Source organism: Actinacidiphila sp. bgisy167 (assembly GCF_965342175.1).
Lineage (GTDB): Bacteria > Actinomycetota > Actinomycetes > Streptomycetales > Streptomycetaceae > Actinacidiphila.
Genome location: NZ_CBDRBL010000041.1, coordinates 1 through 53,941, shown reverse-complemented (window position 1 = coordinate 53,941; position 53,941 = coordinate 1). Strand labels below are relative to the sequence as shown.

At 71.8% G+C, this 53,941-nt stretch carries 48 protein-coding genes and 3 pseudogenes; 28 read left to right on the top strand and 23 right to left on the bottom strand.

Going from position 1 to position 53,941, the window contains the following annotated elements; translation table 11 throughout:
• The first annotated feature begins 485 nt into the window (after window positions 1-485).
• The 4 genes and pseudogenes from ACRWND_RS17435 to ACRWND_RS17420 all read left to right on the top strand — a co-directional run.
• Window positions 486-1,172 carry a helix-turn-helix transcriptional regulator gene (locus ACRWND_RS17435; RefSeq protein ID WP_431950277.1) on the top strand — a complete coding sequence of 229 codons (687 nt, stop codon included), beginning with the start codon at window positions 486-488 and terminating at the stop codon, window positions 1,170-1,172.
• A gap of 128 nt (window positions 1,173-1,300) precedes the next feature.
• On the top strand, window positions 1,301-2,191 hold the full coding sequence (locus ACRWND_RS17430; RefSeq protein WP_431950275.1) for an ornithine cyclodeaminase family protein: 891 nt from the start codon (window positions 1,301-1,303) through the stop codon (window positions 2,189-2,191).
• A gap of 32 nt (window positions 2,192-2,223) precedes the next feature.
• On the top strand, window positions 2,224-3,354 hold the full coding sequence (locus ACRWND_RS17425) for a DSD1 family PLP-dependent enzyme (RefSeq protein WP_431950283.1): 1,131 nt from the start codon (window positions 2,224-2,226) through the stop codon (window positions 3,352-3,354).
• Between the two features lie 68 nt (window positions 3,355-3,422).
• A pseudogene (locus ACRWND_RS17420) lies at window positions 3,423-3,608 on the top strand (exopolyphosphatase); the annotation flags it as partial.
• A 146-nt stretch (window positions 3,609-3,754) separates the two neighbouring features.
• On the opposite strand, the pseudogene ACRWND_RS17415 reads toward ACRWND_RS17420, so the two are convergent.
• A pseudogene (locus ACRWND_RS17415) lies at window positions 3,755-4,138 on the bottom strand (helix-turn-helix transcriptional regulator); the annotation flags it as partial.
• Between the two features lie 584 nt (window positions 4,139-4,722).
• Between ACRWND_RS17415 and ACRWND_RS17410 the strand changes: the two are divergent.
• Complete coding sequence (locus ACRWND_RS17410; RefSeq protein WP_431950273.1) at window positions 4,723-5,982, top strand: DUF418 domain-containing protein; 1,260 nt, start codon at window positions 4,723-4,725, stop codon at window positions 5,980-5,982.
• 81 nt (window positions 5,983-6,063) lie between these two features.
• Here ACRWND_RS17410 and ACRWND_RS17405 read toward each other — a convergent pair whose 3' ends face one another.
• Window positions 6,064-6,960, bottom strand: a complete 897-nt coding sequence (locus tag ACRWND_RS17405) for a LysR family transcriptional regulator (protein ID WP_431950271.1) — start codon at window positions 6,958-6,960, stop codon at window positions 6,064-6,066.
• 94 nt (window positions 6,961-7,054) lie between these two features.
• Between ACRWND_RS17405 and ACRWND_RS17400 the strand changes: the two genes are divergently transcribed.
• From ACRWND_RS17400 to ACRWND_RS17385, 4 genes are all read left to right on the top strand, one after another.
• Window positions 7,055-7,960, top strand: coding sequence for a PhzF family phenazine biosynthesis isomerase (locus ACRWND_RS17400; protein ID WP_431950269.1), 906 nt, complete (start codon window positions 7,055-7,057; stop codon window positions 7,958-7,960).
• A 192-nt stretch (window positions 7,961-8,152) separates the two neighbouring features.
• Complete coding sequence (locus ACRWND_RS17395) at window positions 8,153-8,743, top strand: helix-turn-helix domain-containing protein (RefSeq protein WP_431950267.1); 591 nt, start codon at window positions 8,153-8,155, stop codon at window positions 8,741-8,743.
• A gap of 156 nt (window positions 8,744-8,899) precedes the next feature.
• The gene (locus ACRWND_RS17390; RefSeq protein WP_431950265.1) at window positions 8,900-9,790 is read left to right on the top strand and encodes a class I SAM-dependent methyltransferase; all 891 of its coding nucleotides are present in this window, start codon (window positions 8,900-8,902) and stop codon (window positions 9,788-9,790) included.
• A 344-nt stretch (window positions 9,791-10,134) separates the two neighbouring features.
• Window positions 10,135-10,737, top strand: coding sequence for an HIT family protein (locus ACRWND_RS17385; RefSeq protein ID WP_431950263.1), 603 nt, complete (start codon window positions 10,135-10,137; stop codon window positions 10,735-10,737).
• A 120-nt stretch (window positions 10,738-10,857) separates the two neighbouring features.
• Here the strand turns inward: ACRWND_RS17385 and ACRWND_RS17380 are convergent, their stop codons facing one another.
• Entirely contained in the window at window positions 10,858-11,709 is an 852-nt protein-coding gene (locus tag ACRWND_RS17380; RefSeq protein ID WP_431950261.1) for a formate/nitrite transporter family protein, read from the bottom strand.
• Window positions 11,710-12,247: 538 nt separating this feature from the next.
• Between ACRWND_RS17380 and ACRWND_RS17375 the strand changes: the two genes are divergently transcribed.
• From ACRWND_RS17375 to ACRWND_RS17365, 3 genes are all read left to right on the top strand, one after another.
• Entirely contained in the window at window positions 12,248-13,480 is a 1,233-nt protein-coding gene (locus ACRWND_RS17375) for a phospholipase D-like domain-containing protein (protein ID WP_431950259.1), read from the top strand.
• Between the two features lie 226 nt (window positions 13,481-13,706).
• Window positions 13,707-15,170 carry an amidase family protein gene (locus tag ACRWND_RS17370; RefSeq protein ID WP_431950257.1) on the top strand — a complete coding sequence of 488 codons (1,464 nt, stop codon included), beginning with the start codon at window positions 13,707-13,709 and terminating at the stop codon, window positions 15,168-15,170.
• 170 nt (window positions 15,171-15,340) lie between these two features.
• Window positions 15,341-16,375, top strand: a complete 1,035-nt coding sequence (locus tag ACRWND_RS17365) for a serine/threonine-protein kinase (RefSeq protein WP_431950281.1) — start codon at window positions 15,341-15,343, stop codon at window positions 16,373-16,375.
• Between the two features lie 3 nt (window positions 16,376-16,378).
• On the opposite strand, the gene ACRWND_RS17360 is transcribed toward ACRWND_RS17365, so the two are convergent.
• Together ACRWND_RS17360 and ACRWND_RS17355 are read right to left on the bottom strand one after the other, a co-directional pair.
• Window positions 16,379-17,518: a right-handed parallel beta-helix repeat-containing protein gene (locus ACRWND_RS17360; protein WP_431950255.1), complete on the bottom strand. Its 1,140-nt coding sequence runs from the start codon at window positions 17,516-17,518 to the stop codon at window positions 16,379-16,381.
• 695 nt (window positions 17,519-18,213) lie between these two features.
• Window positions 18,214-18,933 carry an SDR family oxidoreductase gene (locus ACRWND_RS17355; RefSeq protein WP_431950253.1) on the bottom strand — a complete coding sequence of 240 codons (720 nt, stop codon included), beginning with the start codon at window positions 18,931-18,933 and terminating at the stop codon, window positions 18,214-18,216.
• Between the two features lie 119 nt (window positions 18,934-19,052).
• Between ACRWND_RS17355 and ACRWND_RS17350 the strand changes: the two genes are divergently transcribed.
• The 4 genes from ACRWND_RS17350 to ACRWND_RS17335 all read left to right on the top strand — a co-directional run bounded on the left by ACRWND_RS17350 (window position 19,053) and on the right by ACRWND_RS17335 (window position 24,248).
• Window positions 19,053-19,601 carry a GNAT family N-acetyltransferase gene (locus ACRWND_RS17350; RefSeq protein ID WP_431950251.1) on the top strand — a complete coding sequence of 183 codons (549 nt, stop codon included), beginning with the start codon at window positions 19,053-19,055 and terminating at the stop codon, window positions 19,599-19,601.
• Window positions 19,602-19,959: 358 nt separating this feature from the next.
• Window positions 19,960-22,254 (top strand): FdhF/YdeP family oxidoreductase, encoded by a 2,295-nt coding sequence (locus ACRWND_RS17345; RefSeq protein WP_431950250.1) that lies wholly within the window; start codon window positions 19,960-19,962, stop codon window positions 22,252-22,254.
• Entirely contained in the window at window positions 22,242-23,081 is an 840-nt protein-coding gene (fdhD, locus tag ACRWND_RS17340; RefSeq protein WP_431950248.1) for a formate dehydrogenase accessory sulfurtransferase FdhD, read from the top strand. Before ACRWND_RS17345 ends, fdhD begins: the two co-directional genes overlap by 13 nt.
• Before the next feature lie 249 nt (window positions 23,082-23,330).
• Window positions 23,331-24,248, top strand: a complete 918-nt coding sequence (locus ACRWND_RS17335) for a LysR family transcriptional regulator (RefSeq protein WP_431950246.1) — start codon at window positions 23,331-23,333, stop codon at window positions 24,246-24,248.
• A gap of 76 nt (window positions 24,249-24,324) precedes the next feature.
• Here ACRWND_RS17335 and ACRWND_RS17330 read toward each other — a convergent pair whose 3' ends face one another.
• The 7 genes from ACRWND_RS17330 to ACRWND_RS17300 form a co-directional block, all read right to left on the bottom strand.
• Entirely contained in the window at window positions 24,325-25,986 is a 1,662-nt protein-coding gene (locus ACRWND_RS17330; RefSeq protein ID WP_431950244.1) for a glycoside hydrolase family 13 protein, read from the bottom strand.
• A gap of 10 nt (window positions 25,987-25,996) precedes the next feature.
• A complete protein-coding gene (locus ACRWND_RS17325; RefSeq protein WP_431950242.1) occupies window positions 25,997-27,193 on the bottom strand; it encodes a Gfo/Idh/MocA family protein in 1,197 nt (398 codons plus the stop codon).
• The gene (locus ACRWND_RS17320) at window positions 27,190-28,206 is read right to left on the bottom strand and encodes a glycoside hydrolase family 130 protein (protein WP_431950280.1); all 1,017 of its coding nucleotides are present in this window, start codon (window positions 28,204-28,206) and stop codon (window positions 27,190-27,192) included. Before ACRWND_RS17320 ends, ACRWND_RS17325 begins: the two co-directional genes overlap by 4 nt.
• Before the next feature lie 100 nt (window positions 28,207-28,306).
• Complete coding sequence (locus tag ACRWND_RS17315; RefSeq protein WP_431950240.1) at window positions 28,307-29,200, bottom strand: carbohydrate ABC transporter permease; 894 nt, start codon at window positions 29,198-29,200, stop codon at window positions 28,307-28,309.
• A gap of 1 nt (window position 29,201) precedes the next feature.
• On the bottom strand, window positions 29,202-30,164 hold the full coding sequence (locus tag ACRWND_RS17310) for a carbohydrate ABC transporter permease (RefSeq protein WP_431950238.1): 963 nt from the start codon (window positions 30,162-30,164) through the stop codon (window positions 29,202-29,204).
• A gap of 9 nt (window positions 30,165-30,173) precedes the next feature.
• Window positions 30,174-31,445 (bottom strand): extracellular solute-binding protein, encoded by a 1,272-nt coding sequence (locus ACRWND_RS17305; protein ID WP_431950236.1) that lies wholly within the window; start codon window positions 31,443-31,445, stop codon window positions 30,174-30,176.
• A gap of 125 nt (window positions 31,446-31,570) precedes the next feature.
• Window positions 31,571-32,602 carry a LacI family DNA-binding transcriptional regulator gene (locus ACRWND_RS17300; protein WP_431950234.1) on the bottom strand — a complete coding sequence of 344 codons (1,032 nt, stop codon included), beginning with the start codon at window positions 32,600-32,602 and terminating at the stop codon, window positions 31,571-31,573.
• A 433-nt stretch (window positions 32,603-33,035) separates the two neighbouring features.
• Here ACRWND_RS17300 and ACRWND_RS17295 point away from each other — a divergent pair, with 433 nt between their 5' ends.
• Window positions 33,036-33,179 (top strand): hypothetical protein, encoded by a 144-nt coding sequence (locus ACRWND_RS17295; RefSeq protein WP_431950232.1) that lies wholly within the window; start codon window positions 33,036-33,038, stop codon window positions 33,177-33,179.
• Window positions 33,180-33,469: 290 nt separating this feature from the next.
• Window positions 33,470-34,678, top strand: coding sequence for an acyltransferase family protein (locus ACRWND_RS17290; protein ID WP_431950230.1), 1,209 nt, complete (start codon window positions 33,470-33,472; stop codon window positions 34,676-34,678).
• Window positions 34,679-34,703: 25 nt separating this feature from the next.
• Here the strand turns inward: ACRWND_RS17290 and ACRWND_RS17285 are convergent, their stop codons facing one another.
• Together ACRWND_RS17285 and ACRWND_RS17280 are read right to left on the bottom strand one after the other, a co-directional pair.
• A complete protein-coding gene (locus ACRWND_RS17285) occupies window positions 34,704-35,507 on the bottom strand; it encodes a class I SAM-dependent methyltransferase (protein WP_431950228.1) in 804 nt (267 codons plus the stop codon).
• Between the two features lie 62 nt (window positions 35,508-35,569).
• The gene (locus ACRWND_RS17280) at window positions 35,570-36,325 is read right to left on the bottom strand and encodes an SDR family NAD(P)-dependent oxidoreductase (protein WP_431950226.1); all 756 of its coding nucleotides are present in this window, start codon (window positions 36,323-36,325) and stop codon (window positions 35,570-35,572) included.
• 92 nt (window positions 36,326-36,417) lie between these two features.
• Here ACRWND_RS17280 and ACRWND_RS17275 point away from each other — a divergent pair, with 92 nt between their 5' ends.
• Window positions 36,418-37,047, top strand: coding sequence for a TetR/AcrR family transcriptional regulator (locus ACRWND_RS17275; protein WP_431950224.1), 630 nt, complete (start codon window positions 36,418-36,420; stop codon window positions 37,045-37,047).
• 203 nt (window positions 37,048-37,250) lie between these two features.
• On the opposite strand, the gene ACRWND_RS17270 is transcribed toward ACRWND_RS17275, so the two are convergent.
• Window positions 37,251-37,463: a hypothetical protein gene (locus ACRWND_RS17270; RefSeq protein WP_431950222.1), complete on the bottom strand. Its 213-nt coding sequence runs from the start codon at window positions 37,461-37,463 to the stop codon at window positions 37,251-37,253.
• A 249-nt stretch (window positions 37,464-37,712) separates the two neighbouring features.
• Window positions 37,713-38,027 (bottom strand): TraR/DksA C4-type zinc finger protein, encoded by a 315-nt coding sequence (locus tag ACRWND_RS17265; protein ID WP_431950221.1) that lies wholly within the window; start codon window positions 38,025-38,027, stop codon window positions 37,713-37,715.
• A gap of 363 nt (window positions 38,028-38,390) precedes the next feature.
• Between ACRWND_RS17265 and ACRWND_RS17260 the strand changes: the two genes are divergently transcribed.
• Both ACRWND_RS17260 and ACRWND_RS17255 read left to right on the top strand, forming a co-directional pair.
• On the top strand, window positions 38,391-39,215 hold the full coding sequence (locus ACRWND_RS17260) for an LLM class F420-dependent oxidoreductase (protein WP_431950219.1): 825 nt from the start codon (window positions 38,391-38,393) through the stop codon (window positions 39,213-39,215).
• Window positions 39,216-39,245: 30 nt separating this feature from the next.
• Window positions 39,246-39,674, top strand: a complete 429-nt coding sequence (locus ACRWND_RS17255) for a TIGR03668 family PPOX class F420-dependent oxidoreductase (RefSeq protein WP_431950217.1) — start codon at window positions 39,246-39,248, stop codon at window positions 39,672-39,674.
• Window positions 39,675-39,906: 232 nt separating this feature from the next.
• Here the strand turns inward: ACRWND_RS17255 and ACRWND_RS17250 are convergent, their stop codons facing one another.
• Both ACRWND_RS17250 and ACRWND_RS17245 read right to left on the bottom strand, forming a co-directional pair.
• On the bottom strand, window positions 39,907-42,411 hold the full coding sequence (locus ACRWND_RS17250; RefSeq protein WP_431950215.1) for an ABC transporter: 2,505 nt from the start codon (window positions 42,409-42,411) through the stop codon (window positions 39,907-39,909).
• Window positions 42,412-42,523: 112 nt separating this feature from the next.
• Window positions 42,524-43,399 (bottom strand): LysR family transcriptional regulator, encoded by an 876-nt coding sequence (locus ACRWND_RS17245; protein ID WP_431950213.1) that lies wholly within the window; start codon window positions 43,397-43,399, stop codon window positions 42,524-42,526.
• A 194-nt stretch (window positions 43,400-43,593) separates the two neighbouring features.
• Here ACRWND_RS17245 and ACRWND_RS17240 point away from each other — a divergent pair, with 194 nt between their 5' ends.
• Window positions 43,594-44,451, top strand: coding sequence for an aldo/keto reductase (locus ACRWND_RS17240; RefSeq protein WP_431950211.1), 858 nt, complete (start codon window positions 43,594-43,596; stop codon window positions 44,449-44,451).
• A gap of 90 nt (window positions 44,452-44,541) precedes the next feature.
• Here ACRWND_RS17240 and ACRWND_RS17235 read toward each other — a convergent pair whose 3' ends face one another.
• The 3 genes from ACRWND_RS17235 to ACRWND_RS17225 form a co-directional block, all read right to left on the bottom strand.
• Complete coding sequence (locus tag ACRWND_RS17235; protein ID WP_431950209.1) at window positions 44,542-45,309, bottom strand: NPP1 family protein; 768 nt, start codon at window positions 45,307-45,309, stop codon at window positions 44,542-44,544.
• 455 nt (window positions 45,310-45,764) lie between these two features.
• Complete coding sequence (locus tag ACRWND_RS17230) at window positions 45,765-46,199, bottom strand: hypothetical protein (protein WP_431950207.1); 435 nt, start codon at window positions 46,197-46,199, stop codon at window positions 45,765-45,767.
• Between the two features lie 534 nt (window positions 46,200-46,733).
• Complete coding sequence (locus tag ACRWND_RS17225; protein ID WP_431950205.1) at window positions 46,734-47,579, bottom strand: patatin-like phospholipase family protein; 846 nt, start codon at window positions 47,577-47,579, stop codon at window positions 46,734-46,736.
• Window positions 47,580-47,899: 320 nt separating this feature from the next.
• Between ACRWND_RS17225 and ACRWND_RS17220 the strand changes: the two genes are divergently transcribed.
• Window positions 47,900-48,184: a DUF6480 family protein gene (locus ACRWND_RS17220; protein ID WP_431950203.1), complete on the top strand. Its 285-nt coding sequence runs from the start codon at window positions 47,900-47,902 to the stop codon at window positions 48,182-48,184.
• A 29-nt stretch (window positions 48,185-48,213) separates the two neighbouring features.
• Here the strand turns inward: ACRWND_RS17220 and ACRWND_RS17215 are convergent, their stop codons facing one another.
• Window positions 48,214-49,167, bottom strand: coding sequence for an ion transporter (locus ACRWND_RS17215; RefSeq protein WP_431950201.1), 954 nt, complete (start codon window positions 49,165-49,167; stop codon window positions 48,214-48,216).
• 293 nt (window positions 49,168-49,460) lie between these two features.
• Between ACRWND_RS17215 and ACRWND_RS17210 the strand changes: the two genes are divergently transcribed.
• From ACRWND_RS17210 to ACRWND_RS17200, 3 genes and pseudogenes are all read left to right on the top strand, one after another.
• A complete protein-coding gene (locus tag ACRWND_RS17210) occupies window positions 49,461-49,727 on the top strand; it encodes a hypothetical protein (protein WP_431950199.1) in 267 nt (88 codons plus the stop codon).
• Between the two features lie 578 nt (window positions 49,728-50,305).
• A pseudogene (locus ACRWND_RS17205) lies at window positions 50,306-50,486 on the top strand (IS1380 family transposase); the annotation flags it as partial.
• 356 nt (window positions 50,487-50,842) lie between these two features.
• Complete coding sequence (locus ACRWND_RS17200) at window positions 50,843-51,691, top strand: MBL fold metallo-hydrolase (RefSeq protein WP_431950197.1); 849 nt, start codon at window positions 50,843-50,845, stop codon at window positions 51,689-51,691.
• Here the strand turns inward: ACRWND_RS17200 and ACRWND_RS17195 are convergent.
• The gene (locus ACRWND_RS17195) at window positions 51,667-52,065 is read right to left on the bottom strand and encodes a hypothetical protein (protein WP_431950195.1); all 399 of its coding nucleotides are present in this window, start codon (window positions 52,063-52,065) and stop codon (window positions 51,667-51,669) included. The genes ACRWND_RS17200 and ACRWND_RS17195 overlap by 25 nt on opposite strands.
• Here ACRWND_RS17195 and ACRWND_RS17190 point away from each other — a divergent pair.
• Both ACRWND_RS17190 and ACRWND_RS17185 read left to right on the top strand, forming a co-directional pair.
• Window positions 52,058-52,426, top strand: coding sequence for a VOC family protein (locus ACRWND_RS17190; protein ID WP_431950193.1), 369 nt, complete (start codon window positions 52,058-52,060; stop codon window positions 52,424-52,426). The genes ACRWND_RS17195 and ACRWND_RS17190 overlap by 8 nt on opposite strands.
• A 332-nt stretch (window positions 52,427-52,758) precedes the next feature.
• A complete protein-coding gene (locus ACRWND_RS17185; RefSeq protein ID WP_431950279.1) occupies window positions 52,759-53,823 on the top strand; it encodes a lipoate--protein ligase family protein in 1,065 nt (354 codons plus the stop codon).
• Window positions 53,824-53,941: the final 118 nt, after the last annotated feature.

Genomic DNA, 53,941 nt, shown 5'->3' with positions numbered 1-53,941 from the left:
TTAGCCTCGATCTTGCATTTGGGTCCGTCAGCTTGCTGGCGGGCCCTTTCGGCTCGTTCGGGTCGGAGATTTCTGCAGGTGACAGGCTGGTGGCCCGTCTGTCGCGTCGGGTGGGCGGCGGGTTCCACGGCTCCGGTTCGGTGGTGTTGCTCGTAGGGACGGGAAGCTGCTGGCGGCGGTGGAGAACAGCCGCAGGCGGGTCGGGAACCCGCGGACGGTGCGAAACCCCGCCGTACTCGGGCGTGGGTGAGGCGGCGTGGTGCGACGCTCCCAGGGCCGACGGAGGTCCTCGGCGAGAGCCTGGGTACGGCGGAGTTGGGTGTGAGCTGCGATGAGCGGCAATGGCATGCGCATGACCTCTTGTCCCAAGCCTGCCCGTGCACGCCCAGGTTGATCGCTCTCGCCGGCCGGGTTGAGCGCGGCTCGGAGGATGCTTTAGCATCAATGTCTAAAGATGGAATTGCAGTCCAGGATGGAGGCGGGCCATGGAGCATCCCGTGGCTGAGCAGCCGGAGGGCGACGGCGGGGGTCCCGTGGCCGTCGCTGCGGACGAGGCCGATGAGCACCTCATCCGCGAGGCGGAGAAGATCGCTGTGGCGTTGGGCCGCATGTTTTCCGGGCTGTGTGAGGTGGTGCTGCACGACCTGCGGGACCCCCAGCAGGCGATTCGGGTGATCGAGAACAACCTCTCCGGCCGGGAGGTCGGGGATTCGGCCACGGAGCTGGGCTTGGCCCGCATCGCGGATCCGCAGTACCCGAGCGTGATCCAGAACTACCCCAACCAGTTTCCCGACGGTCGGCCGGTGAAGAGCACGTCGATCGGCATCAAGAACGCGGCGGGACAGTACATCGCGGCCCTGTGCCTGAACCTTGACGTGTCCGTCCTGTCGCCGGTGACACTGGCGTTGTCGAACCTCGTGGCCACCGATGTCGAGCACCGCGAGCACCCGCTGGAGAATCTGCGGGACCGCAACGTGCGCGAGCTGCGCCGAACTGTGGAGGCGCTGGCCGCGGAGCGCGGTGCCACCCCCCGGTCACTGAGTCGGGACGACAAGAAGGCGCTCGTGCGGCAGCTGCAGGGTGAGGGCTACTTCGAGGGGCGCGACGCCGCGCAGACCATCGCGGACCTACTGGGCGTGTCCCGGGCCACGGTCTACAACTACGCCAAGTGAAGGGGCAGTACATGACCGACACCGGACCGGCCGCACACTCCGCACCTGCTTGTCCGCCCAGTTCCGGCCCACCGTCGGACGCAGGCCGTGGCCTGCTGTTCATTCCCGAGCAACAGACGGCTGTGCTCGTGGACGAGGAGCTGGCTCTGGACGCGGCCCGCGCGGCCTTCGCCGCGACGGTGCAGGGCGTGGTCTTTCCTTCTCTGACCGTGCACGGCTCCGATCCCCGCAACCGGTTCACGCTCAAGCCGTCCGCGTCCGCGACGCATGCCGGAGTGAAGATCGGCACCTACTGGCCGGACAACCTGAAACACGAGCTGCCGCGCCACCACTCCACTTTCCTGCTGCTTGATCAGAGAATCGGCCGGATCGCCGCCGTCCTGGAGCTCGGTGCCGCGAACGCCTACCGGACCGCAGCGGCCGACGCGCTCGCCGTCGACCTGCTCGCCCCCACCGGAGCCGCCACCCTTGCCGTCTTCGGCACCGGCCATCAGGCCGCCTATGAGGCGCGGGCCGTCGCCCGTGTCCGGCCGATCGGCGAGATCCTGATCGTGGGACGCGACAGGGCCCGCGCTGCGACCGTGGCTGCCGCACTCACCGCAGAGGGACACACGGCGCGTGCGGCCGGTGCCGAGGAAGCCTGTGCGAGCGCCGACGTGATCGTCACCGCCACCACCGCACGAGCCGAAGGCTCGCCCCTGTTCGAGGCCGAGTGGGTCCGCCCCGGCACGCACCTGTCCTGCATGGGAGCCGACGCCCCCGGAAAGCGGGAGCTGCCCCCGGCCCTGTTCGCCCGCGCACGGGTGTTCTGCGACCTGCCCGAGCAGGCACGCCGCATGGGCGAAAGCCAGCACGCACCCGAGGACACCGTCCTCATCCCCCTCGGCGAGGTCCTCACCCAGCGCGCCCAAGGACGCACCGATGACCGTGACATCACAATCTTCGACAGTTCCGGGATCGGACTGCAAGACCTCTACCTGGCTCTGGCCCTCCTGAAGAAGATGGACATCTCCCTGTGACCACCCTCCCCGCCTCCGCCGCACAGACCCTGATGGATCCGGACACCCCGTTCGCCGTGGTCGACGTGCACAAGAGCCTGCGCAACATCGAGCGCCTTCAGGCCAGGGCCAGCCGGCTCGGGGTCACCCTCCGCCCGCACATGAAGACAGCCAAGAGCCTCGACGTCGCCGCGCTCCTGAACGACGGCAACACGTGTCCCATCACTGTCTCCACCCTCGCCGAGGCCGAGGCGTTCGCCGACGGCGGTTACACCGACATCACCTACGCCGTCGGCATCGACCCCCACAAGCTCCCCCGCGTCATCGCTCTCCTGCGCCGCGGCGTGACCGTGCGGGTCCTGCTGGACAGCATCGAGCAGGCCGTCTTCGTCGCGGAAGCCTCCGGCCAGGCCGGCCTGCCCATCCCGGCCCAGATCGAGATCGACTGCGACGGCCACCGCGGTGGTCTCAAGCCGGACGACCCCGCCCTCACGGAGATCGGCCGCATCCTGCACGACGCGGCCTGCCTCGACGGCGTGCTCACCCACGCGGGCGAGTCGTACTTCGCCTACAGCGCCGAAGAACAGCGCCTGGCCGCACAGAACGAACGTGACACCGCGGTTGCCGCAGCCGAACGTCTCCGTGCGGCCGGTCTGCCCGTGGCCTGCGTCAGCGTCGGCTCCACCCCCACCGCGCACGCGGCCGAGGACCTCACCGGGGTCACCGAACTGCGGGCCGGCAACTACGTGTTCTTCGACCTGGTGATGGCCGGCCTCGACGTCTGCCAGGTGCAGGACCTCGCCCTCTCGGTGGTCGTCACCGTCATCGGCCACCGCCCCGAGTACGGGTGGATCGTCACCGACGGCGGCTGGATGGCCATGTCCCGCGACCGCGGCACCGCCGCCCAGGCCCAGGACCAGGGCTACGGTCTGGTCACCGACATGGCCGGCCACCTCATCCCGAACCTGGTCATGACGGCCGCGAGCCAGGAACATGGCACCCTCACCGCCCGCGACGGCACCGACCTGCCCGACCTGCCGGTCGGCACCCGGCTGCGTATCCTGCCCAACCACGCCTGCGCCACCGCCGCCCAGCACCACGGCTACCACGTCGTCGACAGCAGCAAGGGCACGGAGCCCGCCCCGGTGATCCAAGCGCGCTGGCCCCGCATCACCGGCTGGTGACCTGCCCGGGCAAGGAGGGCGGACCATCCACGCGGTGAGGTAGGCGAAGGCGGCCCCGGGGGAGGTCGCAGCGTGCGGCGATCCCGGTGATGCACCCGGGCCGGGTCGACGTGATCCGCGCCAGGGCCCTGGCGCTGCTGCGGATCAAGGAGCGCACGGGCGCACGGGAGGTCGTGGTCTGCGAGCACGACCTCCCGGGCGGCATCGCCCGCGAAGCGGCCGAGGATGTCGAGCGGGATACGCGCATGGGCTGACCTGCGGCAACGCACAAAGCAGGGCCCCTGCCGGATCGGCAACCGGCGGGGGCCTGGTCGTCTGACGCGCTCACAGTCGAACGTTCCGAGCGGGGCGCGGGGCGGCTCGGGTTCGCCTTCCACGTGGACCCGTGGACCCGGTACGGTCAGCGTGGTCCGTCCGAAGCGCTCTGCCGGAGATGGTGTGTCTCCGGTGAAAGCCCACTCCGACCCAACCGGAAGTCGTGGGGGCTCACGCCGTACGCCGTCTTGAAGACCCGACTGAAGTGGGGTGCGCTGGCGAAGCCCCACCGGTGGGCGATGGCCTCGATCGTCATGAACTGATGCACCGGCGAAGCCAGTTCCCTCCTGCATTCTTCGAGACGCTGCGTCCTGATCCATTCGCCAAGGGTGATTCCCGCCCGGGACAGGGTCCGGTAGAGCCAGCGTACGGAAACGCTGTGCTCGGCTGCGATACGCTCAGCGGTCAGATCGAGGTCTGCCAGATGGAGGCGCACGTATACCTGGACACGCTCAAGAAGTGTGCTGTCCACCTGGCCGCCACTTAGGGCCATGCCGAGACGTTGTCGACGTTGTTCTACGAGGCCGACTTCGCGGCGGGGCAGAGGATTCACGACGCGCGGCACCAAGTGGAGCTCGCCGTTCGCGCCGGCCTCGATGAGGCGGAGGTCCGCGCGGTGCTGACCGGCGAGCGACGTCGCCCAGGTACGTGCGGATGAGGCTGGGCCGCTCGGCTGGGCATCACGAACGTTCCCTTCTTGGGCCTTGACCCCTGATCTTGGACACACGAGACACTGGATCCTGAGGATCTGAGAATGACGTCTCGTGGGTCACGGAGAACTATCCGCCGCACTTCACGGCGGACGCGGTCGCGCTCCCACCAGTCGCATTCCGAGGCGACGCTTCGGCAGGTCGCTGCCGATCTGGGGATCCATTCCGAGACCGAGACCCTGCGGAACCGGGTCCGGGAGGCCGGAGCGAGCCCGGCCGCGGACTCCGCGTGGCCCGCGCGACCGTTGCCCCGGTACACACGCGCGGACCAGCCGCCTGGCGGGGGGAGTCCCGGCACCTGCCGGATTGGCGCGGGACCGGTGGCACCGCGAGTCTGGGGCGCATGACCCACGCATCACCCGTCGCGGCAGAGGCTCCGGCAGAGGTTCCGGCAGAGTTCGACAAGGCCGCGGTGGCCCGCTCCCCGTTCCGCCCCGCGGCGGCCGGACGGCTGATCGGTGTCGACCTTGCGCGCGGCCTGGCCATCGCAGGGATGTTCGCCGCCCACGTGGGTCCCGACCCCTCCGTGGGAGGCCCGCTCGGCTGGGTGATGGAGCTGGCGCGGGGTCGGTCCTCGGCGTTGTTCGCCCTTCTCGCCGGGTTCTCCCTGGTCCTGCTCACCGGGCGGCCGGAGCCGCGTACGGGCCGCGCGGGGCGGCAGGCCGTGGGCCGGGTGGTGATCCGGGCCGCCGTCCTCATCGTCCTGGGGTCCCTGCTGACGGACGTGGGCACCTCCGTCGACGTGATCCTGTCGTACTACGGACTCGCCTTCCTCTGTGTCCTGCCCCTGTACCGGCTGCGGGCCCGCACGCTTGCGGTGATCGCTGCGGTCACCGCGCTCGTGCTGCCACAGCTCCTGTACGTCCTGCGGGTCGCCATCGACAACGGGGGCTGGGGCGACGCGGTGATCGCGCACGATCCGCTGGCCCGGCTCACCGGCTCGGACGGATTCCTGCAGCTGCTGATCACCGGCGACTACCCGGTGGTGACCTGGGTGTCCTTCCTCATCGGCGGGATGGCCGTCGCCCGGCTCGACCTGCGGCGACCCGGTGTGCGCGCCAAAGTCGCCGTGTGCGGCGCGGGTCTGGCCGTGCTCGGCTACGGCGGCTCCTGGGTGGCCCTGCACCTGGCCACCGGCGCGCGGGCCGCGATCAGCGCGGCCGCGGACGGCGCACCGGCCGGCTCGGCCTGGTGGTCGGACGCGCTGTCCGAGACATACGGCAACCAGGTCGTCGACACGCCGTCCTGGATGCTGGTGGCCGCTCCGCACAGCCAGACGACGTTCTCGATCCTCGGGAACACCGGGGTCGCGCTCGTGGTCCTGGGCGGATGCCTGGCCGTGGCGGAACGGGCGCGCGTGCGGTGGGTGGTCGCGCCCGTGATCGCCGTCGGCTCGATCTCGCTGACCGCGTACGTCGGGCACATCGTCGCCATCGGTGTCCTGGGTGTCGACGACATGCCCGACTCCGCCGCACTGCCGGTCCTGCTCTCCTTCGTCGCGGCCGCGATGGTGCTGGCTCTCGCCTGGACCCGGATCTTCCGGCGAGGGCCGCTGGAGGCCCTGATGCACGCGGCCACCATCCCGGCCCGGCTGATCACCTGAGAGACGGCGTGGCTTGCGGGCAGGCAGCCTGATCGCGGCTTCCCGCCCCTGGCCGCGACCGCGCGGAAGGCGTGACCGCCCTCAGCGGGGGAAATGGTGCGGCAGCTCTGCACGGAGCGCTGCCGCCGCGGGGGAGAGCCAGCGCCGGCGGTGGCGGGCCAGAAGGACGGTGACGTCGGGGAAACGCGGGCCGGACACCTGCGTCAGACGGCCCGTCGCGAGCGCGTCCTCGACATTGGCGCGGGCCAGCAGGCTGAGGCCGAGGCCCGCGGCCACGCAGGACCTGGCGGCTTCAAGACTGCCGAAGCGCGTGATCCGAGGTGGTGCGCCCTTGGCGGCGGTGAGCAGCCGCTCGACGAAGCGGTCGCTGTACGAGCAGCCCTGCTCGTGCAGGAAGTAGTCCTCGCGGGCCAGCTCCGCCCAGTCGGTGCTGCCGCGGGCGGCGGGGTGCTCGGACGAGCAGACGAGCACCAGCGCCTCCCGGGCCAGCGCCGTGCACTCGATGTCGCGGAACGCGACCTCGTCCTCCAGCAGCAGGGCCAGATCCAGTTCGCCGGTGCGGAGCGCGGCGACGGCGGTCGCGGTCCCCATCGTGCGCAGGTCCACCTCGATCCGGGGGTGGCTGCGCCGAAGCGCGGCGATGACGGCCGGCAGCCGTGCGGACACCAGCGACTCGCCGGCGGAGAGCACCACGCGTCCGCTCACCCGGCCGTCCGTGCCACCGGCCGAGGCGGCGACCGCGCGGAGCCGGGACTCGGCCTCCAGCACCTCCTCGGCCTGTGCCAGCGCATCGCGTCCGGCGCCGGTGAGCACCACGCCGCGCGGAAGCCGGTCGAACAGGCGCAGGTCGAGCTCCTTCTCCAGGGCCTGCACGTGGGCGGTGACGGTGGACTGGACGAGATGCAGGCGCTCCGCGGCGGCGGTCAGGTTCCCGGTCCGGGCGACGGTGACGAAGGTGCGCAGCAGTCGGGTGTCCATGCTGCGGACGATAGCCGCTGCCATCGAATATGACGATGGATTCGATCGATTTCCATCGTTTGTAGGGATGCCTCATCGGTGCCACGGTAGGGGCATGAGCCTGATGACACGTCCCGACATCCTGCGCTACACCGCCTTCACCACCGACCCCGCCGGCGGCAACCCGGCCGGCGTCGTCCTCGACGCGGCCGCACTGGACGACGCCGCCATGCTCGCGACCGCCGCCGGCATCGGGTACTCGGAGACGGCGTTCGTCACCGTCGCGGACCGTGCGGCGCGCCGGTTCCGGCTGCGCTACTTCAGTCCGCTCGCCGAGGTCGCCTTCTGCGGCCACGCGACCGTCGCCACCGCGGTGGCCCTGGCCGAGCGGATCGGCCCCGGCCCGCTCCTTTTCGACACGCCGGTGGGCGAGATCGCCGTGGACACCGCCCAGGACGCCTCCGCGGAGCCCGAAGGCTCCGTGACGGCGACGCTCACCAGCGTCCCCACCCGCTCCCGACCGGCGAGCGACACGGAGGTGAGCGCCTCCCTCGCGGCCCTGCACTGGTCTCCGGGCGACCTCGACCCGGCACTTCCGCCGCACGTCGCGTTCGGTGGGAACGAACACCTGGTTCTGGCGGTGGCCACCCGCGAGCGTCTCGCTGCCCTCGACTACGACTTCGACGCTCTGGCCGAGGTGATGCGCCGTCACGGCTGGACGACGCTCCAACTGGTCTGGCGTGAGGCAGCGGAGCTCTTCCACGCGCGCGACCCGTTCCCGATCGGCGGTGTCGTCGAGGACCCGGCCACCGGCGCCGCGGCCGCCGCCCTCGGCGGCTATCTGCGCGCCCTCGGCGCCCTCCCGCCCGCCGGCGCCTTCACCATCCGTCAGGGGCAGGACCTCGGTCGCCCCAGTCTGCTCCGGGTCGAGGCGTCCACCACGGACCCAAGGGTGCGGGTGAGCGGGCAGGCGGTGGCGATCGCGGGTGTACGTGCGAGTACCGGCGAGGGAGACGTCTGAGCGGACCAAGGGCGTTGAACGCAGCGTTCCTTCACACCGCACGCTGGGTCGAGGAACGCTGAGGAGGGGGGGGTTCTTTGTCCCGCCGCTGGCCCCGAAGGGCGCCTGACGGCTGCTGGGCGATGGCGAGCTGGCGGGCGGACCAGCCCACCGACCATCCCGGTGTTGCATTCACGGCATAGCATGTTGCTCATGACGCAAGACGACGGGCAGCTGGACAGCCTCGTACGCAGACGGCTGCGCGCACTGCGCGTCGCACAGGGCTGGTCCCTGGAGGAGCTGGCCAGGCGTGCCAACCTCAGCCAGTCCTCACTGAGCCGCATCGAGAACGGCCAGCGCCGCCTCGCCCTGGACCAGCTGGTCACGCTCGCCCGGGCGCTGGACACCACCTTGGACCAGCTCGTGGAGAGCGCCGCCGACGACGTCGTGATCAGCCCGATGATCGACGCAGCCCACGGCCTGATGCGCTGGCCCGTCAGGGCGGTCCCCGGGATGAGCGTGACGCGTCAGCGGATGACCGACCCGCCGCCCGGCAACCCGGCCCGCATGCGCGCCCACCCCGGCCGCGAATGGCTGGTGGTGTTGTCCGGCACCGCCGTCCTCATGCTCGGCGACCGGCGCCTTCGCATCGAGGCCGACCAAGCCGCCGAGTTCCCGACCATGATGCCGCACGCCATAGGCGCCGAGGGCGGACCGTGCGAGATCCTGGGCATCTTCGATCGCGACGCCCGTCGCGGCCACCAGAAGGACGGTGAGCGCGGCGCCTCCGCGGCCGACCGGTGAGGGCGCCCGGGAACCCAGCGCATAAGCGGGCCGCCGGGCGCGCCGACGGCCGGCCGCAGGCGGCGCTCTTGCGTGGCGCGCAGCGGGGCGAGCCCTCCTCTTGCGTATCCCGCAAGCAATCATGCGTTCGGCGCATGGCCCTCCTAGGGTGAGGCCATGACCCGAACACGCCAGGACGCCACCCACCACGGCGGGGGCGGTCACCACGCCGACCACGACCACGGCCACGACAGGCACGACGACGCCGGTCAGGCACAGATGCTCGACCTGGACGCCGAGGTGCTCGCCGAGCACCTGGCGTCCCTCATCGCGTGGCTGCCGCTGAGGAACGAGCCGCGGAGGATCGTGGACCTCGGCTGCGGCCCCGGCGCGGGAACCTTCGCGCTCCTCCGACGCTTCCCCGACGCCCACGTCACCGCCGTCGACGCCTCGGCCGGACACCTCCGGCTCCTGCGAGAGAGGGCGCGCGCCCTCGGTGTCGGGGGTCAGGTCCTGACCGTGCCGGCCGACCTGGACGCCAGTGGCTGGCCCGACCTCGGGACGCCGGATCTGGTGTGGGCCTCGGCCTCGATGCACCACATGGCCGACCCCGGCCACGCCCTGCGGAGCGTGCACGAACTGCTCGCCCCCGGCGGCCTGTTCGTGGTCGTCGAGCTCGCGGGCTTCCCTCGCTTCCTGCCCGCCCAGGCCCCCGAGAACCGGCCCGGGCTCGAAGAGCGCGCCCATGCCGCGACCGACAGCTTCCACGCCGAGCGCGTGCCGCACCGCGGTGCCGACTGGGGCCCCATGCTGACCGCCGCCGGGTTCACCGTCGAGGAGAAGCGCACCGTCACCGTCGACATCGAAGGCACACGCAGCGAAGCGATCGGCCGCTACGCGCACGGCAGCCTGCAGCGCGTCCGCGGCGTCGCAGCCCCCGCCCTCAGCCCGGAGGACCTCGCCGCACTCGACGAACTCCTGGACACCGACAGCCCGCACAGCCTGCTGCGCCGCGAGGATCTCGTCCTGCGCACCGAGCGCACCGTCTGGGCCGCCCGCCGCGCCTGACCGACGGCTCCCCGTACGCGACCACCGCCTGCGCAGCGTCATCCGCTGCGTCGGGGCGGCGTCGGCGTCGCTCAGCGGAGCCGTGGGACGCGCGGGCCCCCGCCACGGGTTTCGAGGGCACCCGCTGGTTCCTCGGTGCGGACGTGCTGCTCCAGGACGAGGAGGGCTGCGTTCCTGTGCGGGCGCGGACCGAGGAGGCGCTGGAGGCGGTTCGGGCCATGCTCCCGGGGACCTGGCTCAACGGACAGTCGATCTGCCGGCGTCGCCGGCCTGGTGTCCGTGACTGCCGACAGAGGTGTGCTGACGGCCTCACGCGGCCGATCAGGTGTGCGACTCTGTGGATCATGGACATGGAAGCAAGCGACTACGTCAAGCGGCTGCCGATCGGCGAGCGCATCCCCTTCCCCGCCGACGGCATCCCGTTCTGGGAGGTCTTTCCGTACGAAGGGGATCTGCGGATCAAGGTCCTTGAGGGGCCGACGCTGCCCGAGCCGCCCCGGTTCGGCGAGTCGGGTCCCGAGGGGTGCCGGGGCTGCGCGCGTGCGGACACCGACTTCCTGTGGACGGACGAGCACTGGCGGCTGAGCGTCTCCGACGAGCCGGCCGCACTCCCCGCGACGGTGCTGCTGCAGCCGCGTGGCCACTACGACCTGGATGACCTGCCGCCGGAACGGGCCGCGGAGCTGGGGCCGATGCTGCAGCGAGTGGAGCGGGCGGTCATGTCGCTGGGCGGCATCGCTCGAGTGCACGTCAACAAGTGGGGCGACGGGGGAGCTCACCTGCACGTCTTCCTGATCGCCAGGCCGGAGGGCATGATGCAGATGCGCGGCACCTGCCTGCCCCTCTGGGACGACGTACTGCCCAAGCTGCCTCAGGAGGTCTGGGACGAGACCAACCGCCGCATCGCCCGGGCCATGGCGACCGGTGGGGGCACGGCGCACCGCTGAGCCGTTCCGGGGCGGGCGGTCAACCGGACGTCCGCCTCGTCGTCCGGACCGGTGCCGTACAGCGGCGAGCACGGTGCGGCGTCGGCCTCCCGGGGCCGACGCCGCACCGTGCCGCGCCGCTCAGAAGCTCACCGACTCCGGTGCCTCGACGGGCACGGGCCCGTTCGTCGGCTTCGCCTTCCCGCCGCGGCCCACGAACGCGTACGCCGCGCCGACCAGCAGGCCGCCGCCCACGAGGTTGCCGAGGCCCACGAACAGCAGGTTGCGCGCGAAGCCGGCTGCTGTCGCGTCCGGCACGTGCTCGAACATCCCGAGCGAGTAGTACGTCATGTTGGCCACGACGTGTTCGAAGCCGGAGCCGACGAACGCCAGCAGGGCCCAGAAGATGAGGGCGATCTTCGCGCCGTCGGACTTCGTCCGCGCGGCCATCCACACGCCCAGGCAGACCAGGAAGTTGCAGAGCACGCCGCGGAAGAAGAGCGCTCCGCCCGATTCCGCCGCCTTCGTCTTGAGCAGCGAGGTCAGCAGGGCGAGGGCCGGCGCGGCGTGCCCGGGGGCGGCGCCCGAGGTGATGACGCCGCTGCCGTGCACGACCAGGGCGAACAGGACGGACCCGATGAGGTTGCCCACGAACGATCCGATGATCAGGGCCACCGCGTTGGCTCCGCTGAGGCTGCGGACGACGACGCCCTGGACGGTCGTCATCATGTTGCCCGTGGTGAGTTCGGCGCCCGCGAAGACCACCAAGGTGAGCGCCACGGCGAAGAGCAGTCCCTGGATGAGCTTGGTGAACGGCGAGCCGGCCGCCGCGAGCGGTCCGGTGACCGTGAGCAGGAGCACCGCCGCGACCCCGACGAACGCGCCGGCCAGCAGGGAGCTGACCAGGTAGCGGCCCGGGCTACGGAGGGCCGTGGCCTTGTCGGCGGCCGTCCGCCCCTGCTCGACAAGGGCCTGGGACACGGGGATCGGCATGGTGTCACCTCTTCACTGATGTACAGGAATGTCCGTCGCGTATGTCCCGATGTTAGGTCCGGGGAGGCGCTGGAAAGGAAAAGGAGTTGCACATCACAGGCCGAATGGCGCGTTTCTCATCGGCGTGTAATCCGCTCGGCAAGTAGAGGTCAACGGAAATTCCGCCATCGGTAAAGAAGCGCTCTATGGGAGAGGAAAGTGCAGGTAGAGGAGGTGTCGTGCCTCCTGTGCGACGAACAGCCGAAAGTCTGGCGGTCAATCCGCAAAGGATGGATGCCCTGTGAAACGACTGCCAGTAGCGCGTTCGGCGGAATTCCGCTCGGTGCGGAGGCGGGCGGGCTCCTCGCGGCGACGGTGCCGCTGCGGGGCCGCGCCCGGGTACTGCGGAGCACGAGCGCAAAGGAGTCCCCCCAGCCTCACGTGCACGGGTAGCCACTTTCGGATAAGCCGCCTCCGGACGGGCATACGGCTGGAGTACGCCACGCGACACCGCGGCCGGACGGGCCGCCGCGGCACCGGAACCGGGGGGCACGACGGCATGGGTCATGACGGCACGGGCGCTTCGCTGGAGGAGACCGACCACAGGGACGGGGGCCGGCAGGAGCGCTCGGCCGCCGACCGCACGCAGCAACTGCGCCGCCGCCTGGAACGGCTGATCGGCATCGCCGCGACCGAGGGAAACCGCCTGCAGGCCCTGCGCAACGGGGACGAGATCTTCCCCGCGATGCTCGACGCGATCCGCGGGGCCAAGTACACCGTCGACATGACGACCTTCGTCTACTGGCGCGGCCGGATCGCGCGCGACTTCGCGCACGCGCTGGCCGACAAGGCGGCGGAGGGGGTGCGGGTGCGGCTGCTGCTCGACGGCTTCGGCGGGCGGCTGATCGAGCGGGAACTGCTGGCGGACCTGGACCGGGCCGGCGTGGACGTCGCCTGGTTCCGCAAGCCCGTGCGGCTCTCGCCGTTCAAGCAGAACCACCGCTGCCACCGCAAGGTCCTGGTGGTCGACGCCGAGGCCGCCTTCACCGGCGGCGTCGGCATCGCTGAGGAGTGGTGCGGCGACGCCCGCCATCCCGGCGAATGGCGGGACACCCACGTCCGGGTCACCGGACCCGCCGTGGACGGGCTGGCCGCCGCCTTCGCCCAGAACTGGGCCGAGTGCCGGCAGGGCGGGCTCTTCGACGAGCGCGACCGCTTCACCGAGCACGAGCAGAGCGGAGGGGCGATCGTCCAGGTCGTACGCGGCTCGGCGAGTGTGGGCTGGCAGGACATGCGCACCCTGCTCCGCGTCGTGATCACCTCGGCCGAGCGGCGCATACGGCTCGCCACCGCGTACTTCGCGCCCGACCCGTACTTCGTCGGCCTGCTCTGCCACGCCGCGGCGCGCGGGGTGGAGGTCGAGATACTGCTTCCGGGCCCGTACACCGACAAGCGGGTCTGCCAACTGGCCGGGCAGCGCTACTACCAGCGGCTCCTGGACTGCGGGGTGCGGATCTGGCACTACCTGCCCACGATGATGCACGCAAAGGTCATCACCATGGACGGTGTCGCCACCCTGATCGGCTCGACCAACTTCAACCGCCGCTCTCTAGACCATGACGAGGAGGTGATGCTGGCGGTTCTCGACGAGTCCTTCACCTCCGGCATCGACGCCCACTTCGACGAGGACCTGCGCCGCAGCGACCGCGTCGACGCCGCCCGCTGGCGTTCCCGCTCCGCCCTGGAGCGCGTCCAGGAGGCGGCCACCGCGCCCATCCGCCGCTTCCTGTGAGGATGATGGTGCACGCCCCGTACGGCGACGGCCGTACGGGGCGCAACGGACCCGGTCGCGCAGCGCACCACTCACCCAGGAGGGCGTCATCAGCCTCGCCAACGTCACCCCCGGAACCTCCGGCAATCCCGCCTCCGAACCGGTTGCGGCCGGCGCCCGATCCCCCGATGTCGAGTCGTTCCCCGCCGACCTGGAGGTCGCGACGGTCGCCGAGCTGACCGCCCTCATGGCCTCGGGCCGCGCCACGAGCGTCTCCCTCACCCGCGCCTACCTGCGGCGCATCGAGGACCTGGACGTGGGCGGCCCGGCCCTGAACGCGGTGCGCTGCGTCAACCCGGCCGCGCTGGAGGAGGCCGTGGCGGCGGACGAGCGCCGGGCGGCCGGCGGCCCCGGCGGGCCGCTGCTGGGCATACCGGTGCTCGTGAAGGACAACATCGACGTCCTCGGCATGCCCACCACCGCCGGCTCGGTGGTCCTCGCCGAATCCTTCCCCGGCGCGGACGCCCCGCTGGTGACCCGGCTGCGAGAGGCGGGGGCGGTGATCCTCGGGAAGGCCAACCTCACCGAGTTCGCCAACTACCTCACCGTGGGCATGCCCAGCGGCTACAGCTCGCTGGCGGGCCAGGTGCTCAACCCGTACGACCTGAGCGTGACACCCAGCGGTTCCAGCGCCGGTTCCGGGGTGGCCGCCGCGGCCGGACTGGCCGCCGTCACCATCGGCACCGAGACGGACGGGTCGATCCTCAGCCCCGCGTCGGCCACGTCGGGCGTCGGGGTCAAACCCACCCTCGGCCTCGTCAGCCGCACGGGCATCGTGCCCATCGCCTCGAGCCAGGACACCGCGGGGCCGATGACCCGGACCGTCGCGGACGCCGCCGCCCTGCTGACCGTCCTCACCGGCACCGATCCCGAGGATCCGGCCACCTCCGGCAACCCGCTCGAGGGCCACGACTTCACGGCCGACCTGTCGTCCGACGCCCTGCGCGGGGCACGCATCGGCGTCGTCGCGGAACAGATCCCGCAGGACGGCACGGACGAACGGTTCCTGTGGGACGCGGCCCTGGAGGCCCTGGCCGGGCGCGGCGCCGAACTGGTCGCCCTCGGCCTCGAGGCGCGCCGCCGCTACGACGTCGCCTCCCCGGTGCTGAGCCACGAGTTCAAGCGCGACCTCGACGCCTACCTCGCCCGGCTGCCCGAGGGCGCACCCGTGCGCACCCTCGCCGATGTGATCGCCCGCAATGCGGCGCAGGCTGACGTCGCCCTGAAGTTCGGGCAGACGCTCGCGCTCGCCGCGCAGGCCAGGGACCTCGCGCCGGACAGCGCGGACACCGCCGAGTACCGGGCCGCCCGCGCCCGGGACCTGGAGGAGAGCAGGGACCGCATCGACGCCCTGATGGCCGCGCACGACGTCACCGCCCTGCTGTTCGTGAACAGCGGCAGCTCCTCCATCGGCGCCAAGGCCGGCTACCCCTCCGTCACCGTCCCGGCGGGTTACCGCGCGGCCGACCGCCGGCCCTTCAACATCACCTTCCTCGGACGGGCCTGGAGCGAGCCGCTGCTCCTCGGCTACGCGTACGACTACGAGCAGGCGACGCGGCTGCGCAGGCCGCCGTCCGCCGTCAACCCCACGCTGGTGCGCCGCCGTTCGCTCGCCCTGCCGGGGCCGCGGGTGGCCGCCGCGGGACGCTGACCGCGACGGCACGAGGTGACCGCCCCGCCACGGGCAGGGGCGGTCACCGCGGGGGCCGTCCCATGGCCCGGGTGTCCCGGGGCCGCGAAGCGCGGGGGCGCGGTCGATGGAATGCTGGAGGGAGCGGGGACGAAGGCCCCCCGGTGTCCAGCCGCGTGGCGGTGGTCGCGATGGAATCGGTTCCTCGGGACGTGAGTGTGTACGCCGGCCGGTCCGCCGGGCCCATCGGGGCCCAGATCGCCGGTTACCGCGTCGAGCGGGAGATCGGACGCGGCGGTATGGCCGTGGTGTACTGCGCCCGCGACCTGCGGCTCGACCGCACGGTGGCGCTGAAACTGCTCGCCCCGGAGCTCGCCCGCAACGACACCTTCCGCCGCCGCTTCACGCACGAGTCACGGGTGGCGGCTGCCATCGACCACCCCCACATCGTGCCGATCTTCGAGGCCGGCGAGACCGACGGTGTCCTCTACATCGCGATGCGTTATGTCTCCGGCCTCGACCTGCGGGCGCTGCTCGACCGGGACGGTCCGCTGCCCGTCGCGACGGCACTGCGCATCGGCGCCCAGGTGGCCTCCGCCCTGGACGCGGCGCACGAACACGACCTGGTGCACCGCGACGTGAAACCGGGGAACGTGCTCGTCGCCAAGGGCACCGACAGCGACCACCCCGAGCACCTCTACCTCACCGACTTCGGGTTGACGAAGAAGTCGCTGTCGCTGACCGGGTTCACCACCGTCGGCGAGTTCGTCGGCACCCTGGACTACGTGGCGCCGGAGCAGATCTCCGGACGGCCGGTGGACGGCCGCTGCGATCTCTACAGCCTGGCCTGTGTCGTCTACGAGAGCCTGACCGGTGGCCTGCCCTTCGAGCGGGAGGAGGACATGGCCCTGCTGTGGGCGCACCAGTACGACCAGCCGCCACCCCTCACCGAGCGGCGGCCGGACCTCCCGCCGGCCATGGACGACGTCATGGCCAGGGCGCTCGCGAAGCTGCCCGAGGACCGCTACGACTCCTGCCTGCAGTTCGTGGGCGCACTGCGGGCGGCGGCGACCGGACCGGACGCGGCGGCCCTGCGGGGCGGTGCCCTCGGCCACGAGGCGACCCGGCCGGCCCCCAGGCCGGCGGCCGTCCCCGCGCCGCCGGGACCGCCGCCGGACCCGCCGATGTGGGCCCGGCCGGTCTTCCGTCGGCTGCCCGGTCAGTGAGCGTCAGCTGCTGGGCGCGGCGCTGGGAGCACTGCTCGGCGCGCTGTCGACCAGCTGCTTGGGCTCGGTGGTCTCCAGGGTGTTGTTGACGAAGGTGTTGCCCTTGCCCTTGAGGTCGCGGTTGGCGAGGTCGGCCGGCTTGTTGCCGCGGGCGACGTTGTCGCGGATGGTGTTCTCGGAGTTGGACGTGCCCACCACGCTGCCGAAGAGCACGATGCCCCCGGACATCGGGGACGTGCCGCTGTTGTCACGTACGTCGTTGTTGGTCACGACCGTCTTCTCGACGCCCGTGAGCAGGATGCCCGTACCCTGGATGAACGGCAGGCGGGCGTTGGGCGCGCAGTACTTGTTGTTCCCCGTCACCGTGTTGTGGGTGACGGTCAGCGCGCCGCCGCGCGGGACGCCCTCGTCGCCGACGACGAAGACGCCGCCGCAGTTGCCGGTGATCTGGTTGTTCTCGACCGTGACGCCCCGGACGCGGCGCAGACCGACGCCGATCCGGTTCTCCGTCAGCTTGTTGCCGTCGATGACGGCGCCCTGGGTTTCGAGCGCACCGCCCTCGGTGTCCATGGAGTTGGCGAGGAAGATGCCGGACTCGGCGTTGTTGTGGGCGGTGTTGTCGCGGAAGACGGTGCGGACCGACTTCTCGACGAGGATGCCCTGCAGTTTGTTGTCATGCGCGGTGACATGGAGGACCTTGAGCCCGTCGGCCCGGGACGCGTGGATGCCGGCCTTCTTGAAGCCGGTGACCGTCAGCGAATCCAGTGTCACGTCGGAGGCGTTCTTCTGCGCCGTACCGGTGACGCAGATGCCCTCACCCGCCTTGGCGCACGCGTTCTCGGTGCGCTTGGCGCTCGGCTTGATGACGGTGCCCGTGCCCGCTCCGCGCAGCGTCAGCCGCGGCGTGCTGATCTGGACGCTCTCCTGGTACGTGCCCGCCGCGATGTCGATGACCTGACCGGGCTCGGCGCGGTCCACCGCCGACTGGATGGATTCCCCCGCGCGGACGGTGATCTTCTTCTCGGCGTCAGCGGACTGCGAGGCCGTGGGCTGCGACCCGCCGCCGCACGCGACCGCGCCTCCCACGATGGTCGCCGTGGCGGCCGCCGCGACGACGGCCCTGCGGGACCGACAGAGCTTCATGTGTGCACCTGCTCTCCGTGATATGTGATCAGCCGAAAACAGACGCTATGGACGGATTTGACGCCCCGCCACTCCAGAGCGCACGGCACGCGGGTGACGATGCCCGGATCGGCCGATGGGCGCGGGTCCCCGGGGGCACGGCCACCGGTGGCCGCGGATCGGCCCGGTACGGCTGATGGGGTGGCCCGCGGGCGGCTCAGGCCCGTGCCTGGACTGGCGCGCCGACCTGCGGCGACGGTGGCGCGACGGGGAACCGGGGCCGAGTGACGGGAACGGCGCTGGGGCGAGGCCGTGGGGGCGGGGAGCGCGCGGGGCCGCCGGCCGTCCCGCGCCGCGGGCGGGACGGCCGGGCGGCCGGGCGGTGCGGGGAGGGCGGTCGGCCCCGCGGAAGGCATCGCACGCCGGTCATGGCCGCTGCCGCGGCGAGGTGCTCCAAGACGTCGGGGTCGCACCGTTCCCGCCGGGTACGTCGGGGGACCGGACGGCGTGCAGCGCGCGGTCGCCGGGCCGCCCCCACGCGGTGCCAGCGTCGCCGACGAGGCGACGCGGACTGGGCGGGCACCGGCCACGGCAGGCGGCCGCCCGGGGCGGCAGGTGCGGGCGGCCCGGGGCGCCGGCGGGCGCGCCGCGTACCGCCCGAGGTCAGCCGTGAAGCCCGGGGCGGCAGGTGGCGGGCGATCCGCGCCGCTGTCCGGTCAGTGGGCCTTCGGCGCGGGCAGGCCGGGGTAGAGCAGTTCCAGCCCGCCCGAAAGGGCGGCCCGCACGGCGCGGCTCCGGTCGTCGGCGATGACCTCGAGGGCCCGCTGTTCAATGCCGTCCAGGGCCAGGCTCGCCACCACTGCGGGGTCCACCTTGTCCTCGGGGGCGACATGGTCCGCCATGTCGGTGTCCATGAAGCCCACGTGCAGAGCGGTGACGTCGACTCCGGACGGGGCGAGCTCCTGCCGGGCGACGTTGGTCATCGCCCATGCCGCGGCCTTGGCCGCGCTGTAGCCGCCGTACGCCGGGCGGTGCACCCAGGAGAGGACCGACAGGACGTTGAGGACGGCTCCGCCGCCGTTAGCCGAGATCAGGGGCGCGAAGGCCCGCGTGACGCCCAGCGAGCCGAAGAAGTGCGTCTCCATCTCCAGGCGGATGTCGGCCATGCTCCCCTCGGTCAGGCCCACGTGGGTGCTGACACCCGCGTTGTTGATCAGGAGGGTGGCGTCGGAGGCGGTCCTGGCTGCCCTGGCGACGGACTCGGGGTCGGTGATGTCCATGTGGAGCGGCTCGACGCCCGGCAGGTCGACGTTCTCGGGGTTGCGGACGCCGGCGTAGACCTTGGCGGCGCCCCTCTCGAGCAGCTGGGTGGCGAGGTGGCGGCCGAGGCCGCGCCCCGCACCGGTCACTACGGCGACGGAGTCCTTGATGTCCATGGGGCGCTCTTTCTGCTGGTACGGGCAGGTTCCCTCAAATCTAGGCAGCTGAATTTCAATCCGCAACTCAGCTGGAAAACCGTTTGCCCGAGAGCCGTGGCTGCCGTTGGCTTGGCGGCGTGATCGAACTGCGTACCGAACGACTGCTCCTGCGCCGCTGGCGCGACCGCGACCTCGTTCCCTGGGCGGCGCTGAACGCCGACCCGGAGGTCCGCGAGCACCTGGGGGAGCCGCTGACCCGAAAGCAGAGCGACGCCTCCGTGGCCCGGTTCCTCGCCGAGTTCGACGAGCGCGGCTACGGCTGGTGGGCGGTGGAGATCAAGGCGAGCGGCGAGTTCGCCGGCTTCGCGGGCCTGGACCGAGTAGACGACGGCCTGCCCTTCACGGGAGTGGAGATCGGCTGGCGCCTAGCCCGCGCCGCCTGGGGAAAGGGCTACGCCACCGAGGCCGCGCGAGCGGTCCTCGGCTTCGGCTTCGGCGCCCTGGGACTCCCCGAGATCCTCGCCGTGACCACGGCCGGGAACCTCCGTTCCCAGGCCGTCATGCGCCGCATCGGCATGACCCGCGACCCGGCCGACGACTTCGACGACCCCTTCGCCCCCGAAGGGCCGCTGCGTCCCAATGTGCTGTACCGGATCTCCGCGGACACCCCGGTCTCGGCATCCTGACGCGGCCGCCGGAGGCGGCGCGGAACCCGCGGGCGACTGAATTCGCGTGCGCGGTGTGGCAGACGTCCCGGGGCATATCCGGATGGCGCACATGGTGTGCATCGTTCTGTGTGCCCGCATTTTCCGCCGCTTTCCCCGGCACGTGAACAGCCCGCTGGACCAGGGGGATCGCTCCACCGTCTCCCGCCTTCCGATGGCGCGGACGCCCCTTCTCGCAGAGGCCGATCCTTCATTGGCGCCGCCTATCAAGCGAAAGGAACGGCCTCTTTGACGGGCGGGTAAAGCGGGTCTAGCTTTCCCTGGAATCGGTATTCGCTGCGGTTTCCGCAGGGTCGGGAGCCGGGAAGGCAGGGCACGCATGAGCGCCGCGGAAGACCCAACGGACGAGCACCTGGAGATCACCCCGCCCAAGACCTGGGCGACCGGTGTCCCCGCGGTCAGGCACGCGCTCCAGTACTCGCTGAGCCAGACCTCGCCCCGCCGGACGATGCTGACCCTGCTCAACATCAACCAGGCCAAGGGCATCGACTGCCCCGGCTGCGCCTGGCCCGAGGAGGCGCCGGGCAAGCGGCACATGAACGAGTACTGCGAGAACGGCGCCAAGCACATCAACGACGAGGCCACCTCGCACCGTGTGCGGCGCGAGTTCTTCGAGCAGTACACGATCGACGAACTGGGCCGTAAGTCCGACTACTGGCTCAACCAGCAGGGCCGACTGACCGAACCCATGGTCAAGCGGCCGGGCTCGGCGCACTACGAGCCCATCACCTGGGACGATGTCATCGCCCTGATGGCCGAGGAGCTGCGGGGCCTGGACTCCCCGGACGAGGCCCTCTTCTACACCTCCGGACGGGTGGGCAACGAGGCCGCCTTCCTCCTCCAGCTCTTCGCCCGTGCCTACGGCACCAACAACCTGCCCGACTGCAGCAACATGTGCCACGAGTCCAGCGGCGCCGCGATGAACGAGACGCTCGGCGTCGGCAAGGGCACCGTCAGCCTGGACGACATATACGAGGCCGACCTGATCTTCGTCGTGGGTCAGAACCCCGGCACCAACCACCCGCGCATGCTGTCCGCGCTGGAGGAGACCAAGCGGCGCGGCGGAAGCGTCGTCGCCGTCAACACCCTCCCCGAGGCCGGGCTGATGCGGTTCAAGCACCCGCAGAAAGCGCGCGGCATCATCGGGCGCGGCACGGTCATCGCCGACCAGTTCCTGCACATCCGCGCGGGCGGCGACCTGGCCCTCTTCCAGGCGCTGAACCTGCTGCTCCTCGAGGCCGAGGACGCCGCTCCCGGCACGGTCCTGGACCACGACTTCATCCGGGAGCACAGCACCGGCTTCCAGGAGTTCGCCGAGCACGCGCGCAAGACGTCGTGGGACGACGTGCTGACGGCCACCGGCCTGACGCGCGAGGAGATCGAGCAGGTCCACGAGCGCGTCCTGGCGGCCAAGAGCGTCATCGTCTGCTGGGCCATGGGTGTCACGCAGCAGAAGCACGGTGTGCCGACCATCCGGGAGATCGTCAACTTCCTGATGCTGCGCGGCAACCTGGGCAGGCCCGGCGCCGGTGCGTGCCCGGTGCGCGGCCACAGCAACGTGCAGGGCGACCGCACCATGGGCATCTGGGAGAAGGTGCCGCAGAGCTTCCTCGACTCCCTGGAGCGGGAGTTCGGCTTCACACCCCCCGCCAAGCACGGCCTCGACTCCGTCGACGCCATCCGTGCCATGCGCGACGGCGAGGCGAAGTTCTTCCTCGGGGTGGCGGGCAACTTCATCCGGGCGACCCCCGACAGCGAGGTCACGGAGCGGGCGATGCGCCGCTGCCGGCTGACGGCGCACATCTCCACGAAGCTCAACCGCTCGCACACCGTGTGCGGTGATACCGCGCTGATCCTGCCGACCCTGGGCCGCAGCGACCGCGACGTCCAGGCGAGCGGCGAGCAGTTCGTGACCGTCGAGGACTCCATGAGCATGGTGCACGCCTCCTGGGGCAAGTTGCCGCCGGCCTCCCCCGACCTGCTGAGCGAGGTGGCGATCATCTCCCGGCTGGCCCAGGCCACCCTCGGCGGCACCCCGGCGATCGACTGGCAGGAGTTCGAGGCCGACTACGGCACCATCCGGGACCGGATCTCCAGGGTCGTTCCGGGCTTCGAGGACTTCAACCGGCGCGTCGCCGAGCCGGGCGGCTTCCGGCTGCCGAACCCGGTGAACGAGATGACCTTCCGGACGCCGAGCGGCAAGGCAGTCTTCACCCGCAACGACTTCGAGGCGCCGCAGGCGCCGAAGGGCCACCTCATCCTGCAGTCCCTGCGGTCCCACGACCAGTGGAACACCATCCCGTACGCCATGGACGACCGCTACCGCGGCATCCGGGGCGGCCGCCGGGTCGTCATGGTCAACCCCGAGGACATCGAGGAGCTGGGGCTCACCGGGACGCAGACGGTGGACCTGGTGAGCGTCTGGACCGACGGCAGCGAGCGCCGGGCCGAGTCCTTCCGCCTGGTGCCCTACCCCACCTCCCGCGGGTCGGCCGCCGCGTACTACCCCGAGACCAACGTCCTGGTCCCGCTGGACAGCGTCGCGGACATCAGCAACTGCCCCACCTCGAAGGGCGTCGTCGTGCGACTGGAGGCGGCGGCATGGGCCGGGTGACGGCGCGGCGGCGGGTGCTGCGGATCAGGGACGGGGTCCCCGGGCACCGCTCGGACACGCTGGCCGCCGAGGAGCCGATGGAGATCCGCGTCGGCGGCCGCGCGCTGACGGTCACGATGCGCACCCCGGGCAGCGACTTCGACCTCGCGGTGGGCTTCCTCGTCAGCGAGGGCGTCATCCACGGTCCGGACGACGTGCTGGGCATCCGCTACTGCGCCGGCGCCACAGCGGACGGAGGCAACACCTACAACGTCGTCGACGTCGCCCTGGCGCCCAAGGTGGCCCTCCCGGACGTCTCCTTGGAGCGCAACTTCTACACCACCTCCTCCTGCGGCCTGTGCGGCAAGGCGAGCCTGGACGCGGTGCGGACCACGCAGCACTGGAGCGTGGCCGAGGACGACGCGCAGATCGACTCCGAGGTGCTCTTCACCCTCCCCGACCGGCTGCGGGCGGCGCAGCGGGTCTTCGACAGCACGGGCGGGCTGCACGCGGCCGCGCTGTTCACGACGGACGGCGAGATGCTGTGCCTGCGTGAGGACGTGGGCCGCCACAACGCCGTCGACAAGGTGGTCGGCCACGCCCTGCAGGAGGGGCTGCTGCCGCTGCGGGGCACCGTGCTCATGGTCAGCGGGCGGGCGTCCTTCGAACTCGTGCAGAAGGCGGCCATGGCGGGCATCCCGGTGCTGGCCGCGGTGTCCGCGCCGTCCTCCCTCGCCGTGGACCTGGCGGCCGAGACGGGGATGACCCTGGTGGGCTTCCTGCGCGGCCGCTCGGCGAACGTGTACACCGGAGCCGAGCGCTTGCGGGTGGCCCAGCCCGTGGCCTGACGCGGCGCCGTGGTGGGCGTGCTTCCCCCGGATGCGGGCGGAGGCACGCCCACCGCGATGCGACGCGCACAGCGTCACCGCAACCTCGACTGGCCCCGAAGGGCACGCGCCGGTTCACTGGGAACCGAGCGCTCCGGGCACTTCGCGCAGGCGGGCGCCGTCGGCTCGCCGGGAGCGACTTGGTATACAGCTCGGAACCCGGGAACCGGTCCGCGCGTCTCCCGGGTGGATCCTGAGAGGTGCTCATCCGTGCTCTTCCGGCAGCTCGAATACCTGGTGGCCCTGGCGCAGGAGGGGCATTTCGCCCGTGCCGCGCAGAGCTGCGGGGTGTCCCAGCCCTCGTTGTCCGAGGGCATCCGCAAGTTGGAGGAGGAGATGCGGGTCCCGCTGATCCAGCGGGGCCGGCGGTACGACGGCCTGACCGCCGAGGGCGAGCGTGTCGTGGTGTGGGCGCGGCAGATCCTCGCCGACCGGGAAGCCCTGGAGGGCGAGGTCGCCGCCATGCGCACCGGACTGAGCGGCCGCGTCCGCATCGGCGCCGTGCCCAGCGCCGCCACCGCGGTGCCACGTCTGGTCGACCCGCTGTGCGCGCGGCACCCACTGCTCACCGTGCGCGTGGAGAACGACCTGACGTCGAGCGACATCCTCACCATGCTGCGGGACTTCACCCTCGACGCAGCCGTCACGTACCTGGACGACGAGGTGCGCGCCGCCTTTCGTACCGTGCCGCTCTACCGGGAGAAGTACGCGCTGCTCACCGACGCCGCGTGGGCCCCCTCCGGCGGCGCCACGGCGTCCTGGGCGGAGGCGGCGGCCCTGCCGCTGTGCCTGCTCACCCCGACCATGCGCGGTCGGCGCACCATGGACGCCCTCTTCGCCGCGGCCGGGGCGGAACCGGTGGCGAGGGTGGAGACCGACTCGTTCGCCTCACTGATCGCGCACGTCGTGCCCGGGCGCTGGGCCGGGATCGCCCCCCTGGCCTGGATCCATGCCCTGGGTGTGCCGCCGGGGGTGCGGGCCGTCCCGATGGCGGAGCCCGCCCGGCCCGCCGAGATAGGGCTGGTCGCCTTTCGCCGGGATCCGGAGTCCGTGACGGTGCAGGCGCTGGTCACCACCGCGCAGCACGCCGACCTCAAGCCGCTGGAGTCGCTTCCCCGGATGACGTGAGACCGGTGGGCGCGGGCGCCGCGCCCACCGGGGTCCCACGGGGCACGTCCCCGCGTGCCCCCGTGGGACCGGCGGCTCAGGACGCGGTCGCGGCCGCGTTCCCCGTGGTGCGGAGCCACACGGTGGTGTCCGCGGGCACCGAGCGCCCGTCGAGCGGGGCACTGGCCAGCAGCACCTCGTCGCCTTCCGCGAGGGACACCGGCTCCGGACCGAAGGCGGTCAGGCACCGCAGCCCGGGCGCGCGGTCGAAGGCGAACCAGCTGCCGTCCGCGGGTCCCTCCACGACCGGGGTCGTGTCCGCCGGGACGGGCGTCTCGTGCCGCAGCCGCAGCCGCAGCGCGGAGCGGTACAGGGCGAGCATGGACGCGGGGTCGTCCTCCTGGGCGCTGACGGTGAGGTCCGCCCAGTCGCCGGGCTGCGGGAACCAGCACGCCTCCGGGACGGCGGTGCTGAATCCGTACGGCGCCGCCGCGCCCTCCCAGGGCAGCGGCACCCGGCAGCCGTCGCGCCCGCGCTCGCGGTGGCCGGAACGCTCCCAGAGCGGATCGCGCAGCCGGTCGTCCGGCACGTGGGCCTGCGGCAGTCCCAGTTCCTCGCCCTGGTAGACGTAGGCGGCGCCGGGCAGCGCGAGCATGAGCAGCGCGGCGGCCCGGGCACGGCGCCGGCCGCGCGACCCGCCGCCGTACCGGGTGACCGGACGGACCGCGTCGTGGCTGGACAGGACCCAGGTGACGGGCGCTCCGACGGCGCGCATCGACGCGACCGACCGCTCGATGACTGCGCGCATCTCCGTGCCGTCCCAAGGGGACTCGAGGAACGCGAAGTTGAAGGCCTGCTGCATCTCGCCGGGGCTGACGTACCGGGCCAGCCGGGACGGCTCGAAGACGGCGGCCTCGGCCACCATCACGCGCTGACCCGGCGGGACCGCGCCGGGCGGGGCCGGATGGGTGTCCAGGAGCCGGCGCCAGGAGCGGAACAGCGGGTGCAGCTCCTCCTGGTCGTGGTAAGGCATCAGGTGGTTGCGCAGGATGTCCCGGTGCTGCCCGGGCCCGGCGTCGGGGAGGCCGGGGGCCTTGAAGAGGGTGTGGGCCACGTCGATGCGGAAGCCGTCGACGCCGCGGTCCAGCCAGTGCCGCAGGATCCGCTCGAAGTCCGCGACGACCTCCGGGTTCCGCCAGTCGAGGTCCGGCTGCTCGGGCGCGTGCAGATGCAGATACCACTCGCCGGAGCCGCCGTCCGGCGCCGGGACGCGGGTCCACGCCGGGCCGCCGAAGGCCGACTCCCAGTCGTTCGGTGGGAGTTCCCCGTCCGTCCCGCGTCCGGGGCGGAAGAGGTAGCGGTTCCTGGCCGCGCTGCCCGGGCCGGCCGCGAGGGCCTCCCGGAACCAGGGGTGGGCGTCGGAGGTGTGGTTGGGCACGAGGTCGATCAGGACCCGCAGGCCCAGGCCGTGGGCGCGCTCGACGAAGGCGTCGAAGTCGGCTTCGGTGCCGAGGTCGGCGGCGACGGCGGTGTGGTCGGCGATGTCGTAGCCGCCGTCCGCGAGCGGCGACGGGTAGAACGGGGTGATCCACACCGCGTCCGCGCCCAGCCGGGCCACATGCTCCAGGCGGGCGGCGGCGCCGGCGAGGTCGCCGACGCCGTCCCCGTCACCGTCGGCGAACGCGCGCGGATGGATCTCGTAGCAGACGGCGTCCCGCCACCAGGGCGCGGCCCGCTCCGGACCGGTGGTGCTGCTCACGATGGGCTCCTCATGCTCCCGACCGCCCGGTGGGGACGGGCAGGGTCCGGCCGGTCTCCGCGGAACGGGTGGCGGCCTCGGCCACCGCGACCGCGGTCCGCCCGGACCGCGCGTCGGCCACCGGGGTGCCGCCCTCGGTCGCGCAGCGCAGCAGGTCGGTGAAGGCGGCGCGCACGCTCTCGGCGTACACGTGCTGCTTGCGCGCCTCACCGCCCAGGTCGACCACGCAGGTCACCCGGTGCGGGACGGCGCGTTCGACACCGCGTCCGCGGGCCGGGGCCGCCGGGCCCGCTTCCCGTTCCACCGTGACGGTGATCCGCTCCCCTCCGTGCGGCCGCAGCCCCGGTACGGCCAGCAGTCCTTCGGCGCGCGCCGGCAGTTCCTCCCAGCGGCGGGCGCCCTGCTCGTCCGTCCAGGCCGTGACCGTCGCATGGGTGGGGATCCAGCCGGTGACCCTGGCCTCGGCGAAGCCGTAGTCCAGGCGCATCAGCTGCCGTTCGGCGCGGTGGGCGTGGGTGAAGGAGTGGGTGTGGGTGGCGACGGCGCCGCCGGGGTGGACGGCGGTGGCCACGACGATGTCGACCGGGCCGCCGTCACGGTGGACGGCCGTGCCGTGCACCTCGACGGGCTCGCTGCCCATCAGGGCGCGGGCGGCGTCGAAGAAGTGCACGCCGTGCTCGACGTGGATGCCCCCGCTGCGGGCGGGGTCCCAGAACCAGTGGCCGGGGCCCAGATCCTCGTCGGCGGCGTCGTTCTCGAAGGCGAAGCGCACGAGTGGGTCCAGCAACTCCTCCTCGTGCAGCCGCTGGAGCATCCGCAGGACGGGGTTGTAGCGCAGGACGTGGTCGACGACGAGCACCCCGGGGGAGCGTTCGGCCTCCGCCTCCACCCGCAGGGCGTCCTCCAGCGTCACGGCCAGCGGCTTCTCGCAGAAGACATGCCTGCCGGCGCGCAGGGCGCCGACGGCGAGTTCCGCGTGCGTGGCCGGGGGAGTGGCGATCGCCACGACATCCACCCCGGGCAGGCCGGCCAGCTCGGCCGCGTCGGCGGCGACGGCGGCGCCGTGCCGCCGCGCGAGGGCGGCGGCACGGTCACCGTCGGGGTCGGCGCACGCCACGACGCGTATGCCGGGCAGGTCGGCCACGGCGTCCAGCAGGTAGGCGCCGAACGCCCCGCAGCCGGCCAGGCCGAGTCCGAGCGGCGTCACTCGGCACGGTCCAGGCGGGCGACGCCGATGTGCGCGTCGGCCATGCCGTAGAAGACGTAGCGGACGCCGTCGATCTCCTCGATCGCGGTCGGGAAGACGACGTTGGGCACGGTGCCGGAACGCTCCTCCTCCGTCTCCGGCTCCATCAGCGGCTCGTCGGTGCGGGCCAGGATCCGGGCGGGGTCCTGCGGGTCCAGGATCATCGCGCCCGCCGCGTAGCTGACCTTCTGCTGCTGGGCGAAGGGGTCGTCGATCGAGCCGGACACACCGTGGTGGATGAGCAGCCAGCCCTCCTCGACGCGGATCGGGGCCGGGCCCGCGCCGATCTTGAGCTCCTCCCAGGGGTGCTCGGACAGCGCCACCAGGCGGTGGTTCCGGGGCCGGACGAGGGCGCTCAGGTCCTGCTCGACCTCGGCGACGGGGACGTAGGAGATCCATATGCCGGGGCGCTCGTCGGTCACGCCGGCCGGCAGGTGCACGCCCTCGCCGGGGCGGAACCAGCCCAGGTCCCACATCGGGCGGTGCAGCATGGCGAAGCAGGGCTCGCCGTCCGGGCCCGGGACGGGCTCCGGGAAGTGCACCACGTCCTTGTTCGGGAAGAGGTTGAGGTCGGTGTCGAGGTCGGCCTGGTAGGCGAACTGGACCGGTCCCAGGCGCTCCCAGGTGACCAGGTCCTTGGAGACGGCCAGCGCCGGCTTGGGGCCGAGCGGGCCGTAGGCGACGTACGACATGACGTGCAGCCCGAGGGCCTCGATCCACGTCGTGCGCGGGTCCTCCACACCGGCGTTGTTCTTGCCGCGCTCCCAGCCGGCGTCGGGGGCGAGGACGACGCCGCGGCGCTCGACGCCGGTGGGCACGCCGTCCTCGATCACGACCTCGGCGAGGCCCACTCGGGAGACGTTGCCCTCCGCGACGAGGCGGGGCAGCAGGTGAAGGGTGCCGTCCGGGGTACGGCCCGAGGCGGGGTTGAGTACGCCCTCGGCCTCGTCGGCCTCGCCGGCCAGCGGGGACATCACGACGCCGACGCGGGTCAGGCGGTAGGGCACGGAGCTGGTGGAGCCGGTCGTACGGGTGGAGCTGGCGGAGCCGGTGGTGCGGTCGTTCACGGGAGGTTCAGCCCTTCGTGGCGGAATCGATGTCGGTGGAGGTGAAGCGGCTCTGGAACACGAGGTACAGGGCCACCGCGGGCGCGGCCAGCACACAGGCGCCTGCGAGGATGGCGCCGAACGGGTTGGCGGCGGAGGAGGAGACGGTGCTGATGTAGTTGGCCAGGGACACGGCCAGCGGCTGCATGTCGTGCTCCTTGGTCACCAGGAACGGCCACAGGAACTCGTTCCAGGGGCCGGTGAAGCTCAGCAGCACCACGGAGGCGAGTGCCGGCTTGCACAACGGGATGGCGATCCGGAAGAGGATCTGCAGCTCGTTCGCGCCGTCGATGCGCGCGGCCTCGAACATCGCCTGCGGCAGCTGCAGGAAGAACTGCCGGAAGATGAAGACCGCGCTGGTGTTGATGGCGAACGGAAGGATGATCCCGATGTAGGAGTCGGCCAGTCCGTAGTCGCGCACGATCAGCACGTACAGCGGGATCATCAGCAGCTGGAACGGGATGACCTGCACCAGCAGCACCAGGGCGAAGGTGGAGCCCTTGCCGCGGAAGTGGAGCCGCGCCAGGGCGTACCCCGCCAGCAGTCCGAAGACCGTGGTGCAGACGATGACACCGCCGGTGAAGATGCCGGAGTTGATCAGGGAACGGCCGAGCGAGATGGCCGAGTTGATCTCCGCGTAGTTGTGCAGAGAGAGGTTCCCCGGTCGCGGAAAGGCGCCGGCCGGGCTGCTGTCGGGTTCGCGCTGCAGCGAGCCGATGAGCATGTAGTAGAAGGGGAAGAGGAAGGCGAAGGCGCCGGCGAGCAGTGCCAGCCGCGACAGGATCCGGCGGGCCCGAGAGTGCGCGTGCGGACGGTGGTGCGCGGCGCGGCGCATGGGCGAGGAGGCGTGTGCGTCAGCCATGTCAGTCCCTCTCCAGCACGCGGCGGTAGACGAGGGAGATCGTGGTGATGAGCACGACCAGGATCACGCCGATCGCCGCGGCCTCGTCCGGGTGGCCCTGCTGCAGGCCGCGCTGGTACATCAGCAGCACCGGTGAGGTGGTGGCGCCGTCCGGTCCGCCGCCGCTGGTCAGCAGATAGGGCTCGGTGAACAGGTTCGCCCCGGTCACCGTCGCCAGGACCAGCACGAGCAGGGTGGCGGTGCGCACCGCCGGAACGGTGATCGACCAGAACATCCGCACCTTGCCCGCGCCGTCGAGCGCGGCCGACTCGTAGAGCTCGCCGGGCACGTTCTGAAGCGCCGACAGGTAGAGCACGATGAAGAAGCCGAGCTGCTTCCAGGCGACGAACACCGCGATGGTCGGCATCGCCAGGTGCGAGTTGACCAGCCACGACGGGTCGGGGGCGAGCGGTCCGAGGGCCTTGTTGACCAGGCCGTTGGAGTTGAACAGGAACAGCCACACGCCGACGACCGCAACGCTCGCCGTGATGTACGGGACGTAGTAGGCGGTGCGGAAGAACGTCCGCCCGCGCAGCTTGGAGTTCAGGGCGGTGGCGAGCACGAGGGACGCCGCCACCGTCAGCGGCACATTGATGACGAGGAAGACGGCGATGTTGCCGAAGGACCGCCACACGTCCGGATCGGTGAGGACGGAGGTGTAGTTGGCCAGCCCCACGAAGGGGCGGTCCACCTGGGCGCCCGGCGCGGCGAAGAAGTAGTCGTGGAAGGAGATCCACACCGCGAAGCCGAGCGGGTACAGGAAGATGGCCGCCAGGTAGATCAGGTACGGGGAGACGAAGGCGAGCCCGATCGGCTGCCGGCCCGCGAAGCGCAGCCGGCGCGGCCGTGGCTCGCGGCCGGCCCGGGGGCGGGCCCCGCCCCGGGCCGGCCCGGCGCGAAGGGCGTCATGGTGTGTGGAGGACATCGGCCCGACTCACTGCTTCGCCAGGCCGTCGACCTTGCCCGCCGCCTCGCGGAAGGCGCTCGCCACATCGCCCTTCCCGAAGATCACGGATTTGGTGTAGGCGTCGCGGAACGTCTGCCAGATCTCGACGGAATTCGGCACGTTCGGGGCCTCGACGGTGCGGTCGGCCTGCTCGGCGAAGGTCTTGTAGTCCGGGTGCGAGGCGAAGTAGCCGGGGTACGCGGCCGGCAGGTCCTGGCGCATCGGCATCTGGCCGGTGGCCTCCAGCAGCTTGCCGTCCTGCTCCTTGCTGGTGGCGAACTTCAGTACGTCCCAGGCCGTTCCCTTGTTCTTGCACGCGGTGAACATGCCGATGGACTTCTCGTCGCTGAAGGTGCCCTTCGCCTCGGCGCCGGTCGCTGTCGGCACCGGCACGGCACCCCACTTGACCTTGTCGCCGTAGACGGAGACGGCCCACGGGCCGACGATCGCCATGGCGGACTTGCCGTCGGCGAAGGCATCGCCGTTGTACTGCTCGTTGGGGGCCAGGCGGTTCGCGTACATCGTCTTCCAGAACTCGGCGGCCTTGATCCCGTCGGGCGAGGCGAACTGGGCCTTGCCGTCCTCGACGAGCTGCTTGCCGGTCTGGGCGGCGAAGAGCGGGTAGAAGTCGAACCAGGACTGGTAGAACTCGGAGGTGGGCGCGGGCCAGATGGCGGCGTGCACCCCGCTCTTGACCAGGGCGCGCGAGGTGGCGAGGAAGTCCTCGTACGTCGCGAGTTTCGGGCGCTCGGGGTCGAGCCCGGCCTTCTTGAACAGGTCCTTGTTGTAGAAGATCATGACGGGGTTGCTCTTCCAGGGCATCTGGTAGTACTTGCCGCCAGGGGACGCGTACTGGGAGAGCCGCTCGCCCGTCCGCTCCTGCAGGTACTTCTGCGCACCGGGGAAGTCGTCCAGGGCCACCAGGCCGCCCTGCTTCTGGAAGCCGGGCACGGCCGCGGGGGCGGTGTTGAGGATCAGGCAGGGGGCGTTGCCGGCCGTGATGGCGGCGCCTATGACCTCCTCGGAGCTCTTGCCCGCGGGGATCTCCTGCGCCTTCACCTTCTCGTCGGGGTGGGCGGCGTTCCAGGACGCGACCATGCTCTTGCCCCAGGCGACCTCCTGGGCGTTGTTCGAGTACCAGACCGTGATGGGGCCGCGGGCGTCGTCGCCGGAGGCGGAGTCCGACCCGCCGCTGCCGCACGCCGCGAGCGGCACGGTCAGGGCGACGGCGGAAAGAACGGTCAGGAGGGTTTTCTTCATTGCGGTGGCTCCGTGTGCTCAAAAGGTGGGAAGAGGCCGTCGTGAGGCGTCGTCCTGCCTCGGTGACGGCCCTCCGGGAAGCGGAGAACGTCGAGGGCGCGAGAAGCGCGCGTTCGGGGTGGTGGTCAGGAGTAGCGGGTCGCGGTGGGGGCCGGGCCCGTGGAGCCGCGCACCATGAGCGAGGCCGGGTCCAGTTCCACATGGGCGGTGGTGCCCTGCTCGATCGTCTCGATCAGGACGCGTGTGGCGGCCCGGCCCCAGCTGGCGGCGTCGGCACGGCAGGTGGTGAGCGAGGGCCGGGTCCAGGAGGCCAGGGGCACGTCGTCGAAGCCGACCACCGACAGATCGGCGGGCAGCCGGAGTCCCGCCTCCTGCGCCACGGCCATGCCCGCGGTGGCGGAGAGGTCGTTGGCGTACACGATGGCCGTGGGCCGGTCGCCCCTCGTGATCAGCGCCTGCGTCGCCAGCGCGCCGCCCTCGGCGGTGAAGCCGCCCGGCAGCACCGGGCCCTGGGGCAGCCCCGCCTCCGCGAGCGCGTCACGCCAGGCGCCGAGGCGCCGTTGGGCGTGCAGGTATTCCTCGGGGCCGGCGACGTAGGCGATGTGGCGGTGGCCGAGCTCCACGAGGTGATGTACGGCGCCCGCGACCACCGGACGGTCGTCCAGGTTGACCGTGGCGATGCCCTCGACGCTGTCGTCGGCGCCCACGGCCACGCCTGGCAGTCCCAGTTCCCGCAGGAGCGCCGGGCGCGGGTCGTCCACCCGCAGGTCGGTGAGGAACACCCCGTCCACGCGCTGGTCGTCCACCAGGCGGCGGTAGGTGTCCATTTCGTTGCGCGGGCTCGTCACGTGGAGCATCAGGCCGTCGCCGGACTCGGAGATGACCGACTCGATGCCCGCCATGAAAGCAGGGAAGAAGGGGTCGGTGCCGATCAGGTCGGGCTCGCGGGTCAGGACGAGACCGACGGCCCGGGCCCTTCCGGTCGACAGCGCGCGAGCGCTGCGGCTCGGCGTCCAGCCGAGCTTCTCGGCCGCCGCGCGCACCCGTTGCTGGGTCGCGGCGGCCACGCCGGGGCGGTCGTTGAGGACGAAGGAGACCGTCGCCCGGGACACACCCGCCAGCTGGGCGACATCGGCGATCGTGGGGCGTCGTGCCATGCGAACTCTCCGTGTACGGCGGCGGAAGGGGGCTGCATCCGCAGCCGCAGGTTCCGTCGACCGGCGTGCCCCGCGGGGCACGCCGTCCGGCGGCACCTTTGGCGCCGGAGGCAGCACGTTCTTGCACTCGCATACCGGGGCAACCCGCGCGAAGGGATGGCTTCACCTCGCGTTTGAACCGGTTTAAACGAGCGATGTGAGGAACCCTGAACCTCAGGGGGCGCAGTGTCAAGGGGTCACTTTCGATTGCGGAGCTTTATATGCCAAATATTGGGATAAGTCCGCAATGTCGAGCTGCCTCGCCGTCACCACTCGAGGCACGGTCCGTGACGTCGCGTCACCGTCCATACGCGGGTGCGGTGCGCCGCGGCCTGCTGCTACCGTCTGTCAAACCCCCCGCCCACGGCGGACGGAGCGAGCGACGGAACCGGATGTGTTTCCCGACACGGTCCTGCGCACCGAGCGGCTCCGCCTGCGCCCGGTCACCCCGGACGACGCCCATGACACCTCGGCGAGCTGCGCGAACCCCGACACCGCGGCCGTGCACGCCGACCCGGGCAACCCGTTCCGTCCCTGACCGGGGCCCGCTCCGGGCACGTCACACGCAGCAGGCCCCCGCCGCGCCTTTGCGGCAGGGGCCCGACTCATGGCGATGAGGGCCCCAGCGGGGAGTAGCGGAGCCCTCCGACTGCACCGTCCAGCATGGTCGCCCCGGAGAGGGTCCGCACGTCAGGTGGGCCGGACAGGTGAGGCCCTCAGGGCGTGTAGCAGAAGTCGATCTCCGGAGTGAGCGGAGTCCGTCGCGGGGGTGGCGTGCGGCGGCCGCCTTTCCAACACTGGTGACGTACAGGCGACGGGGGGACGCACATGGCGAAGCGCGCGGAACGGGCGCAGGCACCGCTACCGGATCGGCGGCCGGAGCTGGACGCGATCCGGATGCTGGTCGTGGTCGGGCTGGTCTTCTTCCACTCGGCGCTCGTGTTCGCTGCCGACGACGACTTCTACGTCAAGAACTCCGAGACCACCGAAGCCATCATGATCATCGCCGGGTTCGGGGTCGTGTGGGCCATGCCGCTGCTGTTCCTCATCTCCGGCCTCGGTGCCCGGCACTCGCTTCAGCGCCGCGGTGCGGGCGGCTTCGCCAGGGAGCGGCTGCTGCGGCTCGGCGTTCCACTGGTCTTCGCGACCCTCGCGCTGAACCCGCTGCCGCAGTGGCTGCGGCTGCGCTCGGCCGACGCCGGCTACCACGAGTCGTACCTCGGCTTCCTGCCCCGCTTCTACGACGTGCACCTGGAGCCCGAGGAGTTTCCCTTCGTCGTCCAGGGCGAGCACTTCGAGACCGGCCATCTCTGGTTCGTCGTGCTCCTCTTGGCGTTCTCCCTCATACTGGTGCCGTTCCACGGGTGGCTGCCGCACGAGCGCGTCCGCCGCATCGGCGACCGGGTGGCGGAAGCGACCCTGCACCGGCGGGGCCTGGTCTTCCTCCCGGCCTTCGCCTTCGCGGCGATCTGTGCCCTCGCGCAGCTGGAGGAGCAGTACGCGGGCTGGCACCGCTGGTCGTACCTGCTTTTCTTCGTCGCCGGCTTCGCGCTGGCCGGCGACGACCGCTTCCGCACCGCGATGCGGCGCGACGCCGGGACCGCGGCCTGGCTCGGCGCCCTGCTGTTCGCGGCGGCCGGCCCCAGCTTCGCCCTGGCCGACGAGCCCTTCACGGAGATGACCGCCCTGGCCACCACCTCACGGGCGCTGTTCGGTGCGGCCGGGTGGTGCCTGGTGATCGCCATCCCGGGACTCCTCGACCGCCGGCGCCTTGAGCAACCGCGGGCGGAGCCGAACCCGGCCCCGACGACGCGGCGGCTCGTCTACGGCTATCTCGCCGCAGCCGTGCTGCCGTTGTACGTGCTGCACCAGCCGATCGTGGTCGCCGTCGCGTACTTCGTGGTCGGCTGGTCCGCGCCCATCGTGGTCGAGTACGCCGTGCTCGTGGTGATCGCCCTCATCCTCACCCTCACCGCGTACGAGCTACTGGTCCGCCGCACGCGGGCGACCCGCTTCCTCTTCGGCATGCGACCGTAGGCCGTGTCGTCGCGTGCGCCGTCGGTCAGCTGATGCCCTGGTGCGGGGACCGGCCCCAGGCCATGAGCATGCCGGGGGACAGGTCGGCGCAGTCCGGGGAGTCCAGGTAGCGCACGGCCTCGTCGATGAGGGCGTCGTCGACGAGGCCGGTGGCGGTCATGGCCGGCCGCGCCCGGTCCCACGTCCGCGCCCAGAAGCGGCTGATCGCACTGCCCGGCAGCAGTGGTGGCACATGGATCTCCGCCGCCACCGAGCGGAGCCCGGCCTCCTTGAGCAGCCCGGGGTAGCGGGGTGTCCGGGAGACGTCGGTGCCGATGGTGTCGCGCAACCCCCGCCACATCGCCCGCATGGCCAGCGTGTACGGCGTGTCGGGGGCGTCGGCGGTCGTCAGGTCCACGGCGTCGCCGATCACGAGGACGCCACCGGGGGCGAGCAGGCGGCTGAGCGAGGCGATCATCCGCTCCGGCGACGGCAGGTGCATCAGCACGAAGCGGGAGTGCACGAGGTCGAACCGCTCCGGCTCGAAGTCCCCTGCGGTGACATCCGACTGACGTATGGTCAGCCCGGGGGTCGGACGCGACGACAGGAAACGCACGTCCCGGTCGACGGCGAGCACTTCGCGCACCCCGGCCTCGCGGAGCAGTCCGCGCGCCACCGTGCCCGTGCCCGCGCCGACGTCCAGGCAGCGCCAGCCGGGACCGGCCCCGAGCTGCCGCAGTCGCGTGAGGGTGACGTCGTCGTACACGGCGGCGGCAAGGTCGACGCGGTCGTCCTCGCCCGCGTCCCCCGGGCGGAAAAAGCGCTCACCATAGCGACCGGCGCCGGTCATGCCCCCCATTGTGACAACCGGCGCCCGCTGCCACACATCGGCCGGCGTCCGGGCGCCGGCGGCTACACCGCGGTGTAGCCGCCGTCGACGGTGAGCGTGGCGCCGTGGATGTGCGACGCCTCGTCGCTCGCCAGGAACACGACGGCCGCGGCGACCTCGGCCGGGGCGCCGGCGCGGCGCGCGGGTATGCGCGAGATGACCGGGGTCAGGTGCTCGGCCATCGCCGCCACCTTGTCGGTGAGGGTGGGGCCGGGGGCCACGGTGTTCACCCGGACCCCGTGCGGCCCGTACTCCGCCGCCCAGGACGCGGTCAGTGAGTGCACGGCCGCCTTGGTCATGCTGTAGAGCGCCGAATGGGCCATGCCCCGCATGCCGTTGATCGAGCCCAGGTTGATCACGGCGCCGTGGCCGCGCTCCGCCATGGGCGGCGCCAGGAGGCCGGTGAGCAGGAACACCGACCGTACGCTCACCGCCAGCGCCTGGTCGAAGGTCTCCTGCGGGACCTGGGCGGTGGGGGCGGGCGCGAGCAGGAGGGCCGCGTTGTTGACGAGAACGTCGATGCGTCCGCCCGCCGCCGCGAGTGCGTCGGTGGCGAAGCGCCCGATCGCGTCGGCACCGCCCGACAGGTCGGCGCCGACGAACGCGGCGGAGCCGCCGTCCTTCCCGATACGTGCCACCACGTCGGCACCGCGCGTCTCGTCTCGTCCGCTGACGACGACGAACGCGCCCTCTGCTGCCAGGGCCGCCGCGATGGCCGCGCCGAGGCCGGTGGTGGATCCGGTGACCAGGGCCGTACGCCCGGTGAGTCGCTGGGTCATGTTCCGCGCCTTTCTCCGTGAAACCGGCTGGGAACGGCCAAGGTGCCACCCAAAAAATGGACCAGCAAGTCCAAAGATGCCACCATGGGCACATGGCACCACGACTCACGGCCAAGGGCGCCGCCACCCGGCAGCGCATCGTCGAAGGAGCCGCGCAGGAGATCCGCGAGCGCGGCGCGATGGAGGCCACCCTCGACGACATCCGCGCCCGTACGTCCACCAGCAAGAGCCAGCTGTTCCACTACTTCCCAGGCGGCAAGGAGGAACTGCTGCTCGCCGTCGCCCGGCACGAAGCCGACCGGGTCCTCTCCGACCAGCAACCGCACCTCGGCGCGCTCACTTCCTGGCAGGCCTGGTACGCCTGGCGGGACGCGGTCGTCGACCGCTACCGGCGGCAGGGGCAGCAGTGCCCGCTCGGCTCGCTCGTCTCGCGGCTGAGCCCCGCGACGCCCGGCGCCCAGGCCGTCACCCAGGAACTTCTCGCCACCTGGCAGGCCCAGATCACCAGCGGCATCCGAGCCATGCAGGAGCAACGGGAGATCTCGCCGGAACTGGACGCCGACCGCGCCGCCGCCGCCCTGCTCGCGGGCATCCAGGGCGGCGTCTCGATCCTGATGTCGACGGGCTCGCTCACCCACCTGGAGGCCGCCCTCGACCTGGGCATCGAACGTCTCCTTGCCGCGCCTCGCCGACCACCTGCACCCGAAGTGCCCGAAGGCTGAGGTTGCTTGGTGCCGCTCACGGCACCTCTGCCGGAGTGGGGCCCCGGATGGTGAGGTCGCCATCCTGCGACGTAGCTCCTGGTCCCAGCAGGCGTCCGTGGACGTCTCCACGGACCAGGAGCGCACCTGGACGACCGCCTGGGAGGCGTATCCCTCGGCGATCGACTCAGCGGCCCGACGAAGAACACCGTCGACCTGAGCGCCTACGCGGGGCAGCCCGACGTACGGGTGAGGTCCCCCTTCGTCGGGACCGCCGTCGGGACGGCTGCGGTCGGCGGGGGTGGCCGCATGGCTCGCTGCCCGGAGGCGGCCGTGACATCGGCACCCACGATCCCCACGCTGGTGTTGTCGTCGGTCACCTGACCGGTGACGAGGCCGCCCGCGACCTTCACCGCCTTCCAGTCGGCGACCTGCACGTCGTCGAGCTCCCAGTCATTGGCGTCCGCGAGCTGGCGCGGACCTCTTCCCGGGCCGCAGCCCGGTCGTCTGGCGGATGCTGTGCGGCGGTCGGCACGGCGGCGGTGACCTGCCGCAACTGCTCCCTCCGGAAGAGGCGTTGCTCGTGCAGGCTCGCGCGGAGTGCGGCGAGGTCCCCGGCGCTCAGGTGCGAGGCTCGCTCCTCGGCCCGGTTGTTCACCTCGTTCACCTTCTCCGGCCGGGCGAGGTCATGCGGCGCGGCGTCCGCAGGGCACGCAGCAGCGCGCGTATGGGAGGATCTCCAGGCGCTCGACCGGTATGACCGCGCCGCAGCCGGGGCACACTCCGTAACTGCCCTCCTCGAGGCGCCTGAACGCGGCCTCGATCTCCTCGAGCACCCGCTTGACGGTCTCCTTCTGCACGACCAGGACGTGGTCGTCCGCCGCCCAGCCGCCCTTCGCGGCGGCCTGGAGTTCGGCGAGTCGGGTGTCGCGTTCGCGCTCGAGGCGCAGACGGGCCTCGTCGGCGGTCATACGGCCGGGCCGGGTGGTGTCGGGGGACATGGCGGGCTCCTTCCTGGAAGGCGGACGCGCGGGAGGCCGGCGCCGAGGGCGGCGACGGCCGGGAGCAGACGCGGGTACGCCTCCCATGCTCGCCGAGCGTGCGAAGCCCGCACATAGGCGGTGACACCCATCTCCCTTATGGCGACCCGCCGATGCGCCCGAGGATGGCCTGATGGACCGTCCGGAGACGGGCTGCGCGTGCTCTTTCGCCCGCGTGTCGTGCGGCGGCCCACTGGGCGGGCGCCGCACGGCCGGGGTCACCGGCGCGATGCTCCTCCCGGGTGGTCGTGTGCCGCACGGCCACCGGGGAGGGGTAGGGAGCACAGCGGGGTACCCCTTCGCCACCGCACCCACGGAGCCAGCGTGAACATCGGGATCTCGACCTTCATCACCGACCAGGGCATCCGTCCCGCCCCGCTCGGCACCGCCCTGGAGGAACGGGCGTTCGACTCGCTGTTCATCGCCGAGCACAGCCACATCCCGGTGCGCCGCGAGAGCCCCTGCCCCGGGGGCGGCGAGCTGCCGGAGAAGTACTGCCGCACTCTTGACCCGTTCGTCGCCCTCTCCGTGATCGCCGCCGTCACCCGGCGCCTGCTGCTGGGCACCGGGATCGCGCTCGTGCCGCAGCGCGATCCCATCCACACCGCCAAGGAGGTGGCCTCCCTCGATCTGGTCTCCGACGGTCGCGCCGTCTTCGGGGTCGGCGTCGGCTGGAACCGCGAGGAGATGCGGAACCATGGCGCGGACCCCGCCACGCGCGGCCGGCTCGCCGATGAACGCCTGCGGGCGATCCGCGAGCTGTGGACCGAGGACGAGGCCGAGTTCCACGGCCGGTTCGTCGACTTCGATCCCGTCTTCTGCTGGCCGAAACCGGTGCGGCGGCCGCACCCGCCGATCTACGTCGGCGGCGGCAAGCGCGCGTTCCACCGGGTCGCCGAACTCGGCGACGCCTGGCTCGCCAACAGCGACGCTCCGGAGGACCTCGGCCCGCGCATGGAGCACCTGCGCGAGGTCGCCGGCCGTGATGTGCCGGTGACCGTGTTCGGGGTCCGCGGCGGCCCGGAGCAGCTGGAGGCCTATCAGCGGCTCGGCGTCGAACGAGTGCTGCTCGACCTGCCGACGCTGCCCGAGCGGGAGACTCTGGAGCACCTGGACGGCCTGGCAGCGCTCGCCGACCGGTTCCGCTGACCGGCCGGCAACGGGTGAGGAGGTCCTTCCATGCCGGCCCTGACGGGCGGTCAGGCGCGCGAGCGCTTCGCCGCGGCCCGCGTCGCTCGCCTGGCCACCGCCGACGCGACCGGAACGCCGCATCTGGTGCCGGTGGCCTTCGCCGTGGACGGCGACACGGTGGCGCTGGCCGTCGACCACAAACCCAAACGGACCGCGCACCTGAAACGCCTGGCCAACATCGAAGCCAACCCCGCGGTGTGCCTGCTCGCCGACCACTACGACGAGGACTGGGACCTGCTGTGGTGGGCCCGCGCCGACGGCACGGCCCGTGTGCTCCCGCCGGCCGGCGCATCCCCCGCGGCCGCCCGCTGCGTCGCTCTGCTGACCGCCAAATACGGTCAGTACACCGGCCGTCCTCCCGCGGGGCCGGTGATCGAGATCTCCGTACGGCGCTGGAGCGGTTGGCGGGCCGCGTGAGCCCGCCGTGCGGCGACGGGGGCCGTGCGGCTCCCGGTGCCTGGGGCGTGGGGGGACGGAACGGCTCTGCCCATCGGCGCGGGCGAGGGCGGCGGGGCCCGGAGCAGCCGATTGCGGGCCATTGCACCGCGCGGGTTCCGCTGCCCTGTCGCGCGCCCCGCTCAGCCGCGGCCCGCCCCGGCCGGCGCTCGGTGGTGACGCGGATCGGTCCCCGGCCCGTCGCGCGCCCCGCTCAGCCCGACAGACGGCGTGCCAGATAGGCCGCCGTACGGCTCCCGGCCGCTCGGGCGACCTGCGCGGGCCGCCCGGCGGCGACGACCCGCCCTCCCGCGTCCCCTCCGCCCGGGCCCAGGTCGATCACCCAGTCGGCACCGGCCACCACGCTCATCTCGTGCTCCACCGCGAAGACGGAGTGCCCGGCGTCGACCAGCCCGTGCAACTGCCGTACCAGCAGCTCCACATCGGCCGGATGCAGCCCCGTGGTGGGCTCGTCCAGCAGGTACACGGTGTGGCCGCGGCGCCCGCGCTGCAGCTCGGCGGCGAGCTTGATGCGCTGCGCCTCACCGCCCGACAGCTCGGTGGCCGGCTGCCCGAGGCGCAGATAGCCCAGCCCCACGTCCTGCAGCGTGCGCAGGCTGCGGGCGACCGGTGCGACGTCCGCGAAGAAGGCGGCCGCCGTGTCCACGCTCATGCCGAGCACCTCCGCCACGTTCCGCCCCTGGTAGCGGACGGCCAGCGTCTGCTCGTCGTAGCGGTTCCCGTGGCAGGTGGGGCAGGGGGCGTACGTGCCGGGAAGGAACAGCAGCTCGACGGCGACGAAACCCTCGCCCTGGCAGGTGTCGCAGCGGCCGCCCGCGACGTTGAACGAGAACCGCCCGGCCTTGAAGCCGTGCCGCCGGGCGTCGTCGGTGGCCGCGAAGAGTCCCCGCACGGCGTCGAACAGCCCGGTGTAGGTGGCGAGGTTGGAACGCGGGGTCCGGCCGATGGGCTTCTGGTCCACCCGCACCAGGCGGTCCACCGCCCGCAGCCCCTCCGCGCGAACGCCGAACGCCGGCCCGGCGCCGGCTCCGCCCCACGCGCCCGCGTCCTCGCCGCCCGCGGTCGCGTCCTCGGACCCGACGTCTCCGGCCGGCCCAAGATGCTCCGTCAACACAGCGGCGAGCACGCCCACCAGGGTGGACTTCCCCGAGCCCGACACCCCGGTGATCGCCGTGAACACCCCGAGCGGCAGCTCGACGTCCGTGCCGTGCAGGTTGTGCCGGGTGATGCCCCGCAGGCCGAGCCACGACGACGGCTCCCGCGCGGCGCGCCCGGCGGCCGGATCGGGTCCCGAGGCGAACAGGTAGCGGCGGGTGGCAGATTCGGCGACCGCCTCCAGCCCCTCCACCGGGCCGCTGTAGAGCACCCGGCCGCCGCGCTCGCCCGCGTGCGGCCCGACGTCCACGACCCAGTCCGCCCGGCGCACCACGTCCATGTCGTGCTCGACGACGAACACCGAGTTCCCCGCGTCGCGAAGCCGCAGCAGAACCTCCAGCAGCGCCTCGCCGTCCGCCGGGTGCAGCCCGGCCGAGGGCTCGTCGAGCACATACACCACCCCGAACAGGCCGGAGCGCAACTGGGTCGCCAGGCGCAGGCGTTGCAGCTCGCCGGGGGAGAGCGTGGGTGTCGTGCGGTCCAGGCTGAGGTAGCCCAGACCGAGTTCGGCGACGACCTCGATGCGTGCGACGAGGTCGGCGCACAGCGTCGTGGCGATCCCCCGCTGCGGGCCCTCGGGGAGGTCGTCCACCGCGCCCCGCGCGGCCGGACGCAGCACCTCGGCGAGCCGCGCCAGCGGCATCGCGTTGAGCTCGGCGATGTTCCGCCCGGCGAAGGTGACGGCCAGGGACTCCGGGCGCAGCCGACTGCCGCCGCAGGCGGTGCAGAGCGAGCTCTCCAGGAACCGCTGCGCGCGGGCCCGCAGCGCCGGGCTCTTGGAGTCGGCGAAGGTGTGCAGCACATAGCGCCGTGCACTCTGGAAGGTGCCCTGGTAGGGACGCTGGATGCGGCCCGCCTCCCGCACCGGGTGCACGGTCACCACCGGTTGCTCGTCGGTGAACAGGATCCACTCCCGGTCCTCGGCGGGGAGCTCGCGCCAGGGCCGGTCGACGTCGTAGCCGAGGGTGCGTGTGACGTCCCGCAGGTTCTTGCCGTGCCACGCACCGGGCCAGGCGGCGATCGCGCCGTCGCGGATGCTCAGCGAGGGATCGGGGACCATCAGTTCCTCGGTGGCCCGGTGCACGCGGCCCAGCCCCTGGCACACCGGGCAGGCGCCGGCGGCGGTGTTGGGCGAGAAGGCGTCGGAGTCCACGGGCTGGGCGCCCGGCGGGTAGCGGCCCGCGCGGGAGAAGAGCATCCGCAGCGTGTTGGACAGGGTCGTCACCGTGCCCACGTACGAGCGGGAGGTCGGCGCCCCGCGCCGCTGCTCCAGGGCGACCGCCGGGGGCAGCCCCAGGATGTCGTCGACCGCGGGGGCGCCCACCTGGTGGATGAGCCGCCGGGCGTACGGGGTGACGGACTCGAAGTAGCGGCGCTGCGCCTCCGCGTAGATCGTGCCGAACGCGAGCGAGGACTTGCCGGAGCCGGAGACCCCTGTGAACACGGCCAGCGCGTCCCGGGGCACGTCCACGTCGACGTCGCGCAGATTGTGCTCGCGGGCGCCGCGCACCCGGACGCAGGGGTCGTGGGCCGGGTTGTTCATGCCCCTCCGGGGAACGGCGTCGCGGTACGGTGCGGACGTGCGGGGCGCCGCCCACGCGACCAGTGTGCGCGCCGGTGCGGGCGCCCGCAGGTCCACGGTGCGGCGGGCGCGGTCACGGCAGGTAGGACAGCAGCTTGCGGGCGGCGGGGGAGACCCGGTCCTCCTGGGGCAGCGCGGCCGACACCTCCCAGAGGTGCTCCTCGGCGCCTGACAGCTCCAGGGTCCGCAGTCCCGCGGCGTGCTCCTTGCGCGCGATGGGCTGGGGCACGACGGCGATGCCGAGCCCGTGGTGGACCAGGTCGATCAGGCTGTGCACGTCGTTGACCTCCAAGGCGACGTGGCGCGGCACGCGGTTCGCGGCGAAGGCCCGGTCGGTGAGCCCGCGCGCGCCCCAGTCGGGGTGGAAGTCCACGAACTCCTCGCCGCCGAGGTCCGCGTAGCCGGCCTTCTCCTCTCCGGCCAGCCGGTGCCCGGGATGACACAGCAGGACCATCGGGGCCCGGGCGATCGGTCGCATCCGCACCCCCTCGGGCGCCTGTCCGCACAGCGCCGTGAACGCCACGTCCAGCCGGCCGCTGATGATGTCCTGCACGAGGGCCGCCGACCCCGCCTGCCGCAGCCGGACCTCGACGCCCGGGTGCTGGGCGCGGAAGCGGGCCAGCAGCGCCGGCACGTCGACGCCGGCCAGGCACTGCTCGGTGCCGATCGTGAGCACACCGCGCATCAGGCCCTGCACGGCCGCCACCGCCTCCTTCGCGGCCCGTACGCTCGCCAGCGTCCGGCAGGCCTCGTCCAGCAGGGCCCGGCCGGCCGCCGTCAGCTCCACACTGCGGGTGCTGCGCACGAACAGCGGCGTCCCGAGCTCCTGCTCCAGGGCGCGCACGGAGGCCGACAGACCGGACTGGGAGATCATGAGCCGCTCGGCGGCTCGGGTGAAGTGGTGCTCCTCCGCGACCGCGACGAAGTACTCCAGATGGCGTAGCTCCATGATTGAGAAGCCTAGCTCCTGAATGTGTTCGCTTTCTTCTATTGGACGTCTGGGCGCCGCTGAGGCGACGCTTGGGCTCGTGCCCGCACGGCTGCGGCCCGAATCCAGCCGTGCGGGGCACACCACAGGCGCGCGCGAGCGCGCCCCGTCGGCACGCAAGAGCCGAGACGCAAGCTGAGAAAGGCCACGGACACATGCAGACTCGCCGCATCGGTGACACCGAGGTCAGCGCGATCGGTCTGGGCGGCATGCCCATGTCGATCGAGGGCCGGCCGGACGAGGCACGGTCCATCGACACCATCCACGCGGCGCTCGACGCCGGTGTGACGCTGATCGACACGGCGGACGCCTACCACCAGTACGCCGACGAGGTCGGCCACAACGAGAGCCTGATCGCCAAGGCGCTCGCCTCGCACGCGCGGGGTGCTGACGTCCTCGTCGCCACCAAGGGCGGCCACCTGCGCCCCGGTGACGGAAGCTGGACCCAGGACGGTTCGCCCGAGCACATCAAGCGGGCCTGCGAGGCCTCGCTGAGCCGGCTGGGCGTGGAGGCCATCGGCCTGTACCAGTTCCACCGGCCCGACCCCAAGGTGCCCTACGCCGACTCCGTGGGCGCGGTGCGCGAGCTGCTCGACGAGGGCAAGATCCGCATGGCCGGCATCTCCAACGCCAACCCGGACCAGATCCGGGAGGCCAACGAGATCCTGGGCGGCCGTCTGGTGTCCGTGCAGAACCAGTTCTCCCCGGCCTTCCGCTCCAGCGAGCCGGAGCTGGAGCTCTGCGACGAGCTCGGCATCGCGTTCCTGCCGTGGAGCCCGCTCGGCGGCATCTCCCGCGCCCGCGAACTCGGCTCGGCCTACGCGCCGTTCGCACGGATCGCGGAGGCTCACGGGGTCAGCCCGCAGCGGGTGTGCCTGGCGTGGATGCTGGCCAAGTCCCCGGTCGTGATCCCCATCCCCGGCTCCAGCCGCCCGGAGACCATCCGCGACTCGGTGGCCGCGGCGGAACTCGTGCTCACCGCTGAGGAGATCGCGGAGCTGGACGCCGTCTGAGGCGCTCGCCGCCGCCGGGGAGGGAGCGGGGTCGGGGCGGTGCGCCGCCCCCGCTCCCGTCCCCGGGCGAACGCGCGAGGTGTCAGGGCGTCAGGCGTTCGGGTCGAAGGGGATGCCCGCCGGTTTCGCCTTGTCCAGGTGGTAGGCGAAGTTCCCGTCCTTCAGGCCGAAGACCGCGCTGCCGAAGTCGGCCTGGCTCAGCTTGTCGCGCAGGCCCGCCGGGTAGCCGTTCCAGCCGACCAGGTCGGGGAACTGCCAGCCGCGGTAGTGGTTCTCCGGCGGCTCGTCGTTGGTGTTGGCGGGCCGGAAGCAGTGCGTGCTCGCGCCGTCCTTGTGGTAGACGATCTTGGGGTGGGTCCCGTCCCAGCGGATCTGGTCGCGGCCGTAGACGTTGAAGTCGCCGTGCGCCGAGGTGGAGACGTACTGGGCCTGGTCGTCCTTCACCCAGACCACGACGTGCTCCCAGTCGTGGCGGTGGCCGCCGAGAGTGATGCCGGGCAGGGCCTGGTCCTTCTCGAAGTAGAGGCCGTACATGATGGCGCACCAGCCGTTGTTGCACTTGTAGCGGGCGTAGCCGTTGGTGTTGTCCAGATCCGTCTGGTCGCGGCAGCTCCCGTTGAGGGCGCCGGTGGGGTTCAGGCCCGGGTTGACGGTTCCGTCGGGGCCTATGGCCGGGGTGGGGTAGCAGCCGTCCGTGTCGTAGTCGTACGCCGGCTGGAACGTCTGCTCCAGGCCGTCCGCGTTGGCGGGGAGGGCGGGGGGCGGCGCGGCGAACGCCGTACCCGGAAGCGCGATCACCAGCGCGAGCGCGCCGCCGACGACGGCCGGGACCCTGCCGAGACGCGAGTTCGTCCTCACTTGTTTCCTCCTGGTCGACCGCGCGGTGGAGGATTGCGCGGTCTTGTTGACATGCCCGGATCAGGATTCCCGCATCGCGTCGACCCGACACGTCCTTGGCGGTGACTGGTTGATGAACCGTCAGCCAACATCCCCGCCGTCGGGACGGCCGCGTTCCGAGACGGTCGCTGCGCGTACTGGTCATGGATGCGTCGGGAGGGTCGGAGGCCGTTGGGCGGCGCCACAGGACGCAGTGGTGCCATCCAAGGAGGAACCATGAAGTACGCGGTACATGTCGCCTTGTTGCTGCTCCTGGCCACGGTCCGGCGGCCCGCCCACTTCCGGCAGCAGGGTGAGTCGGGCCCGCGCCATACGGGCGTCGAGCGCATCGAACGGCCACGGGCATCCCGCTCACCGACGAGCGGTAAGAGCGACTTTCCGCCGCGCGCGACGCCGCGCCGCGGCGGCCGCAGGACTCACACCTTCTGGCACTGCGTCCGGGGATCGTGGGCGTCGACCTCGCCGCCCAGATTCAGGATGCGGGCCTGTAGCTCGTCCGCCTCGCCTGTGCCGTCGGACGCGTCACGCGCCTGCAGATCGGCGAGTTCGAGGCTCGCGGAGGTCTGCTCCGCCAGTCGTGACAGCCCCAGGGCCAGTTCCTGCCAGTCCGGGTCCAGACGGGCGGCATGGGCGGCCAGGCGTGAGGACTCCTCGAGAGCGGGCACGACCCGTCGGTGGGCGGTTTCCCGGTCTTCCGGAGTGATCAGATCCGCGGGGACGAACATCTCGTAGGTGGCGCATGCCTCGCGGGCGAGGTGCCGCGCCTGATCGCTGTCACCGGATCCGCACGCGCCGGTCAGGACGGCCCCGGCGAGGACGAGGACGACCGCCGGCCAAAAGGATGTCCGCATGATTGCATGATCGGGTTCGGTGATCGGCCTCGCGGCGGCCGGCACGTCAACGGTCGCGTGGGCAGGGTGCGGGTCGGAGGCCTGCAAGAGCGGCGGCGCCGATGGTGCGCCGCGAACCGTGTGACACGCCGGCGGCGCAGATGGACGTGGGCATCGGCCTGGGTGTCCTCAGCGACGTGAGCTGGACCTGCGGCCGACCTTCGCCCATCACGGACTCGACCGCTATGTCGAGGCGCGTGGGTGCACTCCTACGCCTACGGCACCGAGAAGCCCGCCCCCGTCCTGGACGGGCACGCCTGCGCGGCCCTGGGCGTCTTGCCGGCTGAGGCGCTGATGGCGGCGACCATCCGGCCAAGGACGGTGCCGCGCCGGCGTAAGGCTGCGCTCGTACGTCGTGCCCGCCGGAGCCGCCCCGGGAGGGCACCGCGGTCTGGACACGGTGCTCCGGCTGGCCGGGCCGCGGTCCTGGGGCCGGCCGGGGGCACTGCCGGGCGGCGCGTTGCGCGAGGGGAACCGGCCCCCCGCCCGGCGCGGTCAGACCAGACTCCACCCGGCCCGCAGCTCGCGCCCCTGTGCCCGCCCGGCTTCGGCGGCGGGACGGCGTGTGGCGGGGTCGAGCGGGTTCGTGCCGATCGCCGCCACCGACGCCTCGTCCGGTCCCACCACGGCGACCTCGGCGCCGGCGGCCCGCAGTTCCGCCACGCACTGCTCCAGGGCCCGCTCGCTGGGGAACAGCTCCGCGGTCCCCATCGGCACGATCACCAGCACCCGCGCCGCCCCCGCGGCGTAGTCGGCGTTCGACGCGGACCGCACACCGCCGTCGACGAAGCGGCGCCCGCCGATCGTCACGGGCGGCCAGATGCCGGGAACGGCGCAACTCGCGGCGACGGCGTCGACGAGGCCGACCCCGGACGAGCCGTCGAAGACCTGTGGCCGGCCGGTCTGCGCGTCAACGGCGACGATCCGCACCGTCCGGGACGCCGGCCACGTGCGGGAGGGGAGGCGGGACTCGATCACGCGTCGCCGCACCGCCTCCGGAACCGTCTCCGCCTCGAGGGCGTACGCTCCGACCGCGCGCCGCATGTCGGCGACCGACGCGGCCCCCTGCAGCACGTCCGCGATGCCCGCGCCGAAGTTCGCGAGGTCGACCTCGGCCATGATCTCCGCCGACTGCAACTCCGGCTCGGTCTGCCGGGCGTAGAGCTCGCGCAGGGGCAGCCCGCTGCCCAGTTGTGCCGCGACCGTCGCCCCCGCCGATGTTCCGACCAGCGTCGTCGCCCCCGTGACGTCATGCCCGGCGTCAGAGAGCCCCGTCAGCAGTCCGGTGATCCAGGCGATCCCGGCGACGCCCCCGCCACCGAGTACCAGCGCGTCGGCCATCGTCCGTCCTCTTCCTTGGCGTTGTCCGAGTGGGCCCTTCGCCTCATCCTCTCCCACGGCGCCGGGATCGTCCGGTGCCGGAGGGGACCGAGGGCGCCCTGTCGCTGCAGGTGGCGGGATGCTCACGCACCGTCCTGGGTGACGTTTCCTGATCGTGGATCCTTGCGCCCGGCTATAAAATGAATTGTCCGGTTGGCGAGTCGCGGAGACCTCCGCGTACGTTTCCGCGGACAGGGACCGTGCCGCCTGCCGTTCCGACGCGAGCCCGTGCGATGGGCTGCCGCGTTCGCTGCAGAACGTCCGGAGTCCGGAGGGTGAGCATGCCCGACACACTGATCAGTCCCCGGCCCTTGAGCGGCACTGCTCCGGCCGTCGTCCCGGCCCTCGGTGCGTCGGCCGCGGCGCCCGCGCCCGCCCTGCGCCCGCATCGCGACCGGACGGAGCCCACTCCGACGCCGCCCTGCGAGGAGAGCACCACCACGGGCATCTCGTACACGGAGCCACCGGAGGTCCCCAAGATCTGGGAGATCGTGGCCCTGGTGGCCATCTTCGCGGTCACGCTGCTGATCGCCGTGGGGACGTTCGGCCGGGTCCTGACGCTCTGATCCGACCTCCCGCGGCGTACGCGGCGGGATCACACCCGGACCGGCGATCCGGCCGGGCGTCCGCTCGGCGGGTCGGCCGTGGCGGGCGAGGCGTGCGACGCCGGTGGGGATTGCGAGGCCGCGCTTCCCGCGCCCACGAGGGCGAGCCCCGCCTCCAGCTCGTCCAGGGCCCGTCGGGCGGTGGCGATGCGTTCTCGCAGGTGGTCCGGGGTCTCGCAGCCGTCGGCAGAGGGCTGCTCCTCCCGCTCGTGCTCCAGCTGCCGGGCCTCCTCCAATGAGCTGATGACCACGCCGATGAGCAGGTTGACCAGTACAAAGGAGCCGAGCAGCACATAGGAGGCGTAGTAGAGCAGGCTCCAGCGCGAGATCTCGAGGCCACCGCGGACGGCGTCGCCGATGCCGTCCAGGGTGATCAGCAGGAAGAGCGAGAGGGCGGCCCGCCCGATCGATCCGTAGTGCTCGGGGTCCTTCTCGGCGAAGAAGACCCAGCCGGTGATGGCGTAGACGTACAGCAGCATCGTGCCGACGAGCAGGAAACTGAGCGTGCCCGGCAGGCTCTTGCCGACGGCCACGATGATGATGCGCAGCTGGGGCAGGAAGCGGGCCGCGCGCATGACCCTGGCCAGTCGCAGCAGCCGCAGCACCGTGGCGTTCTCGCGGGCGAAGGGCAGATAGGCCAGCGTCACCACGGCCAGGTCGAAGACGTTCCACGGGTCGCGGAAGAAGTCCCGGGGGCGGTCGGCGTGGGCGCAGGCACGCAGGACCACCTCGGCGGTGAAGACCGCCAGGAAAGCGTGTTCCGCGACCTTCAGGGGACCGTGCCAATGCGCGGCGAACCCGGCGTACGTCTCGACGCCGAGGAGGCCCGCGTTGGCGATGACGAGGGTGAAGACGGTGAGTCCGAACCACTCGGAGTCGACGGCACGACGGCAGCGCGCGGCGAGCACGGCCCGGCCCGGCGGAGTGGCGGTGTGTTCTGCCATGTGCGTGTACCCGGTCCTCCGTGCCTGTCTGTTGACCCGACTGGAGTGGATCTTATGTCGGGCGGACGGTCGAAGGCCCGCCAAGCCGAAGAACTTCCTTGCGCCGGCGCCTTGTTCAGCTTCCACCGGCCACGGCGCGGGCATGGCCGGGCACGGGGGTCCTGGCCGTGTCCCCGGGCGCGGCGACGGCGTCGTCGGGCCCAGGTCCTCACAGGCGCCGGCGAGCGGCGACCGGCACCCGCGCGACCTTCGTCCGGGTGAGGTTGTCGGTGCCGGGTGAGACCGTGGAGCGCATGGACGAGCTGCTACGGCCCAGGGTCTACGGCGCCGACATCGACGATCCGGATCCGGGTCCCAAACCCGACCGCGTCTACCGCGAACTGGTCGGCGGCCCGCTGGACGGGCTGCTGCTCGACGTGACCGGCTGGAGTGAGCGGGAGCACTCCGCGGGCGTCGAGCTGCGCACCGACATCGGACGCTTCGGCCCGGGCGGCCGCGCCCGGTACGCGCCCCGCGAGGGGGGCACCGACCACTGGGAGTGGCGCGGTGACAGCCGCTGACCGCATGCGCCCGCACCCGGTGGCGCCGACCCGGCCCGGACGCCCCGTCACACACGGGTGCGGCGCCCCCGGTTCTGGCGGAACCCGGGTGGGCCAGTCCCACTCGCCGGATCATTCCACGGGGTGTCTGATGAACACAGCGGCCCGGGGGCCCGGAGTGGCCCCCGGCGGCCCCGGGCCGCGCCCCCCGCCGTGCCCGCCCACCCGCCCCGCGCCGGCCTCGGGTCCTCCACCGCGTTCACACCGCGCAGTTCACGGGGGCGCGTCGCGACGCGCACCGCGGAGCGGCGGCCTCGGGGTCACGGCTTGCGAGCCGGCCCGGCGGGTGACCTGCTCGGCGGTCCTGACGAACGGCGAGTCCGTACCCGTCGGTGAATTTCGAATCGTTCTGCGGCACTGCCGTTGGCGATGCACCAGTGCAGGATCTCCCGCTGACATCCGCGACGTGCAGAAAGACCTCAGCATGGCCCACCACAAGATCGATTGTCGGCCACGGCCAGGCCGGCGGGCGCCTTCCACACTGAACGCCACCTGGGAAACGGGAGAAGGCGTGAGAGGCGGCGACCGCGTACCGCGAGATCCTCGCGCCCGCGCTCGCGGTCGCGCTGGGCGGGAACTGCCTGTCCGATGTCGGGATGCTGCGGGTGGAGCCTGCGGTGTTCCGGCCCGGCCGCCGATCCGACGGTGTCCTGGCTGACCGACACCCTGGCTGCCGACGGCGAACGCGCGCTGGCCGCGATCCGCACGGCCCGCGCCCAAGCGTGCGAGCAACGACTACCCGCCTGAGAAGATCGCCTTCTGGTGCGCACCCCGGATCTGGTGCCGGGGCCAAGCCTCCCAGGTCGGGGATGCATGCCGGGAAGACCGAATTAGAAGTGACCCGTAATATATAATGGGGATCCCCGCCCCAGCCCTCCCCGTGTCGGCAGAGGCAGCACCGAGGAGAAGCGTCATGTCCGCGTACCGAGCATTCGAGGTCACCGGTGTCCACCGGCTCCGGCTCGTCGAGCGCACCGGTTCGTCAGGCCGGAGCGTGGAGGCATGAACGACACAACACTGATCGGCCGCCGCGGTTACCTCCAGGCGACCGATACGACACGAAAGACGGTGAATAGATGACCCTCGGTTATGAAGTCCTGGTGACCCTTCCTCCGCAGGCGGTGTTGCCCGACAGCACCTCGGTACGGCCCATCCCGGCCTGGTCTCCGATCGCCTCCACCCTGATCTACGGCGAGCGCGACGCCATCCTTGTCGATGCCCCGCACACCGAGGACAAGGCCCGCGAGGTAGCCGACTGGGTGGCCGCCTCCGGCAAGAACCTGCTCGCCATGTACGCCACCCACGGCCACGGCGACCACTGGTTCGGCTTCGCCGAGGTGGCCCAGCGATTTCCCGATGCGCAGATCCTGGGCACCGAGGGAACCGTGGCGCTCGCCCAGTACCAGGCGACCGGCCGCATGGACTTCTGGACGAGCCAGTTCCCCGGCCAGATCGTCAAGGACGTCATCGTGCCGACGGCGATCGATGACTACACCTTTGACCTCGAAGGCCACGAGGTCCACTTCGTGGAGGCCGGTGACAGCGACACTCAGGACACTACTTTCGTCCACGTTCCCGACCTCGGTCTCGCTGTCGCGGGCGACATCGTCTACAACGGCGTCCACCCCTTCCTGGCCGGGGGTGACGCACAGCGTCGCCGCGACTGGATCGCGGCTATCGACAAGATCGCGGCTTTGCACCCGAAAGCCGTCGTCGCCGGGCACAAGGCCCCCGGCAGCGACGACGACCCTCGTCACCTGGATGAGACCCGCCAGTACCTCAAGGACGCCGAAGAACTCAGTACGGTGGCACGCGACGCCAAGGAGTTCGCCGACCTGATGATGCTGCGGCACCTCGCCAGGATCAACCCCACGATCCTCTTCCAGTCCGCCGAACACCTCTACCCCGGCACCACCGTGAGCTGACACAGCCCCACCCGGAGCCTCCTCTGCCTTCGGAAGCCGCAGATCATCACGAGGGTCGCTGACACACAGGTGATCATGGCCACCGGGTCCGGCAAGGGCGCACGCGGCAAGGCAGGCAGCGAGCAAGGCAGTGCCGAGCAGGGCATGGCGCGCGGGGCGAGGAGGTCGATGACCGCGTGTACGTAGGCGTGGGCGGCCATCTTGAAGTGGCCGGTCAGCAGGGTGGTGTGACCCCGTTTCGGGGCGCTCGTGCTGGTCGCGGGCGGCAGTCTGGGAGTGTGGATCGTCTGGCGAGGAGGTTTGCCGATGAGTTCACCGTCCTCGAACGGTCTACCCAGCGACACCACCGTTCTCGACAGGAGTGCCATGTCCACGATCCAGCCAGTGATCGTGACTGCCGACCACGACGTCCTACTCGGCTTCTATACGAAATTGTTCGGCGCCGAGGAGATCTTCCGGGTACCGGAGGAAGGCCCGCCCTTCTACCTCGGCTTGCGCATCGGCGACACCGACCTCGGGCTGGTGGCCGAGGCGAACCCGGGGACCGGGGCGGCACCGCGGATCCTGCTCAGCATCGGTGTCGACGACGTCGACGAGAAGCTCAGCCGGGTGGCGGCGCTGGGCGGCTCGGTCAGGGGCGGCCCCAATGACATGCCGTGGGGACAGCGCGTCGCCCACATCCAGGACCCCGACGGCAACCCGGTGAACCTCACGCAGCCGATTCCGGCCCGTTGACGCTGTTCCGCGGTGCGTGTGCTGGTCGTGGGCTGCCTGCGGACCCGTCGAGTGCGGCGGGCGGCCCGCAGGGCACCGCAGTTCGTTTCGTAGGTGGTCGGCGGTGGCCCAGCCGGCGACCCGGCGGTAGGCAATGCCGATGACGGCGGCGCCCACGTACCGGTTCGACGCCTCCGACTGCGACACGGAGATCGTTAGTCCGGTTCCTTTGGGGCTGCGTATCGCTCGCTACGGACGAGCACTAAGGTGCAATCCGAGGGATGTGCGTGTCTGTCCGAATGTCCGAGCAGCGGGCTGAGGACATGTGCAGCGCACTGGAAGGGAACGAAGCCGTGCATGGCGAGTACAAGGTGCCCGGCGGCAAGCTGGTCGTCGTAGACCTGGATGTCGAGGACGGTGTCCTGCGCAACGTACGAGTCGCCGGGGACTTCTTCCTGGAACCCGACGAAGCGATCCTCTCGATCAACTCAGCCCTCGAGGGTTCACCCTCATCGACGGACGCTGCGGGGTTGGCTGCCCGGATCACGGCGGCGCTTCCGGAGTCGACCGTGATGCTCGGGCTGACAGCGGAGGGCGTCGGCATCGCCGTCCGGCGCGCTCTGGCCCGTGCGACCGAGATGAGCGACTACGACTGGCAGCTGGTGCACACGGAGCCGCAGGCACCGGCCCTGCACATGGCGTTGGACGAGGTGATCACCTCCGAGGTGGCCGCTGGACGGCGATCCCCCACCCTGCGGGTATGGGAGTGGGCCTCGCCGGCCGTGGTGATCGGCAGCTTCCAGTCCCTGCGGAACGAGGTGGACTCCGAAGGTGCCGCGAAGCACGGGCTGACCGTGGTACGCCGTATCTCTGGTGGTGGGGCCATGTTCGTCGAGCCCATGAGCACGATCACGTACTCCCTGTCCGCGCCGGAGTCCCTGGTCTCGGGCCTCTCCTTCGCAGACAGCTACGCCTACCTCGACGACTGGGTGCTCGGCGCACTCGGCGACATGGGCATCAAGGCCTGGTACAAACCCCTCAACGACATCGCCACCGAGGCCGGCAAGATCGCCGGTGCGGCCCAGAAGCGCATGGTCGGCCCTGACGGCGGTCCTGGGGCCGTCCTCCATCACGTGACGATGTCCTACGACATCGACGCCGACAAGATGCTCGAGGTGCTCCGCATCGGCAAGGAGAAGATGTCCGACAAGGGCACCACGAGCGCCAAAAAGCGTGTCGACCCGCTCCGCCGGCAGACGGGCCTCGCGCGGGAGCAGGTCATCGAGAACATGGTCGCTTCCTTCCGTAACCGCTACGGGCTGACCACCGGCGAAGTCACGGCGGAAGAGATGGCCCGCGCGGAGGAACTGGTGCGGACGAAGTTCGCGACCGAGGAATGGACCGCGCGCGTGCCGTGAGCGCCGCGCCCTGCTGGGTGCCGCCTCCACGCGTCGCCGCGACGTTCGGCTCCCCGGAGTGGACCGCCCGCGTGCCGTGACCCGGCCGGCCTCGCCGCCCCCCGCGCCAGGAGTTGGG

What these genes read in the sequence shown, in the direction of transcription:
- ACRWND_RS17220 (WP_431950203.1), top strand. Translation starts at nt 47,900, where the DNA reads ATGCCCGACACACTGATCAGTCCCCGGCCCTTGAGCGGCACTGCTCCG.
- ACRWND_RS17365 (WP_431950281.1), top strand. Translation starts at nt 15,341, where the DNA reads ATGGAATCGGTTCCTCGGGACGTGAGTGTGTACGCCGGCCGGTCCGCC.
- ACRWND_RS17245 (WP_431950213.1), bottom strand. Translation starts at nt 43,399, where the DNA reads ATGGAGCTACGCCATCTGGAGTACTTCGTCGCGGTCGCGGAGGAGCAC.
- ACRWND_RS17215 (WP_431950201.1), bottom strand. Translation starts at nt 49,167, where the DNA reads ATGGCAGAACACACCGCCACTCCGCCGGGCCGGGCCGTGCTCGCCGCG.
- ACRWND_RS17405 (WP_431950271.1), bottom strand. Translation starts at nt 6,960, where the DNA reads ATGGACACCCGACTGCTGCGCACCTTCGTCACCGTCGCCCGGACCGGG.
- ACRWND_RS17320 (WP_431950280.1), bottom strand. Translation starts at nt 28,206, where the DNA reads ATGTCCCCGCTGGCCGGCGAGGCCGACGAGGCCGAGGGCGTACTCAAC.
- ACRWND_RS17240 (WP_431950211.1), top strand. Translation starts at nt 43,594, where the DNA reads ATGCAGACTCGCCGCATCGGTGACACCGAGGTCAGCGCGATCGGTCTG.
- ACRWND_RS17380 (WP_431950261.1), bottom strand. Translation starts at nt 11,709, where the DNA reads ATGCCGATCCCCGTGTCCCAGGCCCTTGTCGAGCAGGGGCGGACGGCC.
- ACRWND_RS17265 (WP_431950221.1), bottom strand. Translation starts at nt 38,027, where the DNA reads ATGTCCCCCGACACCACCCGGCCCGGCCGTATGACCGCCGACGAGGCC.
- ACRWND_RS17310 (WP_431950238.1), bottom strand. Translation starts at nt 30,164, where the DNA reads ATGTCCTCCACACACCATGACGCCCTTCGCGCCGGGCCGGCCCGGGGC.
- ACRWND_RS17370 (WP_431950257.1), top strand. Translation starts at nt 13,707, where the DNA reads ATGGCCTCGGGCCGCGCCACGAGCGTCTCCCTCACCCGCGCCTACCTG.
- ACRWND_RS17395 (WP_431950267.1), top strand. Translation starts at nt 8,153, where the DNA reads ATGACGCAAGACGACGGGCAGCTGGACAGCCTCGTACGCAGACGGCTG.
- ACRWND_RS17400 (WP_431950269.1), top strand. Translation starts at nt 7,055, where the DNA reads ATGAGCCTGATGACACGTCCCGACATCCTGCGCTACACCGCCTTCACC.
- ACRWND_RS17315 (WP_431950240.1), bottom strand. Translation starts at nt 29,200, where the DNA reads ATGGCTGACGCACACGCCTCCTCGCCCATGCGCCGCGCCGCGCACCAC.
- ACRWND_RS17375 (WP_431950259.1), top strand. Translation starts at nt 12,248, where the DNA reads ATGGGTCATGACGGCACGGGCGCTTCGCTGGAGGAGACCGACCACAGG.
- ACRWND_RS17230 (WP_431950207.1), bottom strand. Translation starts at nt 46,199, where the DNA reads ATGCGGACATCCTTTTGGCCGGCGGTCGTCCTCGTCCTCGCCGGGGCC.
- ACRWND_RS17360 (WP_431950255.1), bottom strand. Translation starts at nt 17,518, where the DNA reads ATGAAGCTCTGTCGGTCCCGCAGGGCCGTCGTCGCGGCGGCCGCCACG.
- ACRWND_RS17435 (WP_431950277.1), top strand. Translation starts at nt 486, where the DNA reads ATGGAGCATCCCGTGGCTGAGCAGCCGGAGGGCGACGGCGGGGGTCCC.
- ACRWND_RS17190 (WP_431950193.1), top strand. Translation starts at nt 52,058, where the DNA reads ATGTCCACGATCCAGCCAGTGATCGTGACTGCCGACCACGACGTCCTA.
- ACRWND_RS17280 (WP_431950226.1), bottom strand. Translation starts at nt 36,325, where the DNA reads ATGACCCAGCGACTCACCGGGCGTACGGCCCTGGTCACCGGATCCACC.
- ACRWND_RS17305 (WP_431950236.1), bottom strand. Translation starts at nt 31,445, where the DNA reads ATGAAGAAAACCCTCCTGACCGTTCTTTCCGCCGTCGCCCTGACCGTG.
- ACRWND_RS17410 (WP_431950273.1), top strand. Translation starts at nt 4,723, where the DNA reads ATGACCCACGCATCACCCGTCGCGGCAGAGGCTCCGGCAGAGGTTCCG.
- ACRWND_RS17290 (WP_431950230.1), top strand. Translation starts at nt 33,470, where the DNA reads ATGGCGAAGCGCGCGGAACGGGCGCAGGCACCGCTACCGGATCGGCGG.
- ACRWND_RS17390 (WP_431950265.1), top strand. Translation starts at nt 8,900, where the DNA reads ATGACCCGAACACGCCAGGACGCCACCCACCACGGCGGGGGCGGTCAC.
- fdhD (WP_431950248.1), top strand. Translation starts at nt 22,242, where the DNA reads ATGGGCCGGGTGACGGCGCGGCGGCGGGTGCTGCGGATCAGGGACGGG.
- ACRWND_RS17200 (WP_431950197.1), top strand. Translation starts at nt 50,843, where the DNA reads ATGACCCTCGGTTATGAAGTCCTGGTGACCCTTCCTCCGCAGGCGGTG.
- ACRWND_RS17355 (WP_431950253.1), bottom strand. Translation starts at nt 18,933, where the DNA reads ATGGACATCAAGGACTCCGTCGCCGTAGTGACCGGTGCGGGGCGCGGC.
- ACRWND_RS17345 (WP_431950250.1), top strand. Translation starts at nt 19,960, where the DNA reads ATGAGCGCCGCGGAAGACCCAACGGACGAGCACCTGGAGATCACCCCG.
- ACRWND_RS17250 (WP_431950215.1), bottom strand. Translation starts at nt 42,411, where the DNA reads ATGAACAACCCGGCCCACGACCCCTGCGTCCGGGTGCGCGGCGCCCGC.
- ACRWND_RS17300 (WP_431950234.1), bottom strand. Translation starts at nt 32,602, where the DNA reads ATGGCACGACGCCCCACGATCGCCGATGTCGCCCAGCTGGCGGGTGTG.
- ACRWND_RS17225 (WP_431950205.1), bottom strand. Translation starts at nt 47,579, where the DNA reads ATGGCCGACGCGCTGGTACTCGGTGGCGGGGGCGTCGCCGGGATCGCC.
- ACRWND_RS17385 (WP_431950263.1), top strand. Translation starts at nt 10,135, where the DNA reads ATGGACATGGAAGCAAGCGACTACGTCAAGCGGCTGCCGATCGGCGAG.
- ACRWND_RS17255 (WP_431950217.1), top strand. Translation starts at nt 39,246, where the DNA reads ATGCCGGCCCTGACGGGCGGTCAGGCGCGCGAGCGCTTCGCCGCGGCC.
- ACRWND_RS17275 (WP_431950224.1), top strand. Translation starts at nt 36,418, where the DNA reads ATGGCACCACGACTCACGGCCAAGGGCGCCGCCACCCGGCAGCGCATC.
- ACRWND_RS17210 (WP_431950199.1), top strand. Translation starts at nt 49,461, where the DNA reads ATGGACGAGCTGCTACGGCCCAGGGTCTACGGCGCCGACATCGACGAT.
- ACRWND_RS17425 (WP_431950283.1), top strand. Translation starts at nt 2,224, where the DNA reads ATGGATCCGGACACCCCGTTCGCCGTGGTCGACGTGCACAAGAGCCTG.
- ACRWND_RS17285 (WP_431950228.1), bottom strand. Translation starts at nt 35,507, where the DNA reads ATGACCGGCGCCGGTCGCTATGGTGAGCGCTTTTTCCGCCCGGGGGAC.